Genomic DNA, 53461 nt, shown 5'->3' with positions numbered 1-53461 from the left:
GATGCCCTGGCCCATCTGATCGCTGCCACTCCGTTGGGTCGCCTCGGCCAACCCGCCGATCTGGCGGATGTGGTGGCTTTTCTCGCCTCCGATGACGCCCGCTGGGTGAACGGACAGACGCTTCAGGTGAATGGCGGCATCCTCTGAGACCTTCCCTGCACGTCATCAATGACCGGAACAACTGCCAGCTCTGACAACGGCTTTCCCGTCAACACGATCAGCGTCGGCGATGGCATCGTGCTGATCAACGTGTTTCATCTGGATCCAGATCAGGCCGAGGCCTTCGTGGCCACCCAGGTGAGCGAATACAAGCGCCTGCAAGGCGTCTTTCCGGGCAGCCTGAGCGCCAACCTGCACCTCAGCCTCGATCGCACCCGCGCCGTCAACTACGCCCACTTCAGCTCCGTCGAGGCCTATCTGGCCATGCGCGCCAGCCCTGTCTTTGCGCAGCATCTGGAGCGGCTGAAGGGACTGGTTCTGAAGGCCGAGCCGCAGCTCTACACCGTGGCCTACACGCAGAACGCCGATCAACCCGCGTCCAACGCACCCCTGCCGCCCCTCGTGGATCCCTCTCAGGCGCCGCGGCTTGGCCCGGTCACGCCTCAGTGAAACAGCTGGGGGCGGTGGTCTGCCACGCCTGAGCTCACCGACCCAGGCTGCTTGAACATCTGCCTACATGCAATTTTAACCTGACGTTGCTATATCCCAGTGAAGACTGAAGCGATCGGGAGCTCCATGACGGCCTTCAAAGTGATGAACTGGAATGTGGAGAACCTGTTCCTTCCTGATCCCTCGAAGCCGGAGGCTGAGCAGGAATTCCAGGACAAACTCACCAAGCTCGCCGCCGTGATCGACGAAGAGCAGCCTGATCTGCTGGCTCTCCAGGAGATCGGTCCGAACGGCGCTCTGGCGGCTCTGCAGCAGGCCCTGACCCGTTCGATGCCCCATGCGGCGGAAGGAGTCCCGGAAGCCGGCGGAGAACCGAGCCGTGCCATCCGCGTGGCGATCCTCTCCACCCGCCCTCTGAGCGGTATCCGGTCCATCAGCACGTTTCCGGATCTGATCCGTCCGGTGCAGCAGAAGGATCCGGTCTTCGACAAGCCGGGCACCGTCGCCGATGAATCGCTACTCGCCGCCATGGGCCGCAGCGCCCTGGAGGTGGTGGTGGAGGTTGACGGTACGGAGGTGACCGTGATCACCGCCCACTTCAAATCGAAGCTGATCAGCTATCCCCGGCCCAAGGGCAACTTCAGCCCGAAGGATGAGGACGAGCGTTACCGCTATGCGGCCTACGCGCTCTACCGTCGCACCGGGGAGGCGCTGACGATCCGCGACCGGATCAATACGATCCTCTCCTCCAGTGCCGGAGAGCCCGATCCCGATGACGGACTGGGGCGTGAGAAGGCCGTGGTGTTCTGCGGGGACCTCAACGACCAGCCCGATGCCGCCACCACCCAGATCATTCAGGGTCCGACGGGCTCAGAGCTTGAGACCGCAGGGTTCCTCACTGGCGACAAGGGAGACGGCTACCGGATGTGGAATCTGGCTCCGCGCCTCAACGTCACGCCGGATGGCGAGCCACCCGCAGAGCCTCCCTACACCCGGGTGTTCAAGGGCCGTGGTGAATTGATCGATCACATCTTTGCCAGTCACCGCCTCGTGAACCCCAGGAACATCCCAGACGCCCGCACCGTTCTGGCGACGAACCGGCTGCCATCGGTGAATGAGGTTCCCACCGAGCGCAAATCCGACCCGGCATCCGATCACGCAGCGGTGGTGGCGACCTTCATGATCTGATCATTCAAGTGCACACCTGGCATGAACTGGGCTGAACCCACGGAACGTTGCCAGAGACAAAGAGCTTTGGAATGTCTCTCTTCATGAGTTAGCCTGAGTGTGCTCAAGCTGGTTTGGCTTGTTGGCCACCTGTGAAGCAAGTCCTGTTCATTGGCTGATCGGACTTAATCGTTGTCCGAACGTTCGCCACGTTTGAGGCAGTAAGCGCGAGTTTCTGGTGGTTGGGATTAAAGCACCGCCTCTGTCTGTCATCTGAAGTGACGGATCATGAAATTGTGCCGCATGCCGCGTGGTTGGGTGTCAATGCGGTAAAGCATTGGGGTGACATTGGTTGATGAACGCCCTTGCTCCGCCGCTCGATCTGGCTGCGGATAACGTTCCAGCTCCAGAGTTGCGATCTGGACATCCTGTTGAGGCACACAGGCGACGCACCGATAGCGGCTGGGGGGTGAGACTGCCCCAGGCCATACCGGCGGCCACGGCGTCGCGCTAGGGGTCAGGCTTCCGCAACCGCCTGGCGCCCAGCACTGCCAGGGCCACGAGGGAGAAAGCGGCCAGCCACAGCAACAGCAGCACCGCGAGGGAGGCGAGACAGTCGAGTGGGGTCTTGATGGCGCAGTAGAGCAGGCCCCAGAGCGTGAGCGGCAGCAACACCACCAGGGAGGCCAGCGCACCGGCCAGGGCCACCACGAACAGCAGGGCGCGCAGCAGCCGGCGGAGCTTGGCGCGACGGTGGCGTGGGTTGCTGGTCATCGCCCCAGCGCAACCCAAGCGCCGGTAGCCACCTGCGCGGCGGAAGCCACCCGTGCGGTGGGGATCGCCTGGAGGGGGAGGGTCATGGCGAGCAAAGCAACGGAGGTGCGGCGGGCACGGCCCATCCCTGCGGCGATGGTGCGGTTGTTGGTTGTGCTGGCTGCCGCCAGGCCATCAGACTCCTGGATGATGCCCTTGGATCCTCGCGCCATGAAGACGTCACGCTGCGCTCTGGCCGCCAGGCTCCTGGGCCTGCCGCTGCTCACACTGCCGCTGCTGATCCCCGGGGCGGCGGTGGCACAGAAGCGGATCCCCAAGCTTCCGGGCTACGACCAGTGCCCGCTGGGGTATGTGAATGACCTCAAGCAGCACTGCAATTCACCCATCTATTACGAAGTGAGGCCCACCTACGGCAAGCCCTGCGAATCGGGCTGGATGAACATCGGCGCCGGTTACTGCAAGAAGAAAACTCTGGGCATTTTCTGACTGTTGCTGCCGCAGCCCCCAGTCGCGCAGATCAGAGGCAGAGCCGGCAGCACCCCCGTACCGCACCAGGAACGACAGGGCTGTCAGAAGGAGTCCTCCGTCTGGCCAGCGAAGCCGCCGGCATAGATCTCGCTCCCCTCCAGCTTCTGGAACACGAACTGGCAGACCGCGGTGCCGGGAATCACGGCCAGGGGAGCGGGGCCGAAGTTGCTCATCTCCAGCACCTGCTGGCTGTCGATCCCCGGCCCCATGAAGGGGGCGCTGATGTGAACCATCAGGCCCAGCCGCGCAAAACGGCTGCGACCCTCCAGCCAGCCGCACAGACCTGGCCCCAGGCGCAGCCGCTCCTGGGTGATGCCCAGCACCGTTTCGCCCGGCATGATCAGGATGTGCTCTTGCTGGGGCACCTTGATCTTCTCGGTGAGCTGCCGGTAGTCGGTGTGCTCACGCACCTCGATCACCTCGTGCACCTTGCGGAACACGCGAAAGGTGGGGGCGAGGGTGAGGTCGAGCGAGGCGGGGCCCAGCCGCTCGGGAACGAAGGGCGTGACCCCGATCGCGCCCGCTTCGATCGCCTGCAGGATCGCCTCTCTGCCGAGAACGGACATGTCTTTGGCTGGGCACAGGCGAGCGTGGATTGTCTCAGGCGATCGGCCGGGGCCCAGCGTCCAGGTCGTCGATGGACTGCTCCAGCAGATCGCGGCCGCTGTCGTACACGACCCGCGGCGCCGGCCGGCCAGCCTCGGTGGCGCCCAGTCGGCGGGCGACGGCACGGCGGCGCTTCAGCTGGGGATCGGCGTGGCGGGCCGCCTCGGCCCAGGCCTGGCGGCGCCGATTGCGGGCGGCGATGGCGCGGTTGCGCCAGTGCTGCAGCGGCAGGCGGGCCAGGGGCAGGAGCAGCAGCAACAGGGCGTAGCCGATGGCGAATCGGGCCAGCCAAGCCACGGAGGGCAGCCAGGCGGGCGTGATCGCCAGCAGCCACGGCGCGAGCACCAGCAGGGCCCCGACGATGAGGCCATAGGCGACCCGTTGCCCGCGTCCCGCCCGACTGAAGCGAAAGGCCCGTTCGCGCAGCGGCGGCACCGGCCCATCAACGCGGGAAGCGCGGGCGGGCAGGGAGGGGAAGCCATAGATCAGGTCCCCGTCCTCACTCACCTCGGGGCGGCCGTCGAAGCGCAGCAGCACCGGCAGCATGGCGGCATCGGCGAGGTCACGGCGTCGGTCGGGATCGGAGGGGCAGTCGGGCAGATCGAGCAGCGGGGCGAGGTCCTCGGCGATCACCACGCCACCACGCTTGCGCAGGAAGGCGCCGATGCGGCGCCAGCGCTGCGGCTCGAGGCGGGCATTGGGATCGCCATCGCCGAACAGGATCGAGAACACGGCGCTGAGGAAGCCCAGGGCGGCCGGATCGGCGCCCTCGCCGGGCAGGTCCCAGAGCAGGCTCCACAGCTGCTGCGGCGTGACGGAGGAGGAGCCCTCACGCGCCGGGGCCCGGATGCCGGAGGCGAGCAGATCCAGGATCGAAAGGGGCACCTGGGCCAGCCCCTGCAGCAACGCCAGGCCGGCATCGTCGCCGTCGTCGCTGCTGAACAGCCGCACGATCAGCAGCACCGACAGGATCAGCACCACCAGGGTGGTGACCAGCAGCAGCACCAGGCCGAAGCTGAGCCGGATCAGGCGGGCGGCCAGGCGCAGGGCCGCCTGCAGCCGGGCCTGCAGGCGGCGGCGGCCGCTGAGGGCCAGCAGCCGCATCCGCAGCGCGGGAGGGAAGACGAACAGCAGGGTGCCGTCCTCGGCCACCTGCAGATGACCGGACACTTCGGCCACCAGGGCCAGCAGCCCCGGCTCCACCTCCTGCAGGGACAGGCCGGTGCCGGCGGCCGCCTCGCCGACGCTGCAGCGGCGCCCGCGGTTGCCGATCCAGTCGAGCAGGGAGGCCTCAACCGGCATGCAGCCCCTCCGCCGCCAGCTGCCGCAGGGCCAGTCGGTCGGTCTTGCCCACGGGGGTGAGGGGCAGCTCAGGCAGCACGCGGATCTCCTCCGGCGCCTTGTAGCCCACCCGGGCCCGGGCAAAGGCGATCAGTTCGGCTTCGCTGGGGGCGGGCTGATCGGGCCGCAGGGTCAGGTAGGCCCGCACGTTCTCGCCGTGCACCGGGTCCTGGATGCCGATCACCCCCACCAGATCCACGGCCGGATGCTCAGAGAGCGCCTCCTCCACCTCCTGGGGGCAGATGTTGGAGCTGTCGTGGACGATGATCTGCTTGCGGCGGCCGCAGAACCAGAAATAGCCGTCGGCATCGACGCGCATCTCATCGCCGGTGTCCAGCCAGCCCTGCCGGATGGTGTCGGCGGTGGCTTCGGGGTTGTCCCAGTAGCCCACCATCTGGGAGGGGGCCTGGATCCAGAGGCGCCCCTGCTCGCCCGGGGCCACCTCGTTGCCGTCCTCGTCGCGCAGGCTGGCGCTGAACCCCGGGCAGAGCCGGCCGACGGAGCCGATCCGGTTCGGGCCGGAAGGGGGCGCCAGGGTGGCGTAGCCGATCTCACTCATGCCGAAGCATTCGTCGATCCCGAAGCCGGCGGCGCTGCGGAACTCCTCCTGCAGCTGATGGGGAACCTTGTCGCCGCCGCTGATGCAGAGCCGCACCGAAGCCAGATCCGTCGGCAGCAACCGGTCATCCCGCAGCAGCTCGAACAGGGCGGCGGGCAGCATCAGCAGCACCGACGGCCGATGGCGCCGCAGCAGGGTTTCCACGGTGGGCGCATCGATGCGGCTGGCGATCGCCGCGGAGGCGCCGCCGGCCAGGGCGGCCAACACGAGGGCACAGGAGGCGATGTGGGCCAGGGAGCTGCCGGCCAGCACCTCCTCGCCGGCCCGCAGTTCGATGGCCTGGATCAGGGAGGTGAGCACGGCGGCGAAGCTGGCCCGGCTGTGGGTCACGCCCTTGGGCCGGCCGGTGCTGCCGGAGGTGAAGAAGATGAAGCAGGGATCATCCGCGGCCAGATCGGGCCAGGGCGGAGCCTCGCCGCCGGCGGGTGCCGCAGCCAGCAGCTCGTCGAACCCGGTGGGATCGTCGATGCGGTGGCAGCCAAGCGGCAGTTGGCCCGCCACGGCACTGGCCCGCACATCGGCCAGCCGTTCGCCGTGGAACACCAGGGCCGCGGTGCCGCTCACCGTCAGCGCATGGTCGATTTCCGGGGGCACGTAGCGGTAGTTGAGGGGGGTGAGCACCAGGCCACTGCGCAGCCCCGCTAGGTAATGGACGACCAGCTCCACCCGGTTGGGGATCAGGGAGGCGAGCCGGTCACCCCGCTGCAGCCCCAGCCGCTGATAGGCCCTGGCCAGCTGCTCCGCCTGCCGCTCGAGCTCGGCCCAGCCGATGCTGTGTTCGAGGTCCTGCAGCGCCGGTGCCGCCGGGTCGCGCCCCAGGCCGGCCGCCAGGAGGCGGGTCAGGTCGATCGGTGGGGCCAGGGGCGGGCCGTGGTGGGGCATGGAATGCCGCAGCTCGCCCACTCTGGCAGCGGTTTGGGGTCGCGCAGGAGCCGTTGCGGCAGCGCGTCCCGATCAGCGCCTGGGCAGGATCAGCCACCCCAGCCAGCACCACCTCACACGCCGGTTGGAATCCATGGACCTCCAGCCGCTCAGGAGCGCCCGAGGCAGAGCGCCAGGGGCAGGGCCAGCAACGCCACCGCCACGGCCGCCAAAGCCATGGCCACGGAGGCGATCGCGCCGGTGAGTTCTCCCTCGCGGAACGCCTGGGCCACTCCCTGGCCGCTGGAGATGGTCCCCAGCGCCAGCCCCCGACCCAGGGGGCTGCGGACCCCAAGGTGGGTGAGCAAGGACGGACCGAGGATCGTGCCGAGCAGCGCCGATGCCACGACAATGCCCGCCACCACGGGAGCGTCGGCACCCACCTGGTGGGCCAGGGCGATGGCGACCGGGGCCGTGGCGCTCTTCAGACCCAGGGCGGCCTGGAGTGGGACGTCCAGCTCCAGCAGTCGCGCCAGGGTCACGGCTGTGACCATGGCCACCAGGGTGCCGCCCACCACGGCCGCCGCCACCCTGACGCCATGATCCAGAAGAACCTGGCGATGGCGATGCAGCGGCACGGCCAGCGATACGGTGGCGGGACCGAGCCACCAGGTGATGGCGTCGCTGGCGCCGCGGTAGCCCTCAAGCCCGCTGCCGGCCAGCGTGATCGCCACCATCACCATGGGGGTGCTCAGCAGCACCGGCACCGTGAGGGGCAAGGGATAGCGGCGGTTGATCCAGCGGCTCAGCGCATAGGCCAGCACCGTGAGCGCCAGGCCCAGGAGGGTGAGGGTCATGGCGCGGGCGCCGGCGGCCGTTCCCCGAGACCGGGCCGGGCGCCGATCCAACCCGCCGCTGCGATTCCTGCCGCCGTGCTGACCAGGATCACCAGCAGAAGCATCAACCCGTGCTTGCGCAGCAGGCTGCCGTAGGCCATCAGCCCCACCGCGATCGGCACAAAGAAGAAGGCGAGGTGACGCTGAAACAGAGCCGCCGCCTGCCCCAGCCACGACTCCCGCACCAGCCCCGTGAGCAGCAGCAGGGCCAGCAGCAGCATGCCGACGAGATTGGAGGGAAGCGGCAGCGGCAGATGGGGCGTCAGCACAATCGCCACCCGGTCGATGGCGATCAGGCCCGCGAACTGGAGGGCGAGCACGGTGATGGGGCGGAGGACCGGGCTCCGTGATGGGCCGCCCTGGGGAGCGCTCACAGCACCAGCACGGGAGGCCGTCCGAATCCCTGCTCCTCGCACAGCTTCAGGTAGGTGTCGAGGCGCGCCTTGCCGAAGACGATGCTGGCGATGGATCCCTCGGCGTCGATGTTGAGATTGGCGCCATGGATGTGCCAGCGCACGTGGGTGTTGTCCTCAAGGATCTTGAGGGTGTGCACCGATGAAGCGGGTTCGAATAGAAAGGAGCCGGCGCGGTTGACGAAATCCGATTCCAGGTACTTCCAGGAACCGGAAAAGGTATGGCCCCACACACTGCCGGTGTGCATGTGCATCGGGCTTTCGAAATCTTTCATGAAGATGTTCTCGGTGACCCACACGTTCTCGGTGGGAAACACCTGGAGCACCCGCAGCAGATTGCCGGCACCAATGTCCACGAAAGGCAGATCGTCGGCGCCGAGATGCACCGCCGAAGGAGCCTGCTCCATCCACTCCCTGTGAATGGGGTGATCACCATCAACTCCGATCAACATGGTTCCGCTTGGTCTTGCCGGTGTGCCCCCATTCTCTTCCAGCCATTGGCGCGGAGAAAGGCGCAGGCCTGCGACCGTCGCCAAACGCCAACGCCAGCAGGGATCCCAGCAAGGGCACTGGCGCGACGTGCCGCCCACAACCAGACCTGGCCCGGCCGCCCGGCAGCCGCCAGCATCGCTCCATGCCCCCGCCCCCCTCCGCCACCTACCAGCGCCTACGGCACTCCGTCGACGAGCGGAAGCGCATGAGCCAGGTGGTCAAGCGGTTCATCGGCGCCGAGTTCACTGACGTTCAATGCCTCACAACCAATGCCTTCCGGCTGAACTCCATGAGGACATGGGTTTCAAACTGCCGGTTCAGCTCCGGCAGAACACGAAGCAGCAGGGCGCTGAAATCCTGGTTGCCGATGTTGCCTGTAGCCACAATCAGAAGCCTGGCGGGAGTGCCGCGCAAGAGATGACTGCGGCCGAACGAGAGATCGAGGGAGCTGGGCATCCAGCCGGATCCTCATGCAGAGAGGAGATCAACCCGCTGAATATTAGAAAGCTGGGTTGCGTACTCAAGCACTGCGGTGATGTCTTCAGCCTCGAGATCTGGACAATCGGTAAGAATGTCGGCCGCACTCATCCCTGCTGGCAACAGTTCGAGCACCATCTCCTCGGGATAACGCAAGCCGCGGATGGTCGGCTTTCCATGGCAGATCTCAGGGTTGAGGGTGATACGCCCAAGCTGGTCTGTCATGACGATTTCCTGGCTTCCCCAGCCTAAGGGGGACAGCAGATCACGACCGTGAGCTGGTTGTGGCGCTGGCATGGGGATCGTTTGGGCCTCTCCCTCACCAGTGCCACCCCCCGTCTCACACCCGCCAGGATGCCCCCATGCCCCCGCCCGCCTCCGCCACCTACGAGCGCCTGCGGCACTACATCGCCAAGCGCATGCGCATGAGACCCATCAACCAGCCCCTGATGCTGTAGCCATCGGCTTCCGCGCAGCGGTTGGAACTGCTCGGCCACGGATTTGCCAGGCAACAGCCAGCCCGGCCCCGCCGCAGGACGTGGCCCGGCGGATACTGGGAACCGCCTGGTGGGCAAGGTGCTCACCGGCAACGGCTTCAGCTCCCCAAGCCGATGGGCAAGCACGCGCTGCGGTGGCGACCAGCTATCAGCGGCCCCGATGCCTGCGGCCCGGGTGAGCGGCCGCTTGGCCCAGCCCTCAAAGATCCAGGCTGCCGATCAGCTCTTCCATCGAACAGCCCAGCTGGCTGGCCACGTCCTTGAGGATCTGCCGCAAGGTACCGACCCTCAGGGGCTAGTGGGCAGGAATGGTGAGGTGCTGCTGCTGGCCGTCAGAGCTTCGGCTCAGCCGCATGTGGCTACCTGTTTGACGGGTCAGCACGTAGCCATGGCGCCGCAGGCGTTCGGCCAGGAGCTGGCCGTTGACGTCCCGGGGAATCCTCACAGGGCCAGCAGTTCCTGCCTCACGTGATGGAGGCGGATCAGGGATGGCGCCTGGCCGGGATCGAAGTGGCAAACGACGGCGTCGCGAATCTCCCGGTGGAGCTCCTCAAGGGTGTCGGCCTCGGTGTGGATCGCCGCGGCAACTGCGCTGGCCCGGAAGGAACCATCCTCCGCCTCCTCGACCACGAAAAGGATTTCCTGCATGGCGCCCTCTAGTAACACCAGTCTTGCAGCGGTGGGCAGGATGTTGCCCCTGTCTGGGCAAAGGGTCTGGGGCGGCACAGCCACACCCGGAGCCGGGCTGGCTGCAGCCGCCACGCGCCCACGCCAGAAGGGATCCCAGCAGGGGCGCCTGCCTGACGGGCCGCCCAAAGCCAAACCTGGCCCTGGAGGCCGGCAGCCGCCACCATTTCTCCATGGTCTCCAGCCCCTCAGCTGCCTTCCTTCGCCTGCGCGCAACCATCTCCGAGCGGCTGCAGCGGATGGAGGGCCGGGGGCTCAGCGGCAACGGCAACCAGGCCGCTGACCCGTCAGCTCGTCATCCCAGCTAGCCAGTGGCCGTCAGAATGGAGTCATGACTGCCACGACAGCCTCCAAACCGATCGAGTCGAGGCTGGCTGGCATGGTTGCCGGCATCCGCCAGCTAATTCCCGCTGCTGATGTCCGTCTGTTTGGCTCAAGGGCCCGAGGTGATGACCGGGCCGATTCCGATGTGGACCTGCTGATCACCGTGCCTGATGCCTGGCTGGCGCAACGCGACCGCTTTGCGCTGCTGGCTGACCTCTGGGGTGCCGTGGCCCAGCCGGATCTGTCGGTCGACCTGGTGCTCCACTCGAGCAGCGAAGTGGCCCGCCGAGCCAAAGAGCCAGGCTCCCTGGTGTGCGAGGCCCTGCGAGAAGGCGTTCTGCTCGATGGCCAGGCCTGAAGCGCTGCGGCTGCTGCGCATCGCACGCCGCGACCTCAGGATGGCCCGCTGTCTGCTGGATCCAGTGGTGGAGGAAGCCAGCTGGGGCTGGGCAGCTCAGCAGTGTCTGGAGAAGACCCTCAAAGCCTGGTTGCACCACCTCGGCAGCACTCCGCCTTCGACGCACGACATCTCCCGACTGCTGTTGCTGTTGCAGGAGGCCGGAGTTGAGGTCAAGGACCTTCTGCCACTGCAGGCCTTCACCTCCTTCGCTGTGCAATACCGCTACGACGACGAACCCGAAGAACTCAGCCTGGATCGCACGGCCTGGTGCGAGAGAGCCGAGGCATTGATCGAACAGGTGGAAGGCCTTCTGGGCTGATGGCCGTAGGCATGCGCATGAGCCCCATCGACCAAGCGTTGATGCACATGGAACTGCTCGGCCGCCGCAGCCCCGCCCCGGCGCAGGACGTGGCCCGGCGGATCCTGGGAAGCGCATGGTGGGCCGGGTTCCCCTTCAACGGCATCACCCTCTACGACCAGGGCGCCTACGGCCTGGCGGGCGGCGTAGCCGAAGGCTTCTGCTCAGCAGTAGAGCTGAGCGACACTGAGCGCGACGCGCTGCAGCAGCTCTGCCGCCAGCGCCTTGATGCCCTCCGCGAGCACCCCGATCAGCGGCTCGGTGAAGTACAGGGTTCTCCGCTGCGCCCTGCGCCGCACAGATCAGAACGGCAAGGTGGCCGCCACATCGGAGAGACGAATCAGCAGGGTGTCGGGGTCGATGGGCGAGGGATCAAAGCCCATGTGGAGATAGAAGCTGCGGGCTTCCGCGGTGGCGGCATGAACCACGATGCCTCGCACGCCGATCTGTGTGCTGGCCTGCAGCACCCGTTCGAACGCATCGGCGAGCAGGGCGCGAGCGATGCCGCGTCCCTGGACACTGCGACAGACCGCCAACCGCGCCAACACCACCACTGGAATGGGATCGGGCATGTTGCGCCTGAAACGCCCAGGGGCTGAGGCCACGGCCACCGCCCCGGAGGCCAGAGCCACAGTCGCCTTGACGATGCCGTCGCCGTTGCACACCACGAAGCTTCGGGTCGCACCGCTTTGCTGGTTGGCCAGGGCACGCTGCTGGAGCCAGTGGTCGAGGCTGGAGTCACCGCAGTTAAAGCTGACGGTGCTGTGGTGCTGCGCCAGCGGCTGGGGCGCCAGCAGATCCATCAGCGTTGCCAGGGCCTCGGTGCCGTCATGGTGCGCTGCAGGCGATCCGTGGGGCTGGGCGGAGCATCGAGCTGGCGGAGAAACTGGTCAAAGTGCTCGGGCGAAACGGCCTGCCAGGCCTGCTGCACCAGCAGTTCACGGGCGGCATTGCGGGCCGCCTGCAGGACGAAGTCGGTTCGGGTGAGGCTAGAGGTACGCACCGCGCGATCAATCAGCGCCTGATCGTCGGGCGTGACCCGCAGATTCCAGCTGAGGCGAGGGGTGGCAGCCACGGATGAACAGCAGGCCTCAAGCCCCCTAGCCCCTCTGGGTAGACGGTGTCTATCCGCATGATCATGATGGTGCATGGCGACAAGGGCATCACGCCGGGGCGCCGTCGTGGTGAACGTGATGGCAGCGCGAGTGGACAAGGGGGTAGAGCGGATGCTCTTGTCCGTTCCCCCGCTGGATGAGGCCCAGGCGTTGCCGTGGCATGCCTATTGGTTCTGCGGATGAAGGGGACTGGGGCGGCATAACCACACCCGGCGCCGGGCTGGCTGCAGCCGCATCACACCCACGCCAGAAGGGATTCCAGCAGGTGCAATGGCCTGACGGGCCGCCCAAAACCAAACCTGGCCCAGACGCCCGGCGGATCCGCTGAAGCGCATGGTGGGCCGCGTGCTCATCCGCACGATCAACCTCACAGCCCTGCCCTCAAAGGCCCAGGCTGCTGATCACCTCTTCCATCGAACAGCCCAGCTGGCCGTCAGAGCTTCGGCTCAGCCGCATGTGACTACCTGTTTGACGGGTCACCACATAGCCATGGCGCCGCAGGCGCTCGGCCAAGAGCTGGCCGTTGACGTCCCGCGGAATCCTCACAGGGCCAGCAGTTCCTGCCTCACGTGATGGAGGCGGATCAGGGGTGGCGCCTGGCCCGGATCGAAGTGGCAAACGACGGCGTCGCGAATCTCCCGGTGGAGCTCCTCAAGGGTGTCGGCCTCGGTGTGGATGGCGGCAGCGGCTGCGCTGGCCCGAAAGGAGCCATCCTCCGCTTCCTCGACCACGAAAAGGATTTCCTGCATGGCGCCCTCCAGTACTACCAGTCTGACAGTGGTGGGTGGGGTGCTGCCCCTGTCTGGGCAAAGGGTCTGGGGCGGCACAGCCACACCCCCGGAGCCGGGTGGGCTGCAGCCGAATCACGCCCACCCCAGAAGGGATCACAGCAGGGACAATGGCCTGACGGGCCGCCCAAAACCAAACCTGGCCCGGTCCCCCGGCAGCCGCCCGCATCCCTCCATGCCCCCGCCCGAGCGCAGGACGTGGCCCGGCGGATCCTGGGAAGCGCATGGTGGGCCGGGTTCCCCTTCAACGGCATCACCCGCTGCGAGAAGGGCACCGTCGACCTGGTGGGCGGCGAGCAGCTGAGCGACGGGCGGCATCTGCTGGCACTGAACCGCCAGGCCTGCTCACGCCATTGGTTGAATTGGCACGATTGCCGGCAGCACGGTTTCCAAGGCTTGCTTGGCCAGCTTCAAATCATGGCTGGCCTGCATCCGCAGCCAGAAGCCCTCGCTCAGGCCGAAGAAACAACAGAGGCGCAGGTCGGTATCGGCGGTGATCGCCCGCCGACCCTTCACGATCGCGTTGATGCGGCTCTCCGGCACGCTGATGGCCAGCGCCAATCGGTACTGGCTGATCCCCATCGGCTTGAGGAACTCCTCCAGCAGCACCTCGCCCGGGGGCACGAGCATCACGTCAGTGGTAGTCAACGATCTCGACCTCCTCTGGCCCGGCTTCCGTCCAGATGAAGCAGAGCCGGAACTGGTCGTTGATGCGGATGCTGTGCTGGCCATGGCGGTTCCCCCTGAGTGGCTCCAGGCGATTGCCTGGTGGAACTTGTAGATCGTTGAGGCAGGCGGCCGCATCGAGGATGGCGAGCTTCCGGAAAGCGACGCGAGCGAAGCTTCCAAAGCGGCGCCCCGGCTTGCCTTCAAAGAGGGCCTGGGTGTCGCGGCAACGAAACGACCTGATCACACCGTTACCTTACCCCCGCTGGACGTAGGCACGCCAGGCAGTGGGGCCGGGTGAAGGCGATCACGCGCTGACATGGCGGCCTGGCTTGCCTGTGTTGCTCCTCTTGCAAGTGCCAACCCCGTCTCACCCCCGCCAGGATCCCCGCATGCCCCAGCCCGAGCGCAGGACGTGGCCCGCCAGATCCTGGAAAGCGCATGCTGGGCCAGGTTCACCCTCAACGCCATCACCGCCTATGGCGTTGGCCACGACAGCCTGATCGGCGGCAACGCGTTGAGCGATGGCGAGCGCGACGCGCTGCTGGAGCTCTGTCGCCAGCGCCTCGATGCCTTCCGCGAGCAGCGCGGCGAAGAGGTGTTTGCCCACCGCAGCCGCCACCGCGCCCCGATCAGCGGCTCAGTGAATACCAGGTGCTCACCCGCGCCCGGGGCCGCTGCGAGTGCAGCGGAACCCATGAACACCAGCGCGCCCTGGAGGTGGACCACATCATCCCCAAGAACCAGGGCGCCTCCGACGCCATCAGCAACCTGCAGGCCCTCTGCTTCCGTTGCAACGCCGGCAAGCGCGACGGCTGTTTGCCTACGCAAGAGGGCGCACCGACTTCCGCGGCCCCCAGACCAGCTACGGCCACCGCGAAGCGGGCTGTGTGTTCTGCGCGCTGGAGTTCAGCGGCGGGTGCTGGTGGAGAACGAGGGGCACAGCCTGGTGATCCCGCGTCGTCATGGGGCCGACGGGCTGGAGCTGCACCAGCCGGAGTGGAACGCCGTGGTGGAGCTGCTGAAGATGTGGCGGCCCCCGCTGGTTTCCCTGTGCCTCCCGGTGCCAGAACCCATGCCAGCACTGGGCAGGCAACGCCCATTCAGGAGCGCTGCTGCCAGCGGTCGGGATCCTGGCGGCCGTGCAGAGCGATCACGAGGATTTCAGCGCCCTGCTCGCGGAAATAGACGGCATAGGGAAATCGACTCAGCACCAGCCTGGGGATCCGGCCGTGAATCAAGGGGAAGGATTGGGGATTGTGGCGAATGCGCTCCACCGCAGCAGCAACGGTTTGGGCAAAGTCGTTGGCCAACGCCTGCTCACGCATTCCGTACCAGCGCTGGGTTTCCAAGAGCTCCTCCAGCGCCTCCGGCAGGAAGCGCACTGAAGGGAGCGTCATCCGATGCCGAGCTGGCTGCGCACCTCATCCCAGCCAAGAGCTGCGTCAGGGTTGCTGAGATGGACCATCCAGCGCCGATCCAGCTCAGCGCAGAGGTCGGGATCGAGCGGCAGCGCCCCATCTCTGGCCTCGTCATCCAGGCTGTCCCAGAGGGCGATCGCCAGGGCCAGGCGCTCGCTCTGGGGCAGTTGAAGGAGGTCAGACATGGGTGTCATCGCCACGGCGGACGGCTGAGAACTCAGCGTAGGCACACTCCAAGGCGGACGACGCGATGGGATGGATCAAAGACACGGCAGCAAGGCTTCTCCCTACAAGTGCCACCCCCGACACACCCCAGCCAGGATGCCCCATGCCCCCGCCCCCCTCCGCCACCTACCAACGCCTGCGGCACTACATCGCCGAGCGGATGCGCATGAGCCACATCTACCAACCCCTCATGCTCATGGAGCTGCTGGGGAGGAGCAGCCCCGCCCCCGCGCAGGACGTGGCCCGGCGGATCCTGGGCGAAGACGTGACCCAGGTCGACTACTACACCGAGCGGGTGAAGCGGATGGTGGGCAAGGTGCTCACCGGCAACGGCATCACCGCCTACGGCAACGGCGCCTACAGCCTGATCGGCGGCGACGAACTGAGCGATGCCGAGCGCGATGAGCTGCAGCAACTGTGCCGCCAGCGCCTCGACGCCTTCCGCGAGCAGCGCGGCGAGGAGGTGTTTGCCCACCGCAGCCGCCACCGCACCCCGATCAGCGGCTCAGTGAAGTACAGGGTGCTCACCCGCGCCCGGGGCCGCTGTGAGTGCTGCGGTGCGCACGAGCACCAGCTAGCCCTCGAGGTGGACCACATCATCCCGAAGAACCAGGGCGGCTCCGACGCCATCAGCAACCTGCAGGCACTCTGCTTCCGCTGCAACGCCGGCAAGCGCGACACCGACTGCACCGACTTCCGCGGCGTGCAGGCCAGCTACGACCACCGCGAAGCGGGCTGTGTGTTCTGCGCGCTGGAGGGCAGCGGCCGGGTGCTGCTGGAGAACGAGCTGGCGCTCTGCATCGCCGATGCCTATCCCGTGAGCGAGGGGCACAGCCTGGTGATCCCGCGTCGTCATGTGGCCGACGGGCTGGAGCTGCACCAGCCGGAGTGGAACGCCGTGGTGGAACTGCTGAAGCTGCGGCGGGATCAGCTGCATGCCCAGGACGCGTCGATCAGCGGCTGGAATGTGGGGCTGAATTCAGGCGAGGCGGCGGGGCAGACGGTGTTCCATGCGCACTGGCATCTGATCCCGAGGCGAACAGGTGATGACAAATCCCCCCGCGGAGGCGTTCGGGGGGTTATCAAGGGCAAACAGCAGTACTGAGCCGTGGCCACCAAGACGCCAACGCGCAAGAAGCTCGATCGGCCAGCGGTCTTGGCCAGGATCGATGAGATCCTCTCGACTGGGGCTCCCGATGCCGAAAGCCTGTTGGCGTTCGCGGAGTTCATCAACGGGAAGCCGTTCCCTGAACCTGTTCTCACCGTGACAGAGCTCAAGTCGGCAGTGTGCAAGGTGTTTGGCAGCAAGAACGCCACGGAGCTACGCAAGTCAAGTGAGTTCAACCTCGCGATGGCGGGCCGCACATTTGATCTCAAAACAAAGGCTGATTGGCTCAAGCTCTATCGGGAATGGGTTGGAGTTCCCCATAGCGAGCGTGCCAAAACTGGCAAAACATCAATTAACGGCATCGATGTCTTAGAAAATTTCAGACCGTGGCATGTGTTCTCACTTGATCCATCAACAGCCAGCGCCGAAGACATCAAAGAGGCCTTCCGCAGGCTCGCCAAGGAACACCATCCCGATGTTGGCGGCGATCCGCGCGTCATGGAGCGGCTCCAAAAAATGCGTGACTCCCTCCTCGCCTTCCTTTAATCAAGACGATGACGACAACATCCAAGCGATCACGTGATGCCTTCTCCTTTCAGGAGACCGCCAGAATTCTTGGCATCAGCGCCAAGAAGCTCAACGGCATCTGCCAGTTCTTTGATGCCCACAACGATGATGAATGGGAGTTGGTAGAAGGAGAATTCTTTGAATACGAGCCCGGCCAAGCTCGCAGCCGGCGCTTTTACGAAGAAGGCGTGATGGCTATCGCAAAGTACCTGGAGGAGAAGGAAGGTGGGAGCATCTTGGCTAAGATTCATGAGTTCTTTACCCAGCACCGTGCGCGGGTAACCCGCACACTCGTCAAACGGCGGATCATTCAAGTCACCCAAGATCGAAGCACCATCCAGATCCGAGGTGATCTGGTTTTTCTGGAGCAGCGCTCAGTTGTCAGGGTGCTGGGCACCAATGGTAAAGGGATGGCTGGCACCATCACACGGATACAGGAAGAGAGCTCTGGCCTAGAAGGTGCTGAGGGCTTAGAGATCGGTGTACATTTTGATAGCTTTGAGGGCAACGATAAGCGCCATTGGAGCCAGCGAGGCATCGTGCGCCTGGCGAAGACGATGAGGGACAAAGGCAAGATCACCAAGGCACGAAAGGCTTGGGTAAAAGCAGTTGCCGATGTGGCGGAAGAGTGTTTCGAGGTCCAGCGAAAGCTACTCGAAAGCCACGAAGCAAGGGTAAAGGCCGCGAAGGAAAAGGTTCGTCAGAGGGCACTACGAAAAGACGGCTCTGGATGTGCGGTATCTGGCCACAAACCATTGGCCTCTGATCAGCATCCAGTTGAACTTGAGGCGCATCATCTTTTCGATGCCGGCTCACGCCCCGACCTGGCAGCCTATGAAGAAAACTTGATCGCCATTAGCAGCAGCATTCATCGAAACTTCCACAAGTGGATGGGCTCGAAGCCTTGCGAGCCAAAAGACTTCATCGACTATCTCCTGGGCAATGAGATGAGCTATTTTGATGGGCCACCAAGTGTCAAAAAGAGGAAGGAGCAGAAGCTCCAGAAGCTTATGAACCGACTTGAACTGCTACAGGCCAGATTTGAGGGAAATCACTTGCTGTACTAACGCTTCAGATCAGAAGAGGGAAGGTACGCACTGGCTCGAAAAGTCAACCTCGCTCCCGTCCTCTGCATCTGGACGTTACATGCTTCCTGGCTCGCCCTACCTTTTGAGCGTGATTCCATCATAGAAGTAGCTCAGAATGAAAATATCGAACTTATCCAGGTTGGGTACATTAGCCACGATTTCCTGAAGACCAATATCTAAAAACTGATTAATGACGCAGTGTAGATCATTATCTTTCTTTTCAAAGTCGATAACATTAGCATCATGCACCTTTCTGGAGATCATCCGTGGGAGACCATACTCTTCTAGCTGATAGACTACAGGGGGAAGGAATGCATGTGAGACTTTGAATATGAATGGAGAAATATCAACTGTTGTACTTCCTAATTTTTTCAGTATAGCATTCACATCATTGAGCAAAGCTGAAAGCTTATAAGTGATACTTCTCTCTAGTCCAAAAAAACTGTCGACACTAATATTTTGGTCGTTCAGGTTTTCCAAAAGCTGAGGAAACGGGAGCTCCCAGCCATCCGATATTGTTTTCGTACAATTGACTATATCTGTATAACTAGCATCCCACCCAGTCGGAGCCATCCTTAGCAGCCTATAGAGGGAGTAGTCCCAATCATCTGGATTCAAAGAATTCAGATAAGACAAATTTTTCCATTCTTCTGGAGCCCTTGATATTTCTCTAGCGACTTTAAGGATTGTGGCGGTGCTGCTGCTTTGAAATATGCTTTCCTTAGAAATCGACTCATATGAGTCCACCCCTAGAAGCTCGGCCATTTCTTCTTTATCGCTGATTATTTTTGCAAGCTGATCTGAAGTTAAATCTTCCTTGAAATCATTTTCGTCTAAGTCGGGAAAAAGATCGTCTGGAAAGTCTATGTTGAGCTGAGATTCAGACGGGTCTGGAGGGGCGTCAAGCAGATAAATGTTGCCGACAAAGTGCTTGAACATCCTTCCGCCTCTGCCAATTATGTTCCTATACGTGAAATCTTTTAATTTGCTTCTTCCGTTCTTATTTTGCCAGATAACGACATTCTCAGCGGAGGTGTTCACCCCTTCAATTATAGACGATGTTGATACAATGCCTTTCAGCCCGTCTTCGATTTCGAAAAGCCTTATCTGTATTTGCGTTAGTGACCTATGAAGCTTCCCATTATGTACACCAAACCCCCTATCAATCATTGATGTTAAGGGCCAATTTCTGGTGTAATTCTTCGATAGCCACCTGGAAAATTCTGTTAAGATGCCGCCTTTACGAGAAGACAACTTATCTATAATCAGATTAGATATCTGGGTTATGTTGCTATAAGTTCCTGCGTATATAAGCGTTTTTTGGTGCCTATCCTTTATCAAGGACAAAAGTGCCGCACTTTTTTTGGCTACATCATTCCCAATCTTTTCATATAGGTTGTGTTTTTCAAGAAATACGGTGTTAAAGTCCAAGTGAATAAACTCGACATCTCTCGTAAACGGGTTATCTCTAAGAGCCGATATGTTTGGAGCAAGAAAATATTTCTGCTTTGATATCTTTCCAAGCCGGATCATAGCTCGAAGTAACGAGGGCGCGCGCTCCTTATCATGCTCAGCACTTGCTTTGTAAAATTCATCAATGACGAGAACATCAATAGCATTTAGCTTGTCTATATAGGAAATCGCTCTTTCCTGTGGAAATATAAAAATGTTTTTATCGGAAATTTCAACTTCAGTTGTCGTGATTATTTTGTAATCACCAGAAAACTTCTGCTGAAGCCTTCTTCTTGTCTCATCCGCAAGGGCTATTGTAGGCACAATAATAACAATATTATTAGGGTTACTCATTGATATAAAGGCATCTATCACAAAGCTCTTGCCGAAACTGGTCGGCGCACTAACTGCTAGACTTTTCCTTCCAGTAATTTCTTTAGTAGCAGAGACTGCTCTCTATGCAAGGTGACAGGCAACTCAAAGCCTATGTCAACCTTAAATGATTCATAGACAAATCTATCTTCCCAGCTCGACGTTTCAGGATCTAGATACGGATAAAGTCCGGTTTCACGAATTAGGTGATTCACGAGAGGGGAATAGGGAACACTCTCCATTTCGTGAAAATGCAGAACCTTTATTAGCTCATTTCTTGCTGACAAGTGATCTCCACTTTGGATGTGATCGCTGATTATTCTACAGGTTTCAAAGATATTCATTTATTGACCCTTGTAGTGTTCGACATTTTTCACGAACATATCCACTATCTTGCCCTTGTTAGGAACAGGGAAAAGAATTACGTGAAACGTTATGTCGGAATATAGATGAATGCTATCTTTAAGCTTCTTTATCTGCTTCTTGAAATAGCTTGTAGCCCTGTCGCAATGAAAGGTCAAAATCTCACTTTTGTAACGCTCATCAGCTTGTGTCGATTTTGCGGTTATTTCACACTCGTACATAATCAAAATGGGTATGTGCAATCTAGGCTTTAAATCATCTATTGAGCTTTTGCTAGAAAGCGTCTTTATGATTGATTCCTTTACTTCTTCATCAATCAAAAGCTCGTTAAAGTCCTGGACATTGGTTATTATTGAGTTTTCCTTTTTTAACTTGTCTGTTTTGAGTGAGTTTTCTACTGAGGTAACAATGCTTGATAGTCGTGCATCTTCAATATTGCTATAGAACTTGGCCTCACCGAACCATATCGAGAAATCGCCATTAGGCGCCACCACTATATGAACGCTGTCAGCACCTTTTGCATTATCTTGTGAATTCTGTTTGTAAAAGATCTTTGGGACAACAGGAAGTGCCTGATAATGATGCTTCATCAGCCCGTAAAGAACAATTTCGGCAAGCTCGCTCCCTCGACCAATATCTTCTTTATCAGAGTCTGTAAGGCGTAAGTTCTTAGCTGCTGCTACGAGCAGGGAATGATTAACCAAAGACTCCCTTTCCTTATATGAAAGCGAAGTCTCAGCAATGTTATCCCAGATAAAACTCTGAAACTTCGAATACCTCCACTTGCCATCCTCGAAATCATTAAGAAAGCTTGTAGTGTACTTTTTATCTACTGGGGCTAGTGATTGATCTAAAGTTATCTCTGCAAAAGAGCAATCAATTAATATTTCAAAATCCATGCTCAACGCCTACTTCCCAAGTCGTCTCGGTTTTTTCAATTTGTGTCATGACAATCAAGAATGCCCGCAGATTACTCTTTGCATCATTTCCGATTGCACGTAACGCTGATTGGGCGTATCCGCATAGACTCACTCTTGCTACCCCTCCTCCCGCATAAGACGAATAAAGGGGCTTGGCTTCACTGAGCGGATCCCTCGCTGGAGCAAGCATCCGGTCTTGGTCGTCAATACTGGCTGACACGTTATCCGGATCCGCATAACATCGCCACAGGCCAGTCCGATTCCTGGCTGGCGATACAGGGCAAATACCGCAGTTCAGGAGTCTGGTTTGCCATGCCCGAACAGGCACCAGCCCCCGGCCTCTACCAGCAACTCCTCACCGAGGGCCTGGCGCAGCAACTGCGCGACCTGCAGGGAGCCCTGGTCGAAACCGAGGGACTGGACCCTCAGGAAGCCCCGCGCCTGCTGGCCCGACACCTGGCAGGTCTGGCCCGGATTGCCCTGGAGCACCTAAGCGGTGGCGCCACCCCTGAGCACCAGCTGGCTCTGGTGAACCAACTGGTGGGCCTGCTCCAGAGCCAGGCCCCCCGCGCCATCTCCACGGGCGACTTGCTGCATCCCTCCGGCCGGCTGCTCTCGGAGATCCGATCCACGGCACTCATGCCCGGCCAGGCCGAAACCGTCCGCCCGCTCATACCCCTGGCCGAAAGCACCCTGCTGGTGAACGCCAGCGGCGAACCAAGGGTGGGGCAGGCGCTGATCCACGAAATCCCCTCCGCCCAGCGGATCGATCTGCTCTGCGCCTTCATCAAGTGGAGCGGCCTGCGCCTGCTCCAGCCGGCCCTCAGCCAGTTCCTGCTGGCCCAGCCCCGCCGGCAGTTGCGGGTGCTCACCACCGTCTACCTCGGCGCCACCGACCGCCGCGCCATCGATTGGCTGGTGGCCCACGGCGCCGAGGTGCGCGTCAGCTACGACACCCGCCGCACCCGCCTGCACGCCAAAGCCTGGCTGTTCCATCGGCCCGGCCTCTCGGGCTCCCCCTCTGCCTCCACCGCCTACATCGGCTCCTCCAACCTCTCCACCGCCGCCCTGCACGACGGCCTGGAGTGGAACGTGCGCCTCTCTGCCCACGACAACGAGGGCATCCTCGCCAAGTTCCAGGCCGCCTTTGAGAGCTACTGGGAGGAGGGCGAGTTCGAGCCCTACCGGGCCAGCGAACTGGAGCAGCGCCGCTTTGATCGGGCCGTGCGTGAGGAGTCGGCGGCGGACGAAACCCCGCTCAGCTTCTTCGACATCCGCCCCTACGCCTACCAGCAGGAGATCCTCGACAAGCTGTCGGCCGAGCGCAGCCTCCATGGCCGCTGGCGCAACCTGGTGGTGGCCGCCACCGGCACGGGCAAAACCGTGATCGCCGCCCTCGATTACGCCCGCCAGGGCGGTCCGGGTCACCCGAGTCTGCTGTTCGTGGCCCACCGGCGCGAAATCCTGCAGCAGAGCCTCGCCACCTTCCGCCAGGTGCTGCGCGATGGCTCCTTCGGCGAGCTGCTGGTGGATGGCCAGCGCCCCAGCCAGTGGCGCCATGTGTTCGCCTCGGTGCAGTCGCTCGCTGGGATCGATCCGGCGGACCTGGCGCCGGACACGTTCGACGTGGTGATCGTCGATGAGTTCCACCACGCCGCCGCCTCCAGCTACGAGCGCTGGCTGCGCCACCTGGCGCCCGTCCTGCTGCTGGGCCTCACCGCCACCCCCGAGCGCACCGGCGGCGAGGACATCCTCCATTGGTTTGACGGCCGCATCGCCGCTGAGCTGCGCCTCTGGAGCGCCTTGGAGCAGGGCCTGCTCTGCCCCTTCCACTACTTCGGCCTCCACGACGGCACAGATCTGTCGCAGATCGAGTGGCGCCGCAACGGCTACGCCAGCGAAGCCCTGTCCAACCTCTACACCGCCGACGACGCCCGCCTGCGCCTGATCCTGCGCGAACTGGCAGACAAGGTCACCAACCTGGATTCGATGCGGGCCCTGGGCTTCTGCGTGAGCGTGGAGCACGCCCATTGGATGGCCCGCAAGTTCGAGGCCGCCGGCCTGCGCGCCGCCGCTCTGGATGCCTCCAGCCCCCGGGAGCAGCGCGCCGAGCAGATCCGCCGCCTGCGTTCCGGCGAGCTGCAGATCCTGTTTGCGGTGGATCTGTTCAACGAAGGCCTCGACATCCCCGAGATCGACACGGTGCTGTTCCTGCGGCCCACCGAGAGCGCCATCGTGTTCCTGCAGCAGCTCGGCCGTGGCTTGCGCCTTTGCCGGGGCAAGAGCTGCCTCACGGTGCTGGATTTCATCGGCCAGGCCCACCGGAGCTTCCGCTTTGATCTGCGCTACCGCGCCCTGCTCGGCGGCACGCGCGACCAGCTGAAGCAGCAGATCAAAAACGGGTTTCCCTTCCTGCCGGCCGGCTGCAGCCTGCAGCTCGATCGGATGGCCAGCGAGCGGGTGCTGGCCAATTTGCGCGAGTCGCTGCCCACGCGCCGGCCCCAGCTGCTCGCCGAGGCCCGCCGCCTCGGGCGCTGTTCGCTGGCGGGGTTGCTGGAGGGGCTTGGGATGGAGGTGGGGGAGTTCTACAAGGTGGCGGGGTCGTGGGCGTTGCTGCAGCGGGAGTTGGGGTGGTTGGCGGCGGGGGCGGCCAGCGGCGATGAGGAGCGGCTGGGGCGGGGGATCGCTGGCGGATTGCTGCACCTGGACGACCCGGAGCGGTTGCGCTGGCTGGTGGCTCAGCTGCAGCGGCCCATCGCGCCCGATCCGGCGGGCTTCGATCCCGCCAGCGAGCGCAGCTGGCGCATGCTGATGGCCCAGCTGTGGGGCAGCGGCCAGCACCACGTGCCCCTGGTCGAGGCCCTCGTCCGGCTCTGGGCCGCCGCCGACCTCCGCGCCGAACTGGTGGAGCTGTTCGAGCTACTGCACGAGCGCACCGACCACCTGGTGGCGCCGCTCGACTGGGGCCGTGCCGATGCGCCTCCCATTCCCCTCAAACTCCACAGCCGCTATTCCCGCGCCGAGGTGTTCGCCGCCTTTGGGTTGCTGAACGAGGCCCGCCGTTTCCCTGGCCGCGAGGGCGTGTTCTTTGATGACGCCATCCAGTGCGACGTGTTCTTCATCACCCTCAAGAAGAGTGAGCGGCTGTTCTCCCCCACCACTCGCTACAACGACTACGCCATCTCCCCGTGGGAGTTCCACTGGGAGAGCCAGAGCCTCACCCGGGAAGCCTCACCCACGGGCCAGCGCTACATCCACCACGCCGAGGGCGGCAGCCGGGTGATGCTGTTCGTGCGGGAGTAGAACAAGCGCGGCGGGGTGACGCTGCCGTTTCTTTGCCTCGGTTTTGGCGATTACGTGAGCCACGAGGGCGAGCGGCCGATGGCGATTCGTTGGCGGCTGCACAGGGCGATTCCGGCGGCGTTCGTGCCGGAGCTGGCGTTGGCGGTGTGAGGGACTGAAAGGTCCATTAGCCTGACCCCATGGACACGGTTGCCCCGCTGCTGCCCTTACTGGCCGATCGGTTGGAGCCGCTCAGGCACCTCTGCAACCGCTACGGCGTGGATCGGCTCGAAGTGTTCGGCTCGGCGGCGAAGGGCCTGTTCGACCCTGCCAGCAGTGACCTGGACTTCATCGTGCAGATGACAGGCCAACGGGAGCCTGGCTACGCCCGACGCTTCTGCTCCTTCGCCGATGAATTGGAAGCCCTCTTCGGCCGTCCGGTCGATCTCTTGACGGAATCCATGATTCACAATCCCTATTTCCGGAAGGACGTGGACGCCTCACGCCGGCTTCTCCTGGAACTCTGACAGGCGAAGGGAGGCGCTGAAACGCCTGCTTGACGCCTTGGAGGCAATCGAAGCAATTGAACGCTTCATCGAGAACTGCACGCTTGACCACTACCTTGACGATGAGCTGATCCAATCAGCTGTGGAGCGCAAATTTGAAATCATCGGAGAGGCTCTCAAGCGAGCACTTGAAGCCGATCCAAGTGTGCTCGTGATCATTCCAGATGTACGCCGCATCGTTGGAACACGGAACAGAATCATCCATGTGTACGAAGCCGTGGATCAGCTGATTCTCTGGGATTCGATCCAGAATGACCTGCCTGGCCTGAGATGCTCTCTCTTGGCAGCGTTGGACAAGGATCCTCCCACCACTTAGCCATTGCCACTCTCACCGCCGACGCCCTGTGCATCCACCGCGAAGGCGTGATCTGGCACCGGACCTGCGCGACCGACCTACTGTTCATCACCCTGCGCAAAAGCTAAGCCCTCGTCTTACCCTCCACCCGCTACCGCGACCTGGCCCTCGGCCCCTCCTGGTTCCATTGGCGGAGCGAGAACACCGGCAGGAGGCCGGCCGGGCCGGGGGTGTCACCGAGCCGTTCCGGTGTCTGGGGTTTGTCCGCGATGAGAGCCACGAGGGTGAACGGCCGCTTGGCCACCCGCCAACGCCTTGGTCGCCGGAAAGGTGTGGACCCTATTCAGCCTCGGTAGAAGCCTCAGGAACATCATCGAGCTTCTGGCAGACACCCTTTGAGTTCCACTTGGCGGGTTCACGATCGGTGAACGAACCGGTTTCACCCTTGTAGCTGAGGTTTTGGAGATCGACGGTGTTGGTCTCCCACTCCATCTGTGGGCGATACCGCTTCACCTCCCAGTGAACCTCCTGCGAGGTGATCCTCACGAGCGTCTCATCCACCAGACCTCGCGCAGCCGGATCTGGGATGTCGGAGTTCCAGAAGGTGTTCGTCCTGTCCAACGTACGGGGATCCAGTTCCTGTACTTGTTGCTGGCGGGGATTGACGCGGACGGTCTTCAGCGAACCTTCCTCGAGCTGGCAACGCAGCAGAAAGGGCTTCGGCTTCAGGAGATGCTCACAGCCAGCGAGAAAGAAGGCCAGTGTCATCATCACCAGGTGCCGTGTGCAGAGTGGGAGCATCAGTGAAGGGCCCAACGCTGAATCCAGATCCAGACCAGCAGCTTGGTTCAGGTGTCCTGCCTCGCCACCAAGGTGTTCACGAACCGCATCAACCAACCGCAGCCATCAACCATCTCAGCGATAACCCCCGTGTGGCTGCCGCCCTGCTTGCAGCTGGGGGTGGTGTTGCTGTCTTTCCTGTTTGTTGGCCCGTGGGGTTGGGCGCGTGCCGGGCAGCATCATCGTTCCCACTGGAACTCCGCGGCGGTGCTGATGCTCGGTTCCATCCTCCACTGCCACAACCTCGATGATCCGTCTCACTGCAGCTCAACCTGAGCTATTGCGGTTGCTGGGGGAGCGCGGTGGGGCTCTCACCGCCGGAGAGGCGGCATCCCGCACGGGCCTCTCCCTGGAGCTGATGGAGCGCCAGCTGCTGGAGCTGGCGGTAGCCGCTGGGGCGTCTCTGCGGGTGAGCAACGACGGCAGCGTGGCTTATCACTTCCCACGCCATCTTTGGCGAAGGTTGCTGGCGCGTTCCTGGCGGTTGCGGTTGGGGGTCACGCTCGGCTGGCTCTGGCGGCAGTCCAGCCGGCTGGTCCGCCTTCTGATCGGCACGCTTCTGACGTTGCTGGCGTTGCTGCTGGTCACTGGCCTGATGGTGACCGGCCGGATTCCGGCCTCCGCGGAGTTCCTCAAAGCCATGGCTGGTCTGCTGCTGCACGTTGTGCTGGGCGTGGGCGACAGCGTGGCCGGCCTCGCCAGGGGCCACCGCCTTCAGGATGATGATCCGGTCGCCTTGCAACGGCAGAAAGCCATCCAGGACGACCTGGAGCTTCTGGAGTCGCTGTTTTCGGTGCTCTTCGGCGATGGCGATCCCAACCGCAACCTGGAGCAGCGGCGTTGGCGCCGCATCGGCTGCTTCATCGCCCATCGTGGTGGAGCCGTGATTGCCGAGGATCTGGCCCCTCTGCTGGATCTGCCCCGCCGGCCCGCCGACGGTGAACGGGCCGGTGAGATCGCCGATGCCGCGATGCTGCCGGTGCTGCTGCGCTTCGATGGCCGCCCGGAGGTGAGTGAACAGGGCGAGTTTGCCTATCACTTCCCGAGCCTGCAGGTGTGCTCCGGGCTCGCCAAGCCTGCACACGGCCGTGGCCAGGCCCTTGCTGCGGATCGCCCCTCACCACCGCTGCGGGAGCGGCGGTGTGTCTTCAGCCGTGCAAGCTCGGACGTGCGCTGGGCCTACGCCGTGCTCAGTGGCGCCCTGCTTCTGCTCGCCCCGATGCTGTTCGATATCCTTCGGCCCACGCCGCCCCTGCTGGCGGGCCTGGCCTGGTTCAGCATCGGTTACGCCCTTCTGCTGATCGCGATCCCGCTGCTGCGGCTGGCGGCCCTGCGCTGGCGCAACCGCCCCATTGAGGAGCGCAACAGTCTTCGCACCGGCTGGGCGCGCAGCGCCAGCTCCCCCACTCAGCGCCTCGACCGCAAACGATCCTTCGCCCGCCGCTTCGCCCACCACCGGCACCTCGGCACAGCCGGCTTGGCCTACACGACGGAGAAGGGAATGCTTGAGCAGGAGATTGAGTCCTGATCGAAGCTCACCTTCACCTTGGCGAAGCTCCGCGGGAAGGCGCACGGACTCTCTGTTGCCCCGCATGGACACACGGCTGGGTGTGGACAGGTTCGGCTCAGGACGAGCAGCTGTAGTGGGACACTCCTCCGGCGTTGAAGAACTCCCTGGGCTTGAGGCGGTCGTAGGTGGCCGCCAGTTCCGGGCTCAACTCTGCGTAGGGATGGCGGAACACCGCCTGCAACTCCTGGATCGCTGTGGTGTCGCCTTCGGCAGCCTGTTGATAAGCCGGCGCGATCAGCCATTCACGCCAGGTCACTGCAGGGTTCACACGCTTCATCGCTGCAGATGTCTCGTTGAGGTTGCCATTGGCCGTGATCTGAGCACGCCAGCGTTGCAACCACTGCGTCCATTGCCTATCGAGCTCATCTGAATTCGGTAGGTAGAAGCTCTCATTCAGAGCGGAGAGTTGCTCGGGGATGGCAGACAGCCTGCGGAACAAGATCGTGTAGTCGACCTTGGAGTGCACCATCAGTTGCAGCAGCTCGTTCACCAACGTGGCGTCGTAGGAGATCAGGCCGAGCTTGCTGGCCCACATCACCTCGATCTCCTGCTGCATCGCTTCGGCGAAGCCGTCGCGGATCTGATCCAGCCTGGCCAGGGCCTCCGTGTTGTCCTCGAGCAGTGACCGCAGGGCGGACCAGAACATCTGGAAGTTGGCTTCAGCCGCTGCCGGTTGGTTGAAGAAGCTGAAATGCTCGCCGCCGCCGGTCCAGGGTTGAAATCTGGGATCAAACAGTTCACAGAAGCCGAAGGGCCCGTAGTCGAGGGTGTAGCCGCCTGCCGCGCAGTTGTCGCTGTTGAAATTCCCCTGGCAGTAGCCCACGCGGATCCAGTTCGCCACCAGTGAAGTGAGCCGCGCGCGGAACAATCCCGCCAGCTCCAGCACCTGGTCGCTGAACTGCAGACCCGGTTCAATCTCCTGCCGGTAGTTGCGCTCGATCAGGTGGGCCACGATCATCCGCAACTCGTTCAGCGCCTCCGGATGGGCCTGGCGGCGGACACGGCGGGCGAACAGCTCCAGCTGGCCCACCCGCAGGAAGGAGGGCGCCACGCGCGTGGTGATCGCTGCCGGGTTGCTCACCAGGATGTCGGGATCGAACGAGCGGGAGTTCGGCGTGTACCAGGGCCGGCGCACGGTTTCGGATCGCGATACATAGAGCGTGAGGGAGCGGGAGGTGGGCACCTCCAGGGCGTGCATGAACTCCTGCGCCAGAAACTCGCGCACGCTGGAGCGCAGCACGGCGCGGCCATCGGCGCCACGGCAATAGGGCGTGGGCCCACCGCCCTTCAGTTGCATCTCCCAACGCCGGCCGTTGAACACGCCTTCGAACACGGAAAGGGCCCGGCCATCGCCGTAGCCGTTGCCGGTGCCGAACGGGCACTGCTGGATGTATTCGCTGCCGTAGATCGAGAGGGCATAACCGGTGGCCCAGCCGTAGGGCCGCATCGGCTCTGTGGCCGCGCTGATGTCGCCGGAAAACAGACGCCGGAACTGGTCGTCATGGACCAGTGATTCGCTCAGTCCCAGCTCGTGGAAGAGGGTGCTGCTGTGTGCCACCAGCTCTGGCGCTGGAAGTGGCGTGGGCGTGACCGGCACGTAATGACCGGAGAACACCTGGCGGGGCTGGTGATCAACGCCATCGGCCGTGGCCTGCGGATCCGCCTGCAGCGAATCCAGCAGCGAATAGTCGGCCCGTTGCGCGAACGCCGCGAACGTGGTTGTTGTCGGCTCAGCTGTCGTCGGCGCTGGTGCCGCGGCTGGTGCGGGCTCTGTTGACGGCGCGGATATCGGCACGGATGACGGCACGGAACGTTCGGGTTGGGGCGGCCTGGGCAGGGCCCTGACGCTGAGGTCCCCATCCTGGCGAAGCGGAGCGCGTCAGCGACCCCTCAACAGCGCGACATACCGCTGCACCGCGCTGCGGTGATCGGTGTCGGCTCGCAGGGCGATGAAGCCGTCGGGCCGCACGGCCAGAAGCGTGAGGGGCCCCAGACCCAGGCTGGACGCTTCCTCCAGCCGTAGGGACACCACCGCCTCCACCAAGACCTGCGGGACCGTGCCGGCAGCCCTGTCGGCCTCCAGTTCGGCCTGCAGGCACGCGAGTGCCTCCGGGGGCGTCTCGGGGCCCGCCAGCAGCAGCAGCGTGTGGCCGCACCGGTGTGTGAGCGTGTGCAGAAGGCTCGCGCCGGCATCGGGTGGCACCGCGATCGTGGTGGGCAGCCGTTGGCCGGCGCCTAAGCCGAAGGCTTCTGCGAAGCCGTGGGGCTGGCTCTCGCTGCCGCTCAAGATCGCCGAGCTGGCGTAGCTCACGTTCATCTCGGCTTCCGCCACCGCTTCCTGCTGGCTGGCCACCGGATTGGCCAGCATGGCGGCGATCGCCCGGTCGCGGGCGGCACGCTCGCCGCTGTCCTGCAGTAAGTGGGCCTGCTCGGTGGCGTCGCTGGAGCGGCAGATCTGCTGCGCCACCGGACGCCGCTCCTGCTCGTAGCTGTCCAGCAGGGAGGGGTCAGCGGCGCCTTGGTGCACCAGGGCCAGCTTCCAGGCCAGGTTGGCGGCATCCTGCAGCCCGCAGTTCATGCCGTGCCCCTCGGCGGGGGAGCACACGTGGGCGGCATCGCCGGCCACAAACACCGGCCCGGCGCAGAAGGCGCTGGCCACCCGGCTGTGGCAGTGGAAACGGCTGGGGTTCTCCACGGCGCTGAAGCGGGCCTCCGGCAAGTAGCGCCGCAGCACGGCGGCGGCCTCCGCCACCAGGTCGCCCTGGTCGCCTGCGGGCCGCAGGTACACCCGCCAGCGGCCTTCGGGCAGGGCCGTGAGGATCAGAGGCGATGGGTCGAGGTAGGCCGCATTGACCTCTTGGCTCTCAGCCCAGCCCTCCACCGCGGCATCGAACACGGCCCAGGGGCGGGCGATGCCATGGCCCTCGAAGCTGAGCCCGCTCAGTTCGCGGGTGGTGCTGCGCAGGCCGTCGCAGCCCACCACCCAGCGGGCCTGCACGGTCTGCACCCGCCCATCGCAGTCCACCGTGCCCCCCTCCCCCTCGAGATGGTCCTTGAGGATCGCTTCGGTCACCTCTTCGGAAAGGCCGAGATTGAAGCCATAGCGGCTGCCGCAGTCGGCCAGATCCAGTTCCCCCAGCCGCTGGCCATCGGCGTGGATCAGGATTCTTCGCTGCCGGCAGCCAGCCTCGAGAAACCGATCCACCAGCCCGAGAGCCTCGAAGATTTCCAGCGAGCGCGGGTGGATCACCGTGGCCCGGTCCCAATGCAGGGCTTCAGCGCGGGCGTCGATCAACAGGTTGGGAACGCCGCGGCGCTGCAGCTCTCCGGCCAGCAGCAATCCGGTGGGGCCAGCTCCCACCACGAGCACGCAGGTTTGGCTGGGAAGGGACAGAACCATGGCGCCCGGGCAGGTCAAGTCACCGCGAGGCACAGTAAATCGACCCAGGGGCGCGGGCGCAGTCGAGGCCTTGGCGATGCGATACGCCTGATGCAGAGGGTGCACCCGCTGGCACGCCCAGCGGTCAGCCTCCCTGGCCGATGTCGTGGTGCTGGAGCGCGGCCCTTACCAAGCCGGAACCACCGGCCAGAGGATCACCGTTGCCACCGGCGGCATCGCCGCGGCGATGCTGGCCGTGCGCCTGACGGGTCGCGTTCTCCAACCAGAGCCCTGAAGCGGCCCTGCCGCCGAGCTGTTTCCCCCATGACCATCGCCCAGCTCAAGCTGTTTCACGCCCCCGCCACCCGCAGCGCCCGTGTGCGCTGGGCGCTGCATGAGGTCGTGGGCGAGGCCTTCGTGCTGGAGCGCCTCGATCTGGCGGCGGGCGACCAGTTCGCCCCCGCCTTTGCGGCCCTCAACCCCAACCGTTCCGTGCCGGTGCTGCAGGTGGTCCGCGACGACGGCAGCGTGCAGACCCTGATCGAGAGCGCCGCGATCGTGCTGTTCCTGGCGGACGCCTACCCCGCCGCCTGCCTGCTGCCGCCCGAGCCCGCCTCCCCGCAGCGCGCCGACGTGCTCCAGATGCTCCAGTTCGGTGCCACCAGCGTCGATCGCCTGCTCTGGCAGCTCCGGCTGCACGAGAAGCTGCTGCCACAGCCGGAACGGGACCCCGGTGAGGTCGAACGCGCCCGCCGCCGCTTCCAGGAGCAGGTGGAACCCCAGCTGGCCGAGCGCCTGCGCCGGCACCCCCACATCTGCAGCACCGCCTTCACTGCCGCCGATCTGGTCATGGGCCACAACGTGCTCTGGGCCCGCTCCATTGGTCTCTGCGGCGAGCGCATCTTCCAGCGCTACCTGGCCCTGCTGGGGCGCCGCCCCGCCTTCGCGCGCGCCTTCGATGACATCGAGACCGTCATCCCTTGACGCCTGCTGCGCAGCAGCAAGGGGCAGTGGATCGCAGCTTCACCCCAACGCCTGATGCCAATGGCACAGCGGCCCCTGGCCGCCGCCGATCGCCAGGGCATGGCGTAAGCCGCCCGCTACGAAGGCCTTGGCGGTATGGATCGCCGCTTCCAGTGCGGCGCCACGGGCCAGCTCGGCTGTGATCGCCGCCGAGAGGGTGCAACCGCTGCCGTGGCTGTGGGGCGTGTCGATCGGCTCCAGGCGGAACCACTGGATGCGGCCGTCCCGCCAGAGCACGTCGCTGCCGCGCAGGCCTCGCAGCCCGCCGCCCTTGATCAGCACCGCCTTGGGCCCCATCGCGGCGATGCGCTCCGCCGCCAGCTCCAGATCGTCGGCACTCTCCAGCGGCCGCCCGACCAGCAGCCGTGCCTCGTGCACGTTGGGGGTGAGCAGGTCTGCCAGCGGCAGCAGCTGGGCTTTGAGGGCCTCGATCGCCTCGGGCTCCAGCAGCACCGCCCCTGCCCGCGACACCATCACCGGATCGATCACCCGGGCGGCCGCCAGCGGGGCGATCGCGGCGGCGGTGGCCTCAATCAAGCCCTGGTTGAGCAGCATGCCGGTCTTGAGGGCCGCCACCGGCAGATCCCGCGTCACTGCCTCCACCTGGGCCCGCAAGGCCTCGGGGGGCAGGGCGTCCACCCGCTCCACGCCGCGGGTGTTCTGGGCCGTGACGCAGGTGATCGCCGAGCAGCCATGCACCTGCAGGGCGCTGAACGTTTTGAGGTCGGCCTGGATGCCGGCGCCGCCGCCGGAGTCACTGCCGCCGATGGTGAGCGCAATCGGGATCAAGGCCATGGCAAGGGCAGCGACGCACCGTCTCTATCGCAGTGCCTCCAGAAAGGAGATCACTTCATCGCACCTGATGACCGCCACGTTGGTGCTCTCCTTCCGCTCCTTCCGGCTGGCGGCCCTGATCGGCTCGGTGGCGGTGCTGCACAGCACCCGTCACGTGCTCGCGACCACCCTCACCACCGTGATCGGCTTCCTGCCGCTGATGCTCGATCCCACCGGCTTCTGGCCGCCACTGGCAATTGCGGTGTCCGGCGGGCTGGTGGGCGCCACCGCCTTGGCGCTGTTCTATGTGCCGGCCGCCCACTTGCTGCTGATGCGAAAGACGGCGCGGTGGCCGGTGGCGACGCAGGGGCCTGTGGCAGCGGGGGTCAAGGCGACGGCAATCGCCCCACCCCAATGCTGATCTCACACCCTGTCACAACTTGGCCATGGCGCTTCCCGGCAGGCTGGGTAGGGTCTGCCCATCTGTTGGCTGCCTGTTTGAAGATGCCGCTCACGGGTCGATCTGGCCATGTCCTGGTGCTGGCCGCCGCCCTGGTCGGCGCGGAGCCGGTCCAGGCGCAGCAGTCGAAGCAGCAGGCGGAGGCCAACCGCGACCGCTGCCGCATTGGTGTGCTGATCGGCGGGGCCAGCGGCGGTTGCGTGATCAACCGGGGCGTGAACGAAGGCACATGAGGAGCTCCCGCCTCCTCGGTGTGATCGTGCTGCTGGCCTCAGGGGCCGGGGTGGTGCAGGCCCTGCGTGCCAGCGGGCCCTTCGAGCCGCTGTCGGCGCCCGGCCGGTTGGAGCTGGCGGGTGAGACCCGCAAGCTGGCCGCCCCGCTCAGCAGCAACGGCATCAGCCCGCGCCTGGTGCAACTGCTGGTGCAGGAAGGCGACAGCGTGCAGCGCGGCCAGGTGCTGGCCCGCTTCGACAGCGGCCCTGCCCTGCAGGCAGAGCGCCAGTTGCTGCAGCGCCGCTCCGAGCAGCTGCGCCTCCAGGCAGACCGCGTTCAGGCCGATGTGGAACGCTTCCGGCCGCTGGTGCAGGTCGGGGCCCTCTCCCGCGCCGATCTGCAGCAGCGCGAGCAGCAGTTGGTGGAGCTCCAGGCCGGCATGGAGAGCAACCGCCAGGCCATCGCCCGCACCGACGTTGAGCTGGAAAACAGTGCCTTGCGTGCCCCGATGGACGGCAAGGTGCTGCGGCTTTACGCCCGCGTGGGCGAGCGGCCGGGGGTGATGAACGTGCTGGAGCTGGGCACCAGCGACCGGCTCGAAGCGATCGCCGAAGTGGATGCCAGCGATCTGACCCGCATCCGTCTGGGACAGCCGGCCCGCATCAGCAGCCTCAGCGGCGCCTTCCCCGGCAGCCTGGCGGCGCGGGTGCGCCAGGTGAATCCCGCCGATGGCGCCCCCACCGATGGCGTGGTGGATGTGCAGCTGGAGCTTGACCCCGCCGATGCCCGCCGTGTGCGGCAACTGGTGGGACTGCGCACGATCACCCGGTTTGCTACCTGATCCGGAGCCAGGGATCCCTCAGCTCGCTGCAGCTTCAGCCAGCTTCGGTGGGATCGGGGTCCTGCAGAAACTGGCTTGCCGCCGGGATCTCACCCTCGCTAGCGCTGCGCTGGAAGGCCAGCCAGCTGAAGTCACCTAGGGCGGTGGGATCCACCAGCCGTAGCAGGGCTTCGCGGCGTGCCAGCAAATCGGCCAGATCCACGCCGTGCCCGCTCGATTGCTGCAGCCCGTGCAGGCGCTGGGCCAGGCCCAGGGCGAGCAGGGCTTCGCCCTGGCGGCGCTGGCCCAGCAGCTGCCAGCCGCTTGCCGCCGCTGCCGCTATCAGGCTGTCGATGCACAGGTGGGCGGTGAGATCCCACGCGCCCGGCTCCAGCAGAGGATCGCCGCTGGCCCGCTGCTCCCGGTAGGCCATCAAGGTGCCGTCGCAGCGCGAGGGCGCGTAGTAGCGCCAGGCCTCCAGGGCGTAGTCGATCACCAGCAGCCGTCCTTGCCCCAGCGCCGCGCCGCAGGCCGCCAGCCAGGGCTCCAGGCCAGGATGCAATTCGCTGCACCAGCCCGCAGGCCGCTGGGCGCCCGGCGTCGCCAGCCCCAGGGGCTGCAGCCGCGCCACTGCCTCCGGCTCCAGGGGTTCGCCCGGCTCCATCCGCAACGTCCCCTCGTGGAGTGTCACCCGCTGGCGGCGCCAGGCCGCCCCGTCCGAAACGATCCGCTCCACCGCCAGGGCATCCAGCACCTCATGGGCCACCACCACGCCGGCCAGCGGAGCGTCCGCCAGCTGCCGAAAACTGCTCCAGCGCACCGGCAGCGGGCAGTGCTGCAGCCGCTCCCGCTGGCGGGCAGCCATGCCGGGATTGGGTTCCACCAGCACCAGTTCGGTGCGGGCAGCCAGCTGGGGCCAGCCGGCCACCAGTGCCTGCGCCAGTTGCGCCGCCAGCTGCCCCTCGCCCGGGCCTGTCTCCACCAGCGACAGCGTCCTGGCGGTGTCCAGCTGCTGCAGCCACTGGGCCAGCTGGGGGGCCAGCAGGGCGGCGAATTCCGGGCCGAGCGCAGGGGCGGTCACGAAATCACCGGCGCGGCCGATGCTCAGACGGCCAGCGCCGTAGGCGCCGTGCTCGGGATCGTGCAAGGCCCACTCCATGTAGGTGCGGAAGGGCACGCTGCCGCCTGCCGCATGAAGGCGCTGTTGCAGCCAGAGGGGAACGGACACGGGCAGGCCTGGCGTTAAGGAGAATCGGAGCACATTGAACCTGCCGCATGGGCCGCTCCTCCGTCTCCCGCTCGCCGGCCTCGCCCGCGCCCCGGCGTCACGCCGCGGCAGGGTGCTGGCTGGCGCTGCTGGCCGCCCTGCTGCTGCTCTGGCCCTCGCCGGCCGCCTTCGCGGCCGACAACCCGGAGCTGCTGCCTGATCACCCCACACCCGTGATCGATCTGGCACGGGCGCTCACCGATGGCCAGCGCGCCGCCCTGGAAGACAAGCTCGACCGCTTCGAGGATTCCAGCGGCTGGAAGCTGCGGGTGCTCACCCAGTACGAGCGCACTCCGGGCCTGGCGGTGAAGCAGTACTGGGATCTCGACGAGCGCAGCGTGCTGCTTGTGGCCGACCCCCGCGGCGGCAACCTGCTGAACTTCAACGTGGGCGATGCCCTGTTCGCGCTGATGCCGCGCACCTTCTGGGTGGAGCTGCAGACCCGCTACGGCAATCAGTTCTATGTGCGCGACAACGGCGAAGACGGCGCGATCGTGGCCGCCCTCGGCGCCGTGCAGACCTGCCTGGAGCGCGGCGGCTGCCAGGTGGTGCCGGGCCTGCCTCAGGAGCAGTGGCTGCTCACCTTCTGCACCTCAGTGCTGGGCGGCCTGATCGTGGGCTTCGCCGCCTACCCGCGCAAGGAGGGCGACACCGTCGCCTGGAGCTGGGTGCTGCTGCTCTCACCGCTGTGGGTGATGCTCTTCGTGGTGTTCGGCCTCGGCCCGGTGGTGACCCGCACCTCCGATTGGCTGCCGGTGCTGCGCAACAGCCTCGGTTTTCTGGGCAGCTCTCTGGCCGCTTACCTCATCGCCCAGCGCACGGTGGGCAAACCTCCGGTGGGCAATGCGGGCGGGTGATCTCAGCGGCTGAGCGCTCAGGGGGTAGGCGTCACCTGCTCTAGCGCACAGGAAAGAGTGTCGTTGTCGCAGACCGGGGGCGGCGTGGGGATGGTGGCCACTTCGATGCGCACGTTGAGTGAAGCGCGCAGCTCGGCCAGGTTGGCTTCGTAGAAACGACGCAGCTCATCGAAGCGCTTCACCGGCTGGCCGTAAAAGCTGTTGCCGGCCAGGGTGGGGAAGGACGCCCATTCCGGGGCCAGCCGGGCGGCCAGCTGGGGGGTGAACACGCCACGGTCGGCTTTTTCGAGTGCGCCGCGGCGCTGAATCAGGAAGATGGCGGCCTGATCCTGCACATGCGGCCCGAAGCCATTGAGGCCCATGCGGCTGCTGGCCATGGTCCAGGTGAAAGGCATGAACTGGTAAGCGCCGGCGGCTGCACTGGCGTAGCCAGGTGTGCGGTTCACCCGGTTGGGGTGACGATCAAGCGAGGGCATCAGGCTGCCGCCGAACATGATCCAGTAGCCCCGGTCTTCACCGCGGGCCCAGGTGCCTTCGGCGAAGCGAATCGTGTTGAGCAGCGCGCGGCGCTCCGGGGTGATCACGAAGAAGCGGGGATCCTGCGGCACTTCACTGGGCAGGGCCACCGCCATGGAGTGAGGACCGGTGATGGCGGGGGCCGGAGCCGGGCGACGGATCTCCTGCCACAGGAACGGCGTTCTGGGCACGGCAGCGTGGGCAGGAGCCGCCAGGGCGAGCGCGGCGGCGGGCAGCAGCAGGTGGCGGGCAGCGGAGCGGAGAGTGCGCAAAACGGGGATCGGAGTGAAGGGGACGTGGGAAAGGAAGAGGGCGGAATCCTGAGGGGGACTGCCGGTGGCTAGGCGCAATCGGTCAACGGTTTGTTGTTTCCGTTGCGCATTCGCGTGGGAATGAAAAGTCTGTGAATCGGCTGAGAAGTGACCCTGAACCTTGACGAAGCGGCTCAGATGTGCAGGTCAGTTTCTTGTTTCTGGACCGTCGTAGAGAAGGATGAATCCATCGCGGCGGGTTTGGTTCGGCTCAATGTGACAAACGCCAACATGGATCCAAGGGTTATATGTGCCAATCGCACGACTGTCCACCAGTTATCTTGAGGCGCCGCACGGTTCTGATCACTGTTGAGCACTGAGTTTTTTGCTGCTCCGATCAATCTGCGCTGGTTGATCAGATCTGCTGATTGAAGCCACTCAGTAGTGAAATACACCAGAACGGCTGCGCTGCAATGCTCCCCAGCGATCAGCGCTGTTGTTCAGGGCGCCATCCCTTCGGCCAGCTGCACCAACTGAGCCGCCGCTTGCTGAGCGCCATCGGCTGCCAGCGGACCGTCGCTGGGGGGCAGCAGCGGCTGGTCGAGCTGCCAGTCGCCGGCCAGCAGCTGCGGCTGGCTCAGCAGCCGGTGCCGGCCGTGGCGCCGCAGCCAGCCTTCCAGCACCGCCGCTTCAGCAAAGCCGTGGCGCTCCACCAGATGCACCCCCGTGCCCTGGCCCAGCGCCTCACAGAAGGTGCTGTAGCCGGCCTTGCTGATCTGGCGGCCGCACAGCCGCATCAGCTCCAGGGGGCGCACGTCCGCCGGCAGCAGGTGCACATTCGGCGCCGCCGCCGCGCTGGCGTCGGTGGTCACAAAGGTCCAGCCGGTCCAGCGGGCGTAGGGCTCAGGGCCCAGGGCAAAACCCAGCCCACCGAAGCTCACCATCACGCAGCGCTCCCGCTCGGCCGGCAGGCCGAGCCGCTGCCGCAACGCGTCCGCCGCCAGCTGCGGCGCTGCTGCCGTCAGGCCCACCGCCGTCTCCGGCAGTCCCCAATCCATCGCCATCGAAAACGGGCAGCGGATCACGTGCGTGCCGCGGCGGTAATCGTGGTGGAAGCGCTCGGCCCAGTCGAGGAAGGCCCCCCCCATGGGCGCGTAGATGTCGTCCCAGCCGAAGTTGCCCATCCACACCAGCGGCCGCCGCACCAACGCCGCCAGCCGCGCCGCCGCCGGCGGCACATCCCCCAGCAGCAGCACCGGTTCCCCCTGCTGCTGCAGCCAGTGCGCTTCCGCCTCCAGCAGCGGCGGCAGCGAGGCAGTCACGGCCTCCAGCGCCGCCAGGGTGGCGTCTCCATCCACACCGAGCGCATCGGCCTGAATCGCGCCCACATCCCAGCGCAGCGGGCGATGTTCGAACGGCACCCCCGCCAGGGCCAGCTGGAGAAAAGAGGGCGGCAGCGAGGTGGAGAGCACCAGCCGCCAGCCTGGCCGGAGCGCCGCCAGCGCCAGCAGCACCGAGGCCACCCGGGAGCCATGGCCGAAGCCGTGGCCGCTCACGCACGCATAGATCAGCACGGCACGGCCAACGGTTGCTGCACCAGCAACTGTTCATAGAGCAGCTCACCGCCGGGGTGGTACCAACGGTGGCTGGCGCGCCGCACCCTGCCGTCCACCAGTTCCACCCAGGAGAAGTGGCGCAGGGCGCGGCCCTCCTGATCGACGCCATGGCGCGGCACACAGGCGCTGTTGAGATAGGCGGTGCCGCTGCGGTCGATCACAAAGCTGCGGCGCAGGCCCCGCCCGCGCTTGAGCGCGTGGTGCATGTGGCCGAACACCACCAGCGGCACGGGCCGGTGGCGGCGGATGCGCTCGATCGCCAGGGTCAGGTCCTGGTCGCCCCAGTCACACGCGGGTGGTTTCCAGTCGCGACCGCAGGGGTCCTGGGCCTCGCTGCCCAGACCGGCCGGCCCACTGTGGGCCAGCAGCAGCAGCGGCAGGGCAGGATCGGCCGCCAGGGCGGCGTTGGTGATGCGCTGGGCTGAATCGTCGACGCTCATCGGCCCCCAGACCGCCTGCACCGCCTGTGAGAGATGGAAGCCACCGCCGGCGCTGCCGGGCCGGGCGCCCACCACCGCCAGCCCCGGGGGCTGCAGCTGCCGCAGCGCCCAGCCGCAATGGCGATCACCCAGCAGCTCGATCTGGCGCCGCAGGCAGCGGCCGCTGGCATCACGGCCGGCGTCGTGGTTGCCGAGGATGCAGGCCAGGGGCAACTCCAGCCGCCCCAGGCTGGCGGCGATGCGCTCCTGGCCATCGCTGAGGTCGCCGACCACCAGCACCGCATCAGGAGCGAGCCGGTGGAGCAGATCCACATCGCTGGCATCCCATTGCCCGTGCAGGTCGCCGGCGATCGCAATGCGCATGCGGGCCGGGCCCCGTCCCTAGGGTGGTGTCATCTTGGCCCAGAAGCCTTCTGGGCGCCGTCCGCGACACCCTCCACTCCCGCCATCGACACCGTCACCACCAGCCCGCTCTCTACCAGGCCGCTGAGCGTCGGCCCCGCTCCCGCCCGGCACGCGCTGCCGCAGGCGATCCGGGAACTGGCCAGGCAACGCCGCGCCGTGATCCTGGCGCACTACTACCAGAACGCTGAGATCCAGGACATCGCCGATGTGATCGGCGATTCGCTCGAACTCTCCCGCCGCGCCGCCGACACCGACGCCGAGGTGATCGTGTTCTGCGGCGTTCACTTCATGGCCGAAACCGCCAAGATCCTCAATCCCGGCAAAACGGTGCTGCTGCCCGATCTGGAAGCGGGCTGCTCCCTGGCCGATGCCTGCCCCGCCGAAGCGTTCGCCGCCTTCCGCGCCCAGCACCCCCACCACTACGTGGTGAGCTACATCAACTGTTCGGCGGCGGTGAAGGCGCAGAGCGACCTGATCTGCACCAGCAGCAACGCCGTGAGCCTGGTGCAACAGCTGCCCGCCGACCGGCCAATCCTGTTCGCACCGGATCAGAACCTGGGCCGCTGGGTGGCGCGCCAGAGCGGCCGTGAACTCACCCTCTGGCCCGGCAGCTGCATCGTGCACGAAACCTTCAGCGAGCAGGCGCTGCTGAAGCTGCGGCTCGATCATCCCGGGGCCGAGGTGATCGCCCACCCGGAATGCCTGCCCAACATGCTGGATCTGGCCGACTTCATCGGCTCCACCAGCAAGCTGCTGCACCGCGCCGAAACCAGCGAGGCCACCGCTTTCATCGTGCTCACCGAGCCGGGCATCCTGCACCAGATGCGCCTGAAGCTGCCCCATAAAACCTTCTATGAAGTGCCCGGGCAGGACGGCTGCAGCTGCAATGCGTGCCCTTACATGCGCCTGAACACGCTCGAGAAGCTCTGGCACTGCCTGGCCACGCTGGAGCCGGCGATCGAGCTGGATGAAGCGGTGCGCACCCGGGCGCTGCTGCCGATCCAGCGCATGCTGGACATGAGCCGCTGAGCGTGGCCTTCGCGCCCTGCCCTGGCTCGAGGCCGGCGACCGAGCCCGGCTGTTGATCGCGCATCGCCATGCTGCCGCCGGGCTCCCTGATCCAGCACACCCCCCAGGGGCTCTACTGCCCGGCCGCCGACGCCTGGATCGACCCCTGGCGCTCGGTGCCACGCGCCCTGCTCACCCACGCCCACGCTGACCACGCCCGGCCCGGCAGCCAGGTGTACTGGGCGGTGGGCAGCGCCGCCGGCGTGCTGCGCCAGCGACTGGGCCAGGGCATTGATCTCCGCCAGATGGCCTACGGACAGGAGCTGCGCCTCGGCGATGCCACCGTGTCGTTTCACAGCGCCGGGCATGTGCTGGGTTCGGCCCAGGTGCGGATCAGCGCCGGCGGCGAAACCTGGCTGATCAGCGGCGATTACAAGCGTGATGCCGACCCCAGCTGCGTGCCGTTCGAGTCGGTGCAGGCCGATGTGCTGATCACCGAGGCCACCTTCGGTCTGCCGGTGTATCGCTGGCGGCCGGGCCAGGAGGTGGCCGCCGAGATCCACGCCTGGTGGAATGGTGCCCCGGAGCGGCCCTCGATCCTGTTCTGCTACGCCTTCGGCAAGGCCCAGCGTCTGCTGGCGGAGCTGCACCAGCTGGGCGTGCGTGAGGAGGTGCTCTTGCATGGCGCCGTGCAGACCCTGATGGCGCCTTACTGCGAGCAGGGGATCGCCATGCCGCCCACACGGCCCGTGAGTGAACTGCCCCGCAGTGAACCATTGGCGGGCCGGCTGGTACTGGCGCCCCCGTCGGCGCATCGTTCGGTGTGGATGAAGCGGTTCAAGGCACCGCAGACGGGCTTCGTGAGCGGTTGGATGGCGGTGCGCGGTGCCCGGCGGCGGGGCGGCTACGAGCGGGGCTTCGTGCTCAGCGACCACGCCGACTGGAACGGTCTGCTCACCACCGTGCGCCAGAGCCGCGCCCAGCAGGTGTACGTGACCCACGGCCAGAGCGACGTGCTGGCCCGCTACCTGCGCGACGTGGAAGGCATCAGCGCCGAGCCCCTCAGCGGCGGCATTGCGGCGGAGCGTGGGGAAGAGACGTAGGGGGGGTTGTGACCGTTGATCTGGTGTACGGAATCCGCGAGCCCTGAAGCTCTGCATCAGACGGCACACCTTGGCGTCACGACTTGACTGCCTTTGTGCGTCGATGGGTTCGCTGTTGCCGGCCTTAACGGGCAGAGTTGCTTGCCTTCGGATGGAGGGTTGCCGGCGAATGATGAAAGCGAATGGCTGCTGACTGCAGGCTGAGCCTTCATGAATTCCCGGTACACTTGCAGGGGTAACCCCTCCGATGCTGTTGCTCCCGGTGGCGCTCCGGGCCGGCGGCATGCGTGGGTCAGGCCGCAGGGAATGTTCGCCACACTTCAGATTTGATCACACACCACGGCTGCCATGACTGCATTCCGCACGTTGCTGATCTCGATGTTTCTTGCCCTTCTCGGCTACACGGCGGTGGTGATCAGCCAGCAAGGGTTTGGCCTGTTGGCTGTCTTCATCGGCAACCTGCAGCAGCTGAAGTGGTCCGGGCAGTTCAATCTGGATTTCTCGTTCATGCTGATGATCTCCGCCCTCTGGGTGATGTGGCGTCACCAGTTCAGTGGCGTGGGGGTGATGCTTGGTCTTGCTGCTTTGGTGGGCGGTGTTCTGTTTCTCAGCACGTATCTGTTCATCCAGAGCTTCCGGCTGAATGGAAAGATGGTGCCCCTGTTGATCGGCCCCCAACGGGTGGCTGCCTGAAACGCTGCCCAAGGAGGCCGTGTTTCCAGAACGACACGGACTGCGTGCAAGTCGCGAGACTGCCAGCATGAACCAGCGCAACCAGACGCCCTTGCCCTATGGGAGACAGTCGTCGTCGGTTCTGTAGGCAGAAGACACCGAACGAGCCCCTTGCCCGGCAGGAAGGTGTGAACCATTGGCAGAACAACGGCTGCTCTGGCCAGGATGAGGGGGTGACTGTCTTGTCGCTCTGTGGGGTAGTGGCTCTTCATCTCCCCTGGAAGTTCTTGTTGGTCACCACCACACGAGGCTGCAGGACTCACCCACGATCAGCCAGGCGCAGCGACGCCAACAAACCATTGTCAACCTGCCACGCCTTGCTGGCTCCTTGGCGTGCGCCAGTTGGGGGATGCTGTGCATCCCAGGGAAACCAATCAGTCGGCACGGCGTGATCGGCACCCCTGCAGGCCAGCGACTGATCATGCGCACGACAGCATGGAACGCCTGCAGCGCTCTACAAAGCTGTGGCATCGTCATGCAGTGCTCAGCAGAAGGGTTCTCTGTAGAGTTCAGCCGAAGCTACACATCCGGATCATCGAATGACAACCGGCAGCCTGGCGATCAACAACAGCAGTGGCGAGCCGCTGAGCTACTGGGTGGTGTCCAATGGCTACACCTCCGAGCAGATCGTGAGCACGGGAACGCTCACTACAGGAACGAACAGCATCTCTGTGCCATCAGGCAGCAACTTAAGAATCTATGTGTCGAGCACGGATATCTTCACGAGCCAGAACAACGCCGGTGGCGGCGAACCGAGTGGGCTCTCCATCCGCGATGCCTTCAGTTTTTATGAGTACACCTGGGATGGAACCTACAGCAGCACGGGATTCAGTGCTGACGTGAGCTATATCAACGACTGGGCCTATCCCATTCAGTCGAAGCTCAATGGCACCACCTACGGATTCCTGGATGCCACGGCGATCGCCCAGGCCATGGCTGCCCTGCCTCCACAGAACTTCCTGCCCCAGAGTGCGGCAAGTCTGGCGGCTGTCGGCACCGTTTCCGACCTCTACGACCCTGCCAACCGTCGCTTCATCGGCCCGATGTCGATCTGGCAATGGCAGGCCAGTGAGTCTTTCTGGACCCAGCAGGCGGCGGCCGTCTCGCTGCCGCCGGCGATGGCGGCGGGATGGGCCAGCTTCGGGGCCGACGTGCCCTGGGGGCCGATGCCCTGGGGAGGAGTCTCCCCTACGGCCAGCGGGCTGCAGCCGTCCGGCCAGGCCAGCCAGCTGCCTGCGGGGGGAATCCCCGCCCTGCCCGACCTGGCGGCCGGGGTGCCGCTGCCTGCTGGCTACCCTTCGCCCACCTTCGGCTTCGATTTCTCCAGCAATCTCAACTGGAGCACGATGAACAATGGAGCCGGATCGAGTGTGGATCCCTCCGGCGACTCACTCTTCTATGCGTCCAACTTCAATGTGTGGAATTTCGGCTATGCCTTTGGCTCGCCGGATGCTCCTGGAGGCAATTATGCGCCGGACGATCCCTCCAATCCGAACGCTTATACGTCAATCCTGCGTGCCCAGGCCAACACCGAAGGCGGGATGGGTCTTTATGCCAATGGCAACCAGAACTTCGTTGGATTCTACACCTTCGCCAAGGACGACTACAACGCCAATTATCAAGGCAATCTTCAGCAGCTCACCATCACCATCGGTGCGCTGGCTTCCGCCTCCACCGGCGGCTCCGGCAATGATGAAGTGGTGGGCACCCGCCGCAATGATGTGATCTCCGGCGGTTACGGAGCGGATCTGCTCTCCGGGGGAGCAACGCCGCCCAGTGGCCTGCAGGAACCCGGCCGTGATGCCATCACCCGTCAGCCCTTGGGAGGATCCAGGCAGGCTCTGCCAGGCCGTGATGGTCGCGATGTCTTCGTCTACGTCCGGGCCGACAGCAGCCTCGACACCAAGCACCAGCGCGATGTGATCACCGACTTCGATCCTTCCGATCAGATCGATCTCGCAGCGGTGGATGCCCGTTCACTTCAAGCGGGGCAGCAACGCTTCAGCTGGATCGGGCAGCGGCAGTTCAATGGTACGGCGGGCCAGTTGAGGATTGATGTCTCCCCTTTCCGCCATGCTTTGTTGCAGGGTGATGTCGATGGCAACGGCAAGCCTGACTTTGAGGTGAAGCTGCTGGGCGTCGATCTGTTCACACGCTCCAACCTCCTGCTCTGAAGGAATTCACGTTCCGAGGGTTCTGCCAGGGCTGGCGTTGGCGCTTGAGGCTTCCGGCGCACGTAGCGGATGGCGTTCATCCTCCCGCTGATTGCCGATTGCCCACTGGTCACGCCACCTCACCCCTGATCGCTACAACCGGCGCCAGGGCCGATGCCCTGCCCACCCATCCCCTGCCTGTGCACGCCTTCTGTGACCTGTTCGAGTGCCTGGATCGCAGCAGCGGCACCAAGGCGCGCGTGGCGGCGCTGGTGGGGTACTTCCGCGAAGCGCCCGCGGGCGATGCGGCCTGGGCGCTTCAGTTGCTGCTCGGCAAGCGGCGCCGTCGGCTGCTCACCGGACGGCGTTTACGGGAGATCTGCCTCGGGGCGGCCGGGCTGCCGGAATGGTTGTTCGAGGCCTGCCACTCCCAGGTCGGGGATTCGGCGGAAACGATCGCCTTGCTGTTGCCCCAGCTGAAGCTGCCGGCTGGCGAACCTCTCGACCTGCCGCTGTCGGTGTGGATGGCAGAGCGGTTGCCGGCGCTGGCTGCGCTCGACGGCGAAGTGCAGGCGCAGGCGGTGCTGCAGATCTGGTCAGCCCTGCCGCCAGCGCAGGTGTTCGTGTTCAACAAGCTGCTGACTGGCGGTTTCCGGGTGGGGGTATCCACCGGCCTGGTCACACGAGCCCTGGCCGAGGTGAGCCAGCTGGAGGCGGCGGAGCTGGCCCATCGGCTGATGGGTGGCTTCGAGCCCAGTGCCGCCGCCTTCACCGCCCTGCTCAGCCCCACCGCCAGCGGTGAGGACGCACCGATCAGCCGCCCCTATCCCTTTTACCTGGCCAGTCCACTGGAGCCGGAGCGGCTGCTGACGGACGACCCCGCTGATTGGCGCGCCGAGTGGAAATGGGACGGCATCCGCGGCCAGCTGATCCGCCGCGCCGGCACCACCTTTCTCTGGAGCCGTGGCGAAGATCTGGTCAACGAAAGCTTCCCGGAGCTGGTGGCCCTGGGCGATGCCCTGCCGGACGGCACCGTGCTCGATGGGGAAGTGATCGTGTGGCCGCCGGCGGCGGACCGTCCGCTCGGATTTGCGGCCCTGCAACGGCGCCTGGGGCGGCGCAGCGTGAGTCGAGCGCTGCGTCAGGCCTGCCCGGCTGCGTTCGTTGCCTATGACCTGCTGGAAGCGGGCGGCCGTGACCAGCGCCAGCACCCCCTGGCGGCGCGGCTGCAGGACCTGGTCCAGCTCGGCGCGGGGTTGGGGGAGACCGCCGCTGAGGAGTTGAAGGGGGTTCTGCGCCTGTCGACCGGGCTGCCGTTCCAGAGCTGGGAGGAGCTGGAGCCGCTGCGCAGCCAGGCGCGCCAGGCCGGCGCCGAGGGCCTGATGCTCAAGCGGCTGGATTCGCCGTATCTGGCGGGCCGCAAGCGGGGCCACTGGTGGAAACACAAGCTCGAGCCGATGGAGCTCGATGCAGTGCTGCTCTATGCCCAGGCAGGCAGCGGCCGCCGCGCCAACCTCTTCACCGACTACACCTTCGGGCTATGGGCCAGCGCACCATCTGACTCGGTGGATCCGGAACCGTCAGGACAAGGGACCAGCCCGCGCCAGTTGGTGACCTTCGCCAAGGCCTACTCCGGTCTTGATGATGCCGAGATCTCTGAGCTTGATCGCTGGATCCGGCGCCACACCACCGAACGCTTCGGGCCGGTGCGGGCGGTAGAGCCGCTGCAGGTGTTCACCCTCGGCTTCGAAGGCCTCCAGCGCTCCGGCCGGCACCGCAGCGGGGTGGCTGTGCGCTTCCCTCGCATCCTGCGCTGGCGCCGCAACAAACCGGCGGCTGAGGCCGACACCCTGGCGGCCGCCGAAGCCCTGCTCGAGGACGGCAGGCCAGGACCAGGGTCCGCAGAAGGATGACGGCTGTAACCGTGGGATGGCAGCCACCTCCTGGCGGCAGGGTCACCGCCCCTAGCGGTAGACCAACTCAGCGGTACACCGAGCGCCCATCGCCGGGCAAGAGGCTGAGCTGGCCGGGATCGATCAGGCGGCCCACGCTGAGCTCGGGCGGGTCGGGGGTCTGACCGGCAGCGACAGCAGCGGCCAGATCCCACTGCTCCAGCGACAGCACCAGGCCGCCGCTGGCGGTGTAATCGGCGTAGCGGCAGCCGCTCTGGCGCCGGTTCATCACCCGCGCGCTGGAGCTGATCGAGGCCCGGCCCTGCTCCTTGAGCGCATAGGTGACACCGTCGAGCTGCAGCCGCGCCGGGAAGCGGCCCGCGCCGGAACCGGCCAGCGACGCTGGATCCAATGCCGAAGCGCTGACGCTCTCCAGCCAACTCACCTCCAGCCAGTCGTCTTCGCTGACGCTCAACCAGCGGGCGTCGTTGCCGTCACGCAGCAGATACTCCAGCCACTCGAAGCCTTCCTCGGCACACAGCAGCCTGTCCTCCACCACCCAGTCGCGCCCTTCGAACTGCACGATGTCGCCGTAGCGGAGGGTGAACAGGGTGCGGTCCTGGGGCAGGGCAGCCGGGCGGCGGCACCAGCGCCGCAGCTGCAGCACCACGACAGCTGCCACCAGCAGCCCCAGCAGCAAGATCCACACCGTCATCGGCTCGATTCCAAGGGCCGGCCACGGCCGCCGGTAGCGGCGAGCCTATCGACACCACCCTGGCGGCCAGGCACATCGCCACCATTGCTCAGCTCACGGCCCCGACCAGCGGCTCTGGCGCTGGTACTCGGACAGCACAGGACGCAGCAGGCGGTTCGGCCGCACCTGCTCGCCGGCCGGCAGGCGCAGGTCCCGCGGCAGCGGGAACAGGCGGGCGATCTGGGCGTCATCGGCCCAGCGGCCGCTGAACGGCAACGGGGCGGCCTGCAGGGTCTGGCCCGCGCGGTAGGCGATCACGAAGCCCCAGGGGCCGAAGCTGGGCACATCCACGCTGTAGGCGCGCGTGGTGAGCGGCAGTTGCTCGAAGGTGGCCTGGATCGAGGCCAGCACTTTGGGGGTGAAGAAGGGCGTGGAGGCCTGGGTCACCAGCCGCCCGTCCGGCGCCAGCAACTGCAGCAGCCGGCCGTAGAAGCTGACGCTGTAGAGACGCGCCAGCGGTGCGGTGGCGGGATCCGGAAAGTCGGCGATCACCACGTCGTAGGCGCCGGGCAGGTGCCGCACCCGCTCGAAGGCGTCGCCACTGTGGAGATGCACCCGCGGGTCGTCGAGGCTGCCCTGGTTGAGCCGCCGCAGGAAGGGGTGCCGGCGCGCCAGCTGGAGCATGGCGGGATCCAGCTCCACCAGATCCACTCGCTGCACACCCGGCCAGCGCAGCACCTCCCGCAGTGCCAGGCCATCACCGGCACCGAGCAGCAGCACGCGATGGGGCTGCCGGTGGAAGGCCATCACCGGATGCACCAGCGCCTCGTGGTAGCGGTATTCGTCGAGGCTCGAGAACTGCAGGTTGCCGTCGAGGAACAGGCGCAGGTCATCGCGGCGGCGCGTCAGCACGATGCGCTGGTGACGGCTCTGCACCCGGCCCACCACCGGGTCGTCGTAGAGGCTGTCTTCGATCCTGTCGCCCAGGGGCAGCACAGCCCAGGCCACCAGAGCCACCAGCGGCAAGGTGCCCCCCACCAGCCAGCGCCAGCGGCGGCTCAGGGGGAACACCCGGCAGATCACCAGGCAACTGAGCAGCGGCACCAGCGCCAGCAGGCCGGCGGTGGGCAGCAGGCCCAGCCAGGGCAGCAGCACCAGCGGGAACAGCAGCGCCCCCACCAACGCGCCCAGGTAATCGAGCGCCAGCACCCGTGCCAGCGCCGTGCGCAGGTGCTGCTGGGTCTCCAGCAGGCGGGTGAGCAGCGGCACCTCCATGCCGCCCAGCACCCCCACCAGCAGGGTGAGCACCACCAGCCCCAGCCAGACCGGCCCGCCGGCACCGAACAGGGCGAACAGCCCGAGCGGCGCCAGCAGGCAGAGCGGGCTGAGCAGTAGTTCCACCAGCAGGAACAGCCGCAGCAGCCGGGCGAACGGGTTGGGGCCACAGGCGAGGAACTGGCTCAGCCAGGCCCCCAGGCCCATCGCCGCCAGAAAGGTGCCCACCACGATGCCGGTGGCCAGGGTGTGGTCGCCCAGCAGGTAGCTGGCCTGGGTGGCGAGCATCAGCTCCAGCACCAGGCTCACGGTGGAGGACACCGCTGCCGCCGCCAGCAGCACCCACACCTGCAGGGGGCGCAGCGGCGGGGCGGCAGCGGTGGTCACTTGGCGGAGCCCGGTCCTCGCCCCTGAAAGCCCGACCAGCTGCGCGAGCGGTCCGGCGCCGCCACCCAGCGGCCCGCCCGGTAGCTGCCGCCGTAGCGCACGCCGCTGAAGCTGGCCGGCGTGCCCTCCTGGCCGAGGCGGAACAGAGCCGGCTGCAGGATGGCCGTGCCGGTGCCCACGCCCACGGCGCCGACGGCCAGCAGCAGGATCACCGCTTGTTCGCGGGGCATGGCGAGCGGTCTCCCAACTCTCTGAGCATCTCAGGCGCGGGCGCCCGGTGGGCGGATCGGCAGCAACGGCACCTGGAAGGCCGTATTGATGCCATCCTCCACCCACAGCTCCAGCCATTCGATCTCCCAGGGGTCGTCCTGGGGAGCGAAGGCTTCCGGCACCGTCACCCGCACCCGGTAGCTGCCGGGTTCCGCCTGCCGCAGGTAGTACGTCTCAGAAAGCGTGAGCCAGTAGTCGCCATCGTTCACCTGCATGTCTAACGGCAGAGTGACCTGATGATCGAGGCGACGCTCGCCGGCCGCATCGCTGAGGCTTAAGCAGAGCAAGGCCGTGGTGGGCGAATACGTCTCAGGCTTGGCGCCATCGGGAAGCTCCCAGTGAGCGTTCACCACCAGCTTCACCAGCCCCGGCCCGCCTAGTGGCAGGCGTGCAGCCGCCACCCCGTGCTCCACCCGCAGCAGGCGCCGCGAGCGCGCCGCGCCGTACACCGCCCCCAGCAGGCAGAGCACGATCGCCTGGGTGACCACCGCCGTGAACACCAGCAGGCCGGCGGCAACGCTGTGGTTGCGCACTGTGCCGCGCAGTGTCACCGGTGCCTGGAGCGGTAAGCCGCTCGCGTCGAGCAGCTCTTCGGGCGTCACCTCGAGTTGGAAACGGCCGCTGCTCTGTGGGCGGAGCTGGAGCAGCAGGGCCGTGTCCTGCTCCTGCCAGCTGCCGCTGTTGCCGCCATCCGTCCAAAGTCCGCTCTCACGCCAGCCATCCTTGTAGAGCTCCAACACCGTTCTGCCTGCCTGATCGAGCAGGCGCACTTCCAACACCACCGTGCTGTTGAAAGGGATGTCCGCCTCCATGGCGATCCGCGGACTCCCCAGCCAGCCATCGCGCAGCTCGAAGGGCTCGCTGCGGCCCGGCTGCTCCTGCGTCGCCACCAATACCAGCCGTTGCGGTGGTTCGAGCGCGGAGAGCGCCAGCACCGCAAGGGGCAGCAGCGGCAGCAGCAGGGCCAGCAGCGGCCAGCGCACCGTCGTGGCCGCCGTCACGCTGCCGCCAGGTCGGCCTGCTCCCGGGGAGTCCCTACCCTGACGGCGAAGGCGTGACGTGGTCATGGTCAAACCGCTGCTCCAGTTGCTGCTGACAGTTGGCTGGACGTTCTTCGGCGTCATCCTCATCTACGGCGGCCTGCTGCTGTTCGATCGCCTCTCGCCGATCGACTACCGCAGCGAGATCCGCAAGGGCAACATCGCTGCCGGGGTGGTGCTCGGCGCCGTGATCCTGGCGATCGCCGCCGTGGTGGTGGCCGTGCTCTCCATCTGACGGGCGGCGCGACTTGGCCAGCCGCAGGGGCGCGCCGCTCCGCCCGATCGAAGACTGGTTCCAGCTCCAGGGCTGGCGGCCGATGCCGTTTCAGCGCCAGTGCTGGAAGGCCTACCTGGAGGGCCGCGACGGGCTGATCCAGGTGCCCACCGGCGCCGGCAAGACCTACGCCGCCGTGATGGGTCCGATCGCCCGCATGCTGGCGCGTCCAGGTGCGGGCATCCGGCTGCTGTATCTCACGCCGCTGCGGGCGCTCAGCCGCGATCTGGCCCTGGCGATCCGCGCGCCGATCGAGGCGATGGGCTGGCCGCTGCGCGTGGGCATCCGCAATGGCGACACCGCCAGCGCCGAGCGCAGCCGCCAGCTGCGCCAGCCGCCCCAGATCCTGATCACCACGCCGGAATCGCTGTCGGTGCTGCTGGCGGGGGCCAAGGCCGACGAGCTGTTCGACGGCCTCGAAACGGTGGTGCTGGATGAATGGCACGAGCTGATGGGCAGCAAGCGCGGCAGCCAGTGCGAGTTGTGCCTCAGCTGGTTGCGCCAGCGCCGGCCGGGCCTGCGCACCTGGGCGATCAGCGCCACGATCGGCAACCTGGAGGAGGCGGCGCGCGCGGCGGTGGGGGCAGCGGCTCCGCCGCCGTTGATCGTCACCGCCAAGCTGCGCCGCCACACCGAGATCCGCAGCCTGCTGCCCGACCAGATCGACGGCTTCCCCTGGGCGGGTCACCTGGGCCTGCGCATGTATGAAGAGCTGGTGGCGGCACTCGATCCCGCCGTCTCCACGCTGCTGTTCACCAACACCCGCAACCAGTCGGAGCGGTGGCATCAATGCCTGCGGTATGCCTGCCCGGAAATGGAGGGGGCACTGGCGCTGCACCACGGCTCGATCGACCGGGCCGAACGGGAGGCGATCGAAGCGGGGGTGAAGACTGGCGGGATCCGCTGGGTGGTGTGCACCAGCTCGCTCGACCTGGGCGTTGACTTTCAGCCGGTGGAGCGGGTGGTGCAGATCGGCAGTGCCAAGAACCTGGCGCGGCTGCTGCAGCGGGCCGGCCGCTCCGCCCATTGCCCCGGCGGCACCTCCCAGGTGCTGTTCATGCCCACCAACGCCCTGGAGCTGCTGGAGGTGAGCGCGATGCGGCGCGGGCTGGCGGCGGGGCTGGTGGAACGGCGCCGGCCGCCGCAGGCGCCCCTCGATGTGCTGCTGCAGCACCTCACCACCCTGGCCTGCGGGCCGGGCTTTGAGCCGGCGCAGGAGCTGGCCAGCGTGCGCAGCGCCTGGAGCTACCGCCAGCTCAGCAACGACGACTGGCACTGGTGCCTGCGCTTCCTCGAGCACGGCGGCGACTGCCTCGGCGCCTATCCCCGCTACCGCAAGCTCGAACGCGAGCCGTTGGCGTCGCCAGCAGAACCCACGGCACTGGAAGGCACCCCGCTGGCGGGTGCGGTGACTGAACGCACGCGTGAAACGCAAGACCACGCAGAAGCTCCCTTCCGTTACCGGGTGCGCGAGACCGCCATCGCCCGGCTGCACCGCCTCAACATCGGCACGATCACTGCCAGCCGTTCGATCACGGTGAAGGTGGTGCGGGGCGCCACGCTCGGCCATGTGGAGGAGGGGTTCGTCAGCCGGCTCAAGCCCGGCGATGTGTTCTTTTTCGCCGGCCGCCAGCTGGAGTTCGTGCGCCTGCGCGACATGACCGCCCTGGTCAAGGCCAGCACCCGCAAGAGCACCCTGGTGCCGGCCTGGGCCGGTGGGCAGATGGCCCTCTCCGATCTGCTCAGCGAACACCTGCGCCAGGAGGTCGACCGCTGCGCCCGGGCCCTGGCATCCAGCCGCGACCCCGAGGATGCCGCCACGCTCGACACCCCCGAGTTACGCGCCCTGGAGCCTCTGCTGCGCCGCCAGCACGAGGTGTCGGCGTTGCCACGCGCGCATGAGTTTCTGGTGGAGATCACCCGCAGCCGCGAAGGCAGCCACCTCTACGCCTATCCGTTTGAAGGGCGCTTCGTGCATGAGGGCCTCGGCTTCCTCTGGGCCGGCCGCCTGGCGCGGCTCCAGGCCGGCACGATCACCGTGTCGGTGAACGACTACGGCTTCGAGCTGCTGGCGCCGCGCGGCTATCCCTTCGCCGAGCTGTTCGAGCAGGCCGGCGACGCGCTGCTGGAAGCGGCGGGGCTGCAGGACGACCTGGAACGCACGATCAACCTGTCGGAGTTGTGCCGCCGCCGCTTCCGCGCGATCGCCCAGGTGAGCGGGCTGGTGCTGAACGGCTTTCCTGGCCAGAACAAAACCGGCGGCCAACTGCAGATCAGTGCCAGCCTGCTGTTCGATGTGTTCCAGCAGCACGAGCCGGCCAACCGCCTGCTGGCCCAGGCACGCCGTGAGGTGCTCGACGAGCAGCTGGAGCTGGGCCGTCTGCAGGCCGCCCTCACGCGTCTGCGGGCCAGCGAGCTGCGCCTGGAGCACACGCCGCGTCCGGGGCCGTTCGCCTTTCCGCTGCTGGCCGAGCGGCTCAACAACCGCATGAGCAATGAATCGGTGCTGACCAGGCTGGAGCGGCTGATGGCGGAGGCGAGGCGGGCCGAGGGGATCTGAGCCGCACTGGACGGGCTACGTACGCTGGGGCGACGGCGCACCTTCCCGTGAAGCGACTGATCTACTGGCTGATGGGCGATCGAGCCGGCCGTGTGGTGGTGGGTAGCTGGCGCTGGCTGTGGGGGCGGCCGGTGGAATCCGGCGGCCAGGTGGCGGTGGCGGTGGCGGAGGAATCCCTGCAGTCGATGCAGCTATCCGTGCAGAAACTCGCCCAGGCGGTGGCCATGCAGGTGGGCGCCTATGAGCGGGCCAAGAAGAAGTACCAGACGAAAACGATCGAGCTCAGCACCTACGAGCAGCAGGCCCGGCTGGCCCAGCGGGCCGGCCAGATCGACGGCGCCAAGCTGGCGATGGGCCGCGCCATC

At 65.6% G+C, this 53461-nt stretch carries 66 protein-coding genes (2 of these 66 cut by a window edge); 30 read left to right on the top strand and 36 right to left on the bottom strand.

What is annotated here, in order from left to right:
* The 3 genes from ACWJI3_RS02825 to ACWJI3_RS02815 form a co-directional block, all read left to right on the top strand.
* Positions 1-147: the 3' portion of a glucose 1-dehydrogenase gene (locus ACWJI3_RS02825; protein ID WP_480202791.1), read on the top strand. 588 nt of this gene lie to the left of the window's left edge; the window shows 147 of its 735 coding nt (coding positions 589-735); its start codon lies off the left edge, out of view; the stop codon is at positions 145-147.
* A 21-nt stretch (positions 148-168) separates the two neighbouring features.
* The gene (locus ACWJI3_RS02820) at positions 169-609 is read left to right on the top strand and encodes a putative quinol monooxygenase (protein ID WP_255141697.1); all 441 of its coding nucleotides are present in this window, start codon (positions 169-171) and stop codon (positions 607-609) included.
* A gap of 126 nt (positions 610-735) precedes the next feature.
* Entirely contained in the window at positions 736-1797 is a 1062-nt protein-coding gene (locus tag ACWJI3_RS02815; RefSeq protein ID WP_480202790.1) for an endonuclease/exonuclease/phosphatase family protein, read from the top strand.
* A 489-nt stretch (positions 1798-2286) separates the two neighbouring features.
* On the opposite strand, the gene ACWJI3_RS02810 is transcribed toward ACWJI3_RS02815, so the two are convergent.
* Complete coding sequence (locus tag ACWJI3_RS02810) at positions 2287-2550, bottom strand: hypothetical protein (RefSeq protein ID WP_480202789.1); 264 nt, start codon at positions 2548-2550, stop codon at positions 2287-2289.
* Positions 2547-2762, bottom strand: coding sequence for a hypothetical protein (locus tag ACWJI3_RS02805; protein WP_480202788.1), 216 nt, complete (start codon positions 2760-2762; stop codon positions 2547-2549). Before ACWJI3_RS02805 ends, ACWJI3_RS02810 begins: the two co-directional genes overlap by 4 nt.
* Here ACWJI3_RS02805 and ACWJI3_RS02800 point away from each other — a divergent pair.
* Positions 2761-3036 (top strand): hypothetical protein, encoded by a 276-nt coding sequence (locus ACWJI3_RS02800; RefSeq protein WP_480202787.1) that lies wholly within the window; start codon positions 2761-2763, stop codon positions 3034-3036. The genes ACWJI3_RS02805 and ACWJI3_RS02800 overlap by 2 nt on opposite strands.
* Positions 3037-3119: 83 nt before the next feature.
* On the opposite strand, the gene dcd is transcribed toward ACWJI3_RS02800, so the two are convergent.
* From dcd to ACWJI3_RS02755, 9 genes are all read right to left on the bottom strand, one after another.
* Entirely contained in the window at positions 3120-3644 is a 525-nt protein-coding gene (dcd, locus tag ACWJI3_RS02795) for a dCTP deaminase (protein WP_480202786.1), read from the bottom strand.
* Between the two features lie 34 nt (positions 3645-3678).
* Positions 3679-4986: a hypothetical protein gene (locus tag ACWJI3_RS02790; protein ID WP_480202785.1), complete on the bottom strand. Its 1308-nt coding sequence runs from the start codon at positions 4984-4986 to the stop codon at positions 3679-3681.
* Positions 4976-6526, bottom strand: a complete 1551-nt coding sequence (locus tag ACWJI3_RS02785) for a class I adenylate-forming enzyme family protein (protein ID WP_480202784.1) — start codon at positions 6524-6526, stop codon at positions 4976-4978. The genes ACWJI3_RS02790 and ACWJI3_RS02785 overlap by 11 nt, the downstream gene beginning before the upstream one ends.
* Before the next feature lie 149 nt (positions 6527-6675).
* Positions 6676-7362, bottom strand: a complete 687-nt coding sequence (locus ACWJI3_RS02780; RefSeq protein WP_480202783.1) for an LrgB family protein — start codon at positions 7360-7362, stop codon at positions 6676-6678.
* The gene (locus ACWJI3_RS02775; protein WP_480202782.1) at positions 7359-7721 is read right to left on the bottom strand and encodes a CidA/LrgA family protein; all 363 of its coding nucleotides are present in this window, start codon (positions 7719-7721) and stop codon (positions 7359-7361) included. The genes ACWJI3_RS02780 and ACWJI3_RS02775 overlap by 4 nt, the downstream gene beginning before the upstream one ends.
* A 50-nt stretch (positions 7722-7771) precedes the next feature.
* Entirely contained in the window at positions 7772-8266 is a 495-nt protein-coding gene (locus ACWJI3_RS02770) for a 2,4'-dihydroxyacetophenone dioxygenase family protein (RefSeq protein WP_198948214.1), read from the bottom strand.
* A 292-nt stretch (positions 8267-8558) separates the two neighbouring features.
* The gene (locus ACWJI3_RS02765) at positions 8559-8762 is read right to left on the bottom strand and encodes a hypothetical protein (protein ID WP_480202781.1); all 204 of its coding nucleotides are present in this window, start codon (positions 8760-8762) and stop codon (positions 8559-8561) included.
* Positions 8763-8774: 12 nt separating this feature from the next.
* A complete protein-coding gene (locus ACWJI3_RS02760) occupies positions 8775-9008 on the bottom strand; it encodes a DUF433 domain-containing protein (protein ID WP_480202780.1) in 234 nt (77 codons plus the stop codon).
* Positions 9009-9721: 713 nt separating this feature from the next.
* Complete coding sequence (locus ACWJI3_RS02755; protein ID WP_480202779.1) at positions 9722-9928, bottom strand: 2-oxoisovalerate dehydrogenase; 207 nt, start codon at positions 9926-9928, stop codon at positions 9722-9724.
* A gap of 212 nt (positions 9929-10140) precedes the next feature.
* Between ACWJI3_RS02755 and ACWJI3_RS02750 the strand changes: the two genes are divergently transcribed.
* Genes ACWJI3_RS02750 through ACWJI3_RS02740 form a run of 3 tightly spaced genes read left to right on the top strand, consistent with a single transcriptional unit; the run spans position 10141 to position 11010 of the window.
* A complete protein-coding gene (locus ACWJI3_RS02750; protein WP_480202778.1) occupies positions 10141-10275 on the top strand; it encodes a hypothetical protein in 135 nt (44 codons plus the stop codon).
* A gap of 23 nt (positions 10276-10298) precedes the next feature.
* Complete coding sequence (locus ACWJI3_RS02745; RefSeq protein ID WP_158217407.1) at positions 10299-10649, top strand: nucleotidyltransferase domain-containing protein; 351 nt, start codon at positions 10299-10301, stop codon at positions 10647-10649.
* On the top strand, positions 10636-11010 hold the full coding sequence (locus ACWJI3_RS02740) for a HEPN domain-containing protein (protein WP_480202777.1): 375 nt from the start codon (positions 10636-10638) through the stop codon (positions 11008-11010). Before ACWJI3_RS02745 ends, ACWJI3_RS02740 begins: the two co-directional genes overlap by 14 nt.
* A gap of 203 nt (positions 11011-11213) precedes the next feature.
* Here the strand turns inward: ACWJI3_RS02740 and ACWJI3_RS02735 are convergent, their stop codons facing one another.
* The 7 genes from ACWJI3_RS02735 to ACWJI3_RS02705 all read right to left on the bottom strand — a co-directional run bounded on the left by ACWJI3_RS02735 (position 11214) and on the right by ACWJI3_RS02705 (position 14240).
* Complete coding sequence (locus tag ACWJI3_RS02735; protein ID WP_480202776.1) at positions 11214-11348, bottom strand: hypothetical protein; 135 nt, start codon at positions 11346-11348, stop codon at positions 11214-11216.
* A gap of 3 nt (positions 11349-11351) precedes the next feature.
* Positions 11352-11852, bottom strand: coding sequence for a GNAT family N-acetyltransferase (locus tag ACWJI3_RS02730; protein ID WP_480202775.1), 501 nt, complete (start codon positions 11850-11852; stop codon positions 11352-11354).
* The gene (locus tag ACWJI3_RS02725; RefSeq protein WP_480202774.1) at positions 11852-12124 is read right to left on the bottom strand and encodes a type II toxin-antitoxin system TacA family antitoxin; all 273 of its coding nucleotides are present in this window, start codon (positions 12122-12124) and stop codon (positions 11852-11854) included. The genes ACWJI3_RS02730 and ACWJI3_RS02725 overlap by 1 nt, the downstream gene beginning before the upstream one ends.
* Positions 12125-12706: 582 nt before the next feature.
* Positions 12707-12913 (bottom strand): 2-oxoisovalerate dehydrogenase, encoded by a 207-nt coding sequence (locus ACWJI3_RS02720; protein WP_197159272.1) that lies wholly within the window; start codon positions 12911-12913, stop codon positions 12707-12709.
* A 384-nt stretch (positions 12914-13297) separates the two neighbouring features.
* A complete protein-coding gene (locus ACWJI3_RS02715) occupies positions 13298-13582 on the bottom strand; it encodes a HigA family addiction module antitoxin (RefSeq protein WP_198948224.1) in 285 nt (94 codons plus the stop codon).
* Between the two features lie 4 nt (positions 13583-13586).
* A complete protein-coding gene (locus ACWJI3_RS02710) occupies positions 13587-13865 on the bottom strand; it encodes a type II toxin-antitoxin system RelE/ParE family toxin (protein ID WP_094510598.1) in 279 nt (92 codons plus the stop codon).
* 123 nt (positions 13866-13988) lie between these two features.
* Positions 13989-14240, bottom strand: coding sequence for a hypothetical protein (locus tag ACWJI3_RS02705; RefSeq protein ID WP_480202773.1), 252 nt, complete (start codon positions 14238-14240; stop codon positions 13989-13991).
* 32 nt (positions 14241-14272) lie between these two features.
* Between ACWJI3_RS02705 and ACWJI3_RS02700 the strand changes: the two genes are divergently transcribed.
* Entirely contained in the window at positions 14273-14806 is a 534-nt protein-coding gene (locus ACWJI3_RS02700) for an HNH endonuclease (protein WP_480202772.1), read from the top strand.
* Here the strand turns inward: ACWJI3_RS02700 and ACWJI3_RS02695 are convergent.
* Positions 14722-15018: a type II toxin-antitoxin system RelE/ParE family toxin gene (locus ACWJI3_RS02695; protein WP_480202771.1), complete on the bottom strand. Its 297-nt coding sequence runs from the start codon at positions 15016-15018 to the stop codon at positions 14722-14724. The two genes, ACWJI3_RS02700 and ACWJI3_RS02695, sit on opposite strands and share 85 nt — an antisense overlap.
* The gene (locus ACWJI3_RS02690; protein WP_480202770.1) at positions 15015-15224 is read right to left on the bottom strand and encodes an addiction module protein; all 210 of its coding nucleotides are present in this window, start codon (positions 15222-15224) and stop codon (positions 15015-15017) included. The genes ACWJI3_RS02695 and ACWJI3_RS02690 overlap by 4 nt, the downstream gene beginning before the upstream one ends.
* Before the next feature lie 143 nt (positions 15225-15367).
* Here ACWJI3_RS02690 and ACWJI3_RS02685 point away from each other — a divergent pair, with 143 nt between their 5' ends.
* From ACWJI3_RS02685 to ACWJI3_RS02675, 3 genes are read left to right on the top strand one after another with little or no spacing between them, the layout of a single operon-like run.
* On the top strand, positions 15368-16369 hold the full coding sequence (locus ACWJI3_RS02685) for an HIT domain-containing protein (RefSeq protein WP_480202769.1): 1002 nt from the start codon (positions 15368-15370) through the stop codon (positions 16367-16369).
* Between the two features lie 3 nt (positions 16370-16372).
* Positions 16373-16918, top strand: coding sequence for a DnaJ domain-containing protein (locus ACWJI3_RS02680; RefSeq protein ID WP_480202768.1), 546 nt, complete (start codon positions 16373-16375; stop codon positions 16916-16918).
* A gap of 8 nt (positions 16919-16926) precedes the next feature.
* On the top strand, positions 16927-18006 hold the full coding sequence (locus ACWJI3_RS02675; RefSeq protein ID WP_480202767.1) for a hypothetical protein: 1080 nt from the start codon (positions 16927-16929) through the stop codon (positions 18004-18006).
* A gap of 96 nt (positions 18007-18102) precedes the next feature.
* Here the strand turns inward: ACWJI3_RS02675 and ACWJI3_RS02670 are convergent, their stop codons facing one another.
* Together ACWJI3_RS02670 and ACWJI3_RS02665 are read right to left on the bottom strand one after the other, a co-directional pair.
* Positions 18103-19911, bottom strand: a complete 1809-nt coding sequence (locus ACWJI3_RS02670; protein ID WP_480202992.1) for a DEAD/DEAH box helicase — start codon at positions 19909-19911, stop codon at positions 18103-18105.
* 284 nt (positions 19912-20195) lie between these two features.
* Complete coding sequence (locus ACWJI3_RS02665; protein WP_480202991.1) at positions 20196-21113, bottom strand: HamA C-terminal domain-containing protein; 918 nt, start codon at positions 21111-21113, stop codon at positions 20196-20198.
* Between the two features lie 333 nt (positions 21114-21446).
* On the opposite strand from ACWJI3_RS02665, the gene ACWJI3_RS02660 reads away from it, so the two are divergent.
* The 4 genes from ACWJI3_RS02660 to ACWJI3_RS02645 are packed head-to-tail and all read left to right on the top strand — an operon-like array spanning position 21447 to position 25298.
* Positions 21447-24437: a DEAD/DEAH box helicase gene (locus ACWJI3_RS02660; protein WP_480202766.1), complete on the top strand. Its 2991-nt coding sequence runs from the start codon at positions 21447-21449 to the stop codon at positions 24435-24437.
* Between the two features lie 15 nt (positions 24438-24452).
* Entirely contained in the window at positions 24453-24587 is a 135-nt protein-coding gene (locus tag ACWJI3_RS02655; protein ID WP_480202765.1) for a hypothetical protein, read from the top strand.
* Between the two features lie 29 nt (positions 24588-24616).
* A complete protein-coding gene (locus ACWJI3_RS02650; protein ID WP_094510609.1) occupies positions 24617-24943 on the top strand; it encodes a nucleotidyltransferase family protein in 327 nt (108 codons plus the stop codon).
* Between the two features lie 37 nt (positions 24944-24980).
* The gene (locus tag ACWJI3_RS02645) at positions 24981-25298 is read left to right on the top strand and encodes a HepT-like ribonuclease domain-containing protein (protein WP_480202764.1); all 318 of its coding nucleotides are present in this window, start codon (positions 24981-24983) and stop codon (positions 25296-25298) included.
* Between the two features lie 318 nt (positions 25299-25616).
* Here the strand turns inward: ACWJI3_RS02645 and ACWJI3_RS02640 are convergent, their stop codons facing one another.
* Positions 25617-26045 (bottom strand): hypothetical protein, encoded by a 429-nt coding sequence (locus ACWJI3_RS02640; RefSeq protein WP_144036888.1) that lies wholly within the window; start codon positions 26043-26045, stop codon positions 25617-25619.
* Between the two features lie 75 nt (positions 26046-26120).
* Between ACWJI3_RS02640 and ACWJI3_RS02635 the strand changes: the two genes are divergently transcribed.
* Both ACWJI3_RS02635 and ACWJI3_RS02630 read left to right on the top strand, forming a co-directional pair.
* Positions 26121-26393, top strand: a complete 273-nt coding sequence (locus tag ACWJI3_RS02635; protein WP_480202763.1) for a hypothetical protein — start codon at positions 26121-26123, stop codon at positions 26391-26393.
* Positions 26365-27645, top strand: a complete 1281-nt coding sequence (locus ACWJI3_RS02630; protein WP_480202762.1) for a hypothetical protein — start codon at positions 26365-26367, stop codon at positions 27643-27645. Before ACWJI3_RS02635 ends, ACWJI3_RS02630 begins: the two co-directional genes overlap by 29 nt.
* A gap of 97 nt (positions 27646-27742) precedes the next feature.
* Here ACWJI3_RS02630 and ACWJI3_RS02625 read toward each other — a convergent pair whose 3' ends face one another.
* From ACWJI3_RS02625 to ACWJI3_RS02615, 3 genes are all read right to left on the bottom strand, one after another.
* A complete protein-coding gene (locus tag ACWJI3_RS02625; RefSeq protein WP_480202990.1) occupies positions 27743-29476 on the bottom strand; it encodes a protein adenylyltransferase SelO in 1734 nt (577 codons plus the stop codon).
* Positions 29477-29566: 90 nt separating this feature from the next.
* On the bottom strand, positions 29567-31087 hold the full coding sequence (locus ACWJI3_RS02620; RefSeq protein ID WP_480202761.1) for an FAD-dependent monooxygenase: 1521 nt from the start codon (positions 31085-31087) through the stop codon (positions 29567-29569).
* Between the two features lie 124 nt (positions 31088-31211).
* Positions 31212-31349: a hypothetical protein gene (locus tag ACWJI3_RS02615; RefSeq protein ID WP_158217410.1), complete on the bottom strand. Its 138-nt coding sequence runs from the start codon at positions 31347-31349 to the stop codon at positions 31212-31214.
* A gap of 41 nt (positions 31350-31390) precedes the next feature.
* On the opposite strand from ACWJI3_RS02615, the gene ACWJI3_RS02610 reads away from it, so the two are divergent.
* Complete coding sequence (locus ACWJI3_RS02610) at positions 31391-32050, top strand: glutathione S-transferase family protein (RefSeq protein WP_480202760.1); 660 nt, start codon at positions 31391-31393, stop codon at positions 32048-32050.
* 39 nt (positions 32051-32089) lie between these two features.
* Here the strand turns inward: ACWJI3_RS02610 and thiD are convergent, their stop codons facing one another.
* The gene (thiD, locus tag ACWJI3_RS02605; RefSeq protein WP_480202759.1) at positions 32090-32884 is read right to left on the bottom strand and encodes a bifunctional hydroxymethylpyrimidine kinase/phosphomethylpyrimidine kinase; all 795 of its coding nucleotides are present in this window, start codon (positions 32882-32884) and stop codon (positions 32090-32092) included.
* 67 nt (positions 32885-32951) lie between these two features.
* Here thiD and ACWJI3_RS02600 point away from each other — a divergent pair, with 67 nt between their 5' ends.
* From ACWJI3_RS02600 to ACWJI3_RS02590, 3 genes are all read left to right on the top strand, one after another.
* Positions 32952-33284, top strand: coding sequence for an efflux RND transporter permease subunit (locus ACWJI3_RS02600; protein ID WP_480202758.1), 333 nt, complete (start codon positions 32952-32954; stop codon positions 33282-33284).
* Positions 33285-33367: 83 nt separating this feature from the next.
* Positions 33368-33556, top strand: coding sequence for a hypothetical protein (locus ACWJI3_RS02595; protein WP_480202757.1), 189 nt, complete (start codon positions 33368-33370; stop codon positions 33554-33556).
* Positions 33553-34377, top strand: coding sequence for an HlyD family efflux transporter periplasmic adaptor subunit (locus tag ACWJI3_RS02590; protein ID WP_255099269.1), 825 nt, complete (start codon positions 33553-33555; stop codon positions 34375-34377). The genes ACWJI3_RS02595 and ACWJI3_RS02590 overlap by 4 nt, the downstream gene beginning before the upstream one ends.
* Before the next feature lie 34 nt (positions 34378-34411).
* Here the strand turns inward: ACWJI3_RS02590 and ACWJI3_RS02585 are convergent, their stop codons facing one another.
* Positions 34412-35584: a class I SAM-dependent methyltransferase gene (locus ACWJI3_RS02585; protein WP_480202756.1), complete on the bottom strand. Its 1173-nt coding sequence runs from the start codon at positions 35582-35584 to the stop codon at positions 34412-34414.
* A gap of 47 nt (positions 35585-35631) precedes the next feature.
* Here ACWJI3_RS02585 and ACWJI3_RS02580 point away from each other — a divergent pair, with 47 nt between their 5' ends.
* Positions 35632-36480 (top strand): TPM domain-containing protein, encoded by an 849-nt coding sequence (locus ACWJI3_RS02580; protein ID WP_480202755.1) that lies wholly within the window; start codon positions 35632-35634, stop codon positions 36478-36480.
* 17 nt (positions 36481-36497) lie between these two features.
* Here the strand turns inward: ACWJI3_RS02580 and ACWJI3_RS02575 are convergent, their stop codons facing one another.
* The 4 genes from ACWJI3_RS02575 to ACWJI3_RS02560 all read right to left on the bottom strand — a co-directional run bounded on the left by ACWJI3_RS02575 (position 36498) and on the right by ACWJI3_RS02560 (position 39666).
* Positions 36498-37268: an endolysin gene (locus ACWJI3_RS02575; protein ID WP_315855830.1), complete on the bottom strand. Its 771-nt coding sequence runs from the start codon at positions 37266-37268 to the stop codon at positions 36498-36500.
* Between the two features lie 173 nt (positions 37269-37441).
* On the bottom strand, positions 37442-37702 hold the full coding sequence (locus tag ACWJI3_RS02570) for a hypothetical protein (RefSeq protein WP_480202754.1): 261 nt from the start codon (positions 37700-37702) through the stop codon (positions 37442-37444).
* Positions 37703-37747: 45 nt separating this feature from the next.
* The gene (locus ACWJI3_RS02565) at positions 37748-38821 is read right to left on the bottom strand and encodes a hypothetical protein (RefSeq protein WP_480202753.1); all 1074 of its coding nucleotides are present in this window, start codon (positions 38819-38821) and stop codon (positions 37748-37750) included.
* A complete protein-coding gene (locus ACWJI3_RS02560; RefSeq protein ID WP_094510775.1) occupies positions 38815-39666 on the bottom strand; it encodes a TIGR04168 family protein in 852 nt (283 codons plus the stop codon). Before ACWJI3_RS02560 ends, ACWJI3_RS02565 begins: the two co-directional genes overlap by 7 nt.
* A gap of 123 nt (positions 39667-39789) precedes the next feature.
* On the opposite strand from ACWJI3_RS02560, the gene nadA reads away from it, so the two are divergent.
* The 5 genes from nadA (at position 39790) to ACWJI3_RS02535 (ending at position 46617) form a co-directional block, all read left to right on the top strand.
* Positions 39790-40737, top strand: coding sequence for a quinolinate synthase NadA (gene nadA, locus ACWJI3_RS02555; RefSeq protein WP_480202989.1), 948 nt, complete (start codon positions 39790-39792; stop codon positions 40735-40737).
* 68 nt (positions 40738-40805) lie between these two features.
* On the top strand, positions 40806-41819 hold the full coding sequence (locus tag ACWJI3_RS02550; RefSeq protein ID WP_480202752.1) for a ligase-associated DNA damage response exonuclease: 1014 nt from the start codon (positions 40806-40808) through the stop codon (positions 41817-41819).
* Positions 41820-42167: 348 nt separating this feature from the next.
* A complete protein-coding gene (locus ACWJI3_RS02545) occupies positions 42168-42512 on the top strand; it encodes a hypothetical protein (protein ID WP_480202751.1) in 345 nt (114 codons plus the stop codon).
* Between the two features lie 578 nt (positions 42513-43090).
* Positions 43091-44725, top strand: a complete 1635-nt coding sequence (locus ACWJI3_RS02540; protein WP_480202750.1) for a M10 family metallopeptidase C-terminal domain-containing protein — start codon at positions 43091-43093, stop codon at positions 44723-44725.
* Positions 44726-44904: 179 nt separating this feature from the next.
* Entirely contained in the window at positions 44905-46617 is a 1713-nt protein-coding gene (locus ACWJI3_RS02535; RefSeq protein ID WP_480202988.1) for an ATP-dependent DNA ligase, read from the top strand.
* Positions 46618-46684: 67 nt separating this feature from the next.
* On the opposite strand, the gene ACWJI3_RS02530 is transcribed toward ACWJI3_RS02535, so the two are convergent.
* The 4 genes from ACWJI3_RS02530 to ACWJI3_RS02515 all read right to left on the bottom strand — a co-directional run bounded on the left by ACWJI3_RS02530 (position 46685) and on the right by ACWJI3_RS02515 (position 50223).
* On the bottom strand, positions 46685-47311 hold the full coding sequence (locus tag ACWJI3_RS02530) for a DUF4178 domain-containing protein (protein ID WP_094510623.1): 627 nt from the start codon (positions 47309-47311) through the stop codon (positions 46685-46687).
* Between the two features lie 93 nt (positions 47312-47404).
* On the bottom strand, positions 47405-48952 hold the full coding sequence (locus tag ACWJI3_RS02525; RefSeq protein ID WP_094510624.1) for a polyamine aminopropyltransferase: 1548 nt from the start codon (positions 48950-48952) through the stop codon (positions 47405-47407).
* Positions 48949-49182, bottom strand: a complete 234-nt coding sequence (locus ACWJI3_RS02520) for a hypothetical protein (protein ID WP_094510625.1) — start codon at positions 49180-49182, stop codon at positions 48949-48951. Before ACWJI3_RS02520 ends, ACWJI3_RS02525 begins: the two co-directional genes overlap by 4 nt.
* Before the next feature lie 30 nt (positions 49183-49212).
* Positions 49213-50223 carry a hypothetical protein gene (locus tag ACWJI3_RS02515; RefSeq protein WP_480202749.1) on the bottom strand — a complete coding sequence of 337 codons (1011 nt, stop codon included), beginning with the start codon at positions 50221-50223 and terminating at the stop codon, positions 49213-49215.
* Positions 50224-50287: 64 nt separating this feature from the next.
* Between ACWJI3_RS02515 and ACWJI3_RS02510 the strand changes: the two genes are divergently transcribed.
* From ACWJI3_RS02510 to ACWJI3_RS02500, 3 genes are all read left to right on the top strand, one after another.
* Positions 50288-50497, top strand: coding sequence for a DUF350 domain-containing protein (locus ACWJI3_RS02510; RefSeq protein ID WP_480202748.1), 210 nt, complete (start codon positions 50288-50290; stop codon positions 50495-50497).
* Between the two features lie 82 nt (positions 50498-50579).
* Positions 50580-53096, top strand: a complete 2517-nt coding sequence (locus ACWJI3_RS02505) for a DEAD/DEAH box helicase (protein WP_480202747.1) — start codon at positions 50580-50582, stop codon at positions 53094-53096.
* A gap of 47 nt (positions 53097-53143) precedes the next feature.
* Positions 53144-53461: the 5' portion of a PspA/IM30 family protein gene (locus ACWJI3_RS02500; protein ID WP_480202746.1), read on the top strand. Its footprint extends 405 nt past the window's final position; the window shows 318 of its 723 coding nt (coding positions 1-318); the start codon lies at positions 53144-53146; the stop codon falls past the right edge of the window.

It is taken from the genome of Marcopretia estuarina LEGE 06307, from assembly GCF_056633115.1.
Note: the sequence above shows the minus strand (reverse complement) of the source record. Positions and strands in the feature narration are given on the sequence as shown.

Coding starts and splice junctions, on each gene's coding strand:
- ACWJI3_RS02545 (WP_480202751.1), top strand. CDS start 42,168: ATGACTGCATTCCGCACGTTGCTGATCTCGATGTTTCTTGCCCTTCTC.
- ACWJI3_RS02760 (WP_480202780.1), bottom strand. CDS start 9,008: ATGACAGACCAGCTTGGGCGTATCACCCTCAACCCTGAGATCTGCCAT.
- ACWJI3_RS02505 (WP_480202747.1), top strand. CDS start 50,580: ATGCCGTTTCAGCGCCAGTGCTGGAAGGCCTACCTGGAGGGCCGCGAC.
- ACWJI3_RS02810 (WP_480202789.1), bottom strand. CDS start 2,550: ATGACCAGCAACCCACGCCACCGTCGCGCCAAGCTCCGCCGGCTGCTG.
- ACWJI3_RS02745 (WP_158217407.1), top strand. CDS start 10,299: ATGACTGCCACGACAGCCTCCAAACCGATCGAGTCGAGGCTGGCTGGC.
- ACWJI3_RS02665 (WP_480202991.1), bottom strand. CDS start 21,113: ATGGATTTTGAAATATTAATTGATTGCTCTTTTGCAGAGATAACTTTA.
- ACWJI3_RS02520 (WP_094510625.1), bottom strand. CDS start 49,182: ATGCCCCGCGAACAAGCGGTGATCCTGCTGCTGGCCGTCGGCGCCGTG.
- ACWJI3_RS02765 (WP_480202781.1), bottom strand. CDS start 8,762: ATGCCCAGCTCCCTCGATCTCTCGTTCGGCCGCAGTCATCTCTTGCGC.
- ACWJI3_RS02785 (WP_480202784.1), bottom strand. CDS start 6,526: ATGCCCCACCACGGCCCGCCCCTGGCCCCACCGATCGACCTGACCCGC.
- ACWJI3_RS02530 (WP_094510623.1), bottom strand. CDS start 47,311: ATGACGGTGTGGATCTTGCTGCTGGGGCTGCTGGTGGCAGCTGTCGTG.
- ACWJI3_RS02755 (WP_480202779.1), bottom strand. CDS start 9,928: ATGCAGGAAATCCTTTTCGTGGTCGAGGAGGCGGAGGATGGTTCCTTC.
- ACWJI3_RS02800 (WP_480202787.1), top strand. CDS start 2,761: ATGAAGACGTCACGCTGCGCTCTGGCCGCCAGGCTCCTGGGCCTGCCG.
- ACWJI3_RS02595 (WP_480202757.1), top strand. CDS start 33,368: ATGCCGCTCACGGGTCGATCTGGCCATGTCCTGGTGCTGGCCGCCGCC.
- ACWJI3_RS02740 (WP_480202777.1), top strand. CDS start 10,636: ATGGCCAGGCCTGAAGCGCTGCGGCTGCTGCGCATCGCACGCCGCGAC.
- ACWJI3_RS02695 (WP_480202771.1), bottom strand. CDS start 15,018: ATGACGCTCCCTTCAGTGCGCTTCCTGCCGGAGGCGCTGGAGGAGCTC.
- ACWJI3_RS02675 (WP_480202767.1), top strand. CDS start 16,927: ATGACGACAACATCCAAGCGATCACGTGATGCCTTCTCCTTTCAGGAG.
- ACWJI3_RS02685 (WP_480202769.1), top strand. CDS start 15,368: ATGCCCCCGCCCCCCTCCGCCACCTACCAACGCCTGCGGCACTACATC.
- ACWJI3_RS02720 (WP_197159272.1), bottom strand. CDS start 12,913: ATGCAGGAAATCCTTTTCGTGGTCGAGGAAGCGGAGGATGGCTCCTTT.
- ACWJI3_RS02590 (WP_255099269.1), top strand. CDS start 33,553: ATGAGGAGCTCCCGCCTCCTCGGTGTGATCGTGCTGCTGGCCTCAGGG.
- ACWJI3_RS02650 (WP_094510609.1), top strand. CDS start 24,617: ATGGACACGGTTGCCCCGCTGCTGCCCTTACTGGCCGATCGGTTGGAG.
- ACWJI3_RS02780 (WP_480202783.1), bottom strand. CDS start 7,362: ATGACCCTCACCCTCCTGGGCCTGGCGCTCACGGTGCTGGCCTATGCG.
- ACWJI3_RS02715 (WP_198948224.1), bottom strand. CDS start 13,582: ATGCTCGTGCCCCCGGGCGAGGTGCTGCTGGAGGAGTTCCTCAAGCCG.
- ACWJI3_RS02560 (WP_094510775.1), bottom strand. CDS start 39,666: ATGCGCATTGCGATCGCCGGCGACCTGCACGGGCAATGGGATGCCAGC.
- ACWJI3_RS02630 (WP_480202762.1), top strand. CDS start 26,365: ATGATCCGTCTCACTGCAGCTCAACCTGAGCTATTGCGGTTGCTGGGG.
- ACWJI3_RS02550 (WP_480202752.1), top strand. CDS start 40,806: ATGCTGCCGCCGGGCTCCCTGATCCAGCACACCCCCCAGGGGCTCTAC.
- ACWJI3_RS02540 (WP_480202750.1), top strand. CDS start 43,091: ATGACAACCGGCAGCCTGGCGATCAACAACAGCAGTGGCGAGCCGCTG.
- dcd (WP_480202786.1), bottom strand. CDS start 3,644: ATGTCCGTTCTCGGCAGAGAGGCGATCCTGCAGGCGATCGAAGCGGGC.
- ACWJI3_RS02690 (WP_480202770.1), bottom strand. CDS start 15,224: ATGTCTGACCTCCTTCAACTGCCCCAGAGCGAGCGCCTGGCCCTGGCG.
- thiD (WP_480202759.1), bottom strand. CDS start 32,884: ATGGCCTTGATCCCGATTGCGCTCACCATCGGCGGCAGTGACTCCGGC.
- ACWJI3_RS02730 (WP_480202775.1), bottom strand. CDS start 11,852: ATGGATCTGCTGGCGCCCCAGCCGCTGGCGCAGCACCACAGCACCGTC.
- ACWJI3_RS02770 (WP_198948214.1), bottom strand. CDS start 8,266: ATGTTGATCGGAGTTGATGGTGATCACCCCATTCACAGGGAGTGGATG.
- ACWJI3_RS02620 (WP_480202761.1), bottom strand. CDS start 31,087: ATGGTTCTGTCCCTTCCCAGCCAAACCTGCGTGCTCGTGGTGGGAGCT.
- ACWJI3_RS02820 (WP_255141697.1), top strand. CDS start 169: ATGACCGGAACAACTGCCAGCTCTGACAACGGCTTTCCCGTCAACACG.
- ACWJI3_RS02815 (WP_480202790.1), top strand. CDS start 736: ATGACGGCCTTCAAAGTGATGAACTGGAATGTGGAGAACCTGTTCCTT.
- ACWJI3_RS02580 (WP_480202755.1), top strand. CDS start 35,632: ATGGGCCGCTCCTCCGTCTCCCGCTCGCCGGCCTCGCCCGCGCCCCGG.
- ACWJI3_RS02600 (WP_480202758.1), top strand. CDS start 32,952: ATGACCGCCACGTTGGTGCTCTCCTTCCGCTCCTTCCGGCTGGCGGCC.
- ACWJI3_RS02750 (WP_480202778.1), top strand. CDS start 10,141: ATGGTCTCCAGCCCCTCAGCTGCCTTCCTTCGCCTGCGCGCAACCATC.
- ACWJI3_RS02640 (WP_144036888.1), bottom strand. CDS start 26,045: ATGACACTGGCCTTCTTTCTCGCTGGCTGTGAGCATCTCCTGAAGCCG.
- ACWJI3_RS02805 (WP_480202788.1), bottom strand. CDS start 2,762: ATGGCGCGAGGATCCAAGGGCATCATCCAGGAGTCTGATGGCCTGGCG.
- ACWJI3_RS02660 (WP_480202766.1), top strand. CDS start 21,447: ATGCCCGAACAGGCACCAGCCCCCGGCCTCTACCAGCAACTCCTCACC.
- ACWJI3_RS02510 (WP_480202748.1), top strand. CDS start 50,288: ATGGTCAAACCGCTGCTCCAGTTGCTGCTGACAGTTGGCTGGACGTTC.
- ACWJI3_RS02610 (WP_480202760.1), top strand. CDS start 31,391: ATGACCATCGCCCAGCTCAAGCTGTTTCACGCCCCCGCCACCCGCAGC.
- ACWJI3_RS02790 (WP_480202785.1), bottom strand. CDS start 4,986: ATGCCGGTTGAGGCCTCCCTGCTCGACTGGATCGGCAACCGCGGGCGC.